The 57671-nt window shown below is 53.3% G+C and carries 52 protein-coding genes (2 of these 52 cut by a window edge); 27 read left to right on the top strand and 25 right to left on the bottom strand.

The window, feature by feature from the left end:
- Positions 1-269, top strand: the 3' portion of a protein-coding gene (gene folD / locus WN53_RS14795; RefSeq protein WP_021805409.1) for a bifunctional methylenetetrahydrofolate dehydrogenase/methenyltetrahydrofolate cyclohydrolase FolD. It extends 598 nt beyond the left edge of the window; only the last 269 of its 867 coding nucleotides appear in the window; its start codon lies off the left edge, out of view; the stop codon is at positions 267-269.
- 11 nt (positions 270-280) lie between these two features.
- Positions 281-493, top strand: coding sequence for a ribosome-associated protein YbcJ (gene ybcJ / locus WN53_RS14790; protein ID WP_021805410.1), 213 nt, complete (start codon positions 281-283; stop codon positions 491-493).
- 270 nt (positions 494-763) lie between these two features.
- Here ybcJ and WN53_RS14785 read toward each other — a convergent pair whose 3' ends face one another.
- Positions 764-1954 carry an MFS transporter gene (locus WN53_RS14785; RefSeq protein ID WP_046808091.1) on the bottom strand — a complete coding sequence of 397 codons (1191 nt, stop codon included), beginning with the start codon at positions 1952-1954 and terminating at the stop codon, positions 764-766.
- A 72-nt stretch (positions 1955-2026) separates the two neighbouring features.
- Here WN53_RS14785 and WN53_RS14780 point away from each other — a divergent pair, with 72 nt between their 5' ends.
- The 3 genes from WN53_RS14780 to WN53_RS14770 are packed head-to-tail and all read left to right on the top strand — an operon-like array spanning position 2027 to position 4833.
- The gene (locus WN53_RS14780; RefSeq protein ID WP_046808090.1) at positions 2027-3034 is read left to right on the top strand and encodes a Gfo/Idh/MocA family protein; all 1008 of its coding nucleotides are present in this window, start codon (positions 2027-2029) and stop codon (positions 3032-3034) included.
- On the top strand, positions 3035-4144 hold the full coding sequence (locus tag WN53_RS14775) for a DegT/DnrJ/EryC1/StrS family aminotransferase (RefSeq protein ID WP_024486085.1): 1110 nt from the start codon (positions 3035-3037) through the stop codon (positions 4142-4144).
- Entirely contained in the window at positions 4144-4833 is a 690-nt protein-coding gene (locus WN53_RS14770) for a hypothetical protein (protein ID WP_024486086.1), read from the top strand. The genes WN53_RS14775 and WN53_RS14770 overlap by 1 nt, the downstream gene beginning before the upstream one ends.
- 87 nt (positions 4834-4920) lie before the next feature.
- Here WN53_RS14770 and cysS read toward each other — a convergent pair whose 3' ends face one another.
- Positions 4921-6306: a cysteine--tRNA ligase gene (cysS, locus tag WN53_RS14765; protein WP_024486087.1), complete on the bottom strand. Its 1386-nt coding sequence runs from the start codon at positions 6304-6306 to the stop codon at positions 4921-4923.
- Positions 6307-6592: 286 nt separating this feature from the next.
- On the opposite strand from cysS, the gene ppiB reads away from it, so the two are divergent.
- The 4 genes from ppiB to purK all read left to right on the top strand — a co-directional run bounded on the left by ppiB (position 6593) and on the right by purK (position 9552).
- Positions 6593-7087: a peptidylprolyl isomerase B gene (gene ppiB / locus WN53_RS14760; RefSeq protein WP_024486088.1), complete on the top strand. Its 495-nt coding sequence runs from the start codon at positions 6593-6595 to the stop codon at positions 7085-7087.
- A gap of 10 nt (positions 7088-7097) precedes the next feature.
- Positions 7098-7820, top strand: coding sequence for a UDP-2,3-diacylglucosamine diphosphatase (locus WN53_RS14755; RefSeq protein WP_024486089.1), 723 nt, complete (start codon positions 7098-7100; stop codon positions 7818-7820).
- Between the two features lie 131 nt (positions 7821-7951).
- On the top strand, positions 7952-8476 hold the full coding sequence (gene purE, locus WN53_RS14750) for a 5-(carboxyamino)imidazole ribonucleotide mutase (protein WP_024486090.1): 525 nt from the start codon (positions 7952-7954) through the stop codon (positions 8474-8476).
- Complete coding sequence (gene purK / locus WN53_RS14745; protein ID WP_024486091.1) at positions 8473-9552, top strand: 5-(carboxyamino)imidazole ribonucleotide synthase; 1080 nt, start codon at positions 8473-8475, stop codon at positions 9550-9552. The genes purE and purK overlap by 4 nt, the downstream gene beginning before the upstream one ends.
- Positions 9553-9777: 225 nt before the next feature.
- On the opposite strand, the gene ybbP is transcribed toward purK, so the two are convergent.
- Both ybbP and ybbA read right to left on the bottom strand, forming a co-directional pair.
- On the bottom strand, positions 9778-12210 hold the full coding sequence (gene ybbP / locus WN53_RS14740; protein WP_024486092.1) for a putative ABC transporter permease subunit YbbP: 2433 nt from the start codon (positions 12208-12210) through the stop codon (positions 9778-9780).
- Positions 12207-12893, bottom strand: a complete 687-nt coding sequence (gene ybbA / locus WN53_RS14735) for a putative ABC transporter ATP-binding protein YbbA (protein ID WP_024486093.1) — start codon at positions 12891-12893, stop codon at positions 12207-12209. Before ybbA ends, ybbP begins: the two co-directional genes overlap by 4 nt.
- On the opposite strand from ybbA, the gene tesA reads away from it, so the two are divergent.
- The 3 genes from tesA (at position 12864) to WN53_RS14720 (ending at position 15244) form a co-directional block, all read left to right on the top strand.
- Positions 12864-13502, top strand: coding sequence for a multifunctional acyl-CoA thioesterase I/protease I/lysophospholipase L1 (tesA, locus tag WN53_RS14730; RefSeq protein ID WP_161629432.1), 639 nt, complete (start codon positions 12864-12866; stop codon positions 13500-13502). The two genes, ybbA and tesA, sit on opposite strands and share 30 nt — an antisense overlap.
- A 25-nt stretch (positions 13503-13527) precedes the next feature.
- Positions 13528-14304 carry an SDR family oxidoreductase gene (locus WN53_RS14725; protein WP_024486095.1) on the top strand — a complete coding sequence of 259 codons (777 nt, stop codon included), beginning with the start codon at positions 13528-13530 and terminating at the stop codon, positions 14302-14304.
- An 85-nt stretch (positions 14305-14389) separates the two neighbouring features.
- A complete protein-coding gene (locus tag WN53_RS14720) occupies positions 14390-15244 on the top strand; it encodes a co-chaperone YbbN (protein ID WP_021805422.1) in 855 nt (284 codons plus the stop codon).
- A gap of 43 nt (positions 15245-15287) precedes the next feature.
- On the opposite strand, the gene WN53_RS14715 is transcribed toward WN53_RS14720, so the two are convergent.
- The 5 genes from WN53_RS14715 to WN53_RS14695 form a co-directional block, all read right to left on the bottom strand.
- Entirely contained in the window at positions 15288-16514 is a 1227-nt protein-coding gene (locus WN53_RS14715) for an MFS transporter (protein ID WP_037413024.1), read from the bottom strand.
- A gap of 43 nt (positions 16515-16557) precedes the next feature.
- The gene (locus tag WN53_RS14710) at positions 16558-17460 is read right to left on the bottom strand and encodes a carbamate kinase (protein ID WP_046808088.1); all 903 of its coding nucleotides are present in this window, start codon (positions 17458-17460) and stop codon (positions 16558-16560) included.
- A 69-nt stretch (positions 17461-17529) separates the two neighbouring features.
- Complete coding sequence (locus WN53_RS14705; RefSeq protein ID WP_024486469.1) at positions 17530-18348, bottom strand: oxamate carbamoyltransferase subunit AllH family protein; 819 nt, start codon at positions 18346-18348, stop codon at positions 17530-17532.
- Positions 18349-18391: 43 nt separating this feature from the next.
- A complete protein-coding gene (locus tag WN53_RS14700; protein ID WP_024486470.1) occupies positions 18392-19657 on the bottom strand; it encodes a YlbE family protein in 1266 nt (421 codons plus the stop codon).
- A 9-nt stretch (positions 19658-19666) separates the two neighbouring features.
- On the bottom strand, positions 19667-21334 hold the full coding sequence (locus WN53_RS14695; RefSeq protein WP_024486471.1) for an acyl-CoA synthetase FdrA: 1668 nt from the start codon (positions 21332-21334) through the stop codon (positions 19667-19669).
- 364 nt (positions 21335-21698) lie between these two features.
- On the opposite strand from WN53_RS14695, the gene allD reads away from it, so the two are divergent.
- The 4 genes from allD to allE all read left to right on the top strand — a co-directional run bounded on the left by allD (position 21699) and on the right by allE (position 26220).
- A complete protein-coding gene (allD, locus tag WN53_RS14690; RefSeq protein WP_024486472.1) occupies positions 21699-22748 on the top strand; it encodes an ureidoglycolate dehydrogenase in 1050 nt (349 codons plus the stop codon).
- Positions 22749-22868: 120 nt separating this feature from the next.
- Positions 22869-24116: an allantoate deiminase gene (gene allC, locus WN53_RS14685; protein WP_024486473.1), complete on the top strand. Its 1248-nt coding sequence runs from the start codon at positions 22869-22871 to the stop codon at positions 24114-24116.
- The gene (locus WN53_RS14680; protein ID WP_024486474.1) at positions 24113-25390 is read left to right on the top strand and encodes an MFS transporter; all 1278 of its coding nucleotides are present in this window, start codon (positions 24113-24115) and stop codon (positions 25388-25390) included. Before allC ends, WN53_RS14680 begins: the two co-directional genes overlap by 4 nt.
- Before the next feature lie 44 nt (positions 25391-25434).
- Positions 25435-26220, top strand: coding sequence for a (S)-ureidoglycine aminohydrolase (allE, locus tag WN53_RS14675; protein ID WP_024486475.1), 786 nt, complete (start codon positions 25435-25437; stop codon positions 26218-26220).
- A 156-nt stretch (positions 26221-26376) separates the two neighbouring features.
- Here allE and WN53_RS14670 read toward each other — a convergent pair whose 3' ends face one another.
- From WN53_RS14670 to WN53_RS14625, 10 genes are all read right to left on the bottom strand, one after another.
- Complete coding sequence (locus tag WN53_RS14670; RefSeq protein WP_046808082.1) at positions 26377-27519, bottom strand: IS481 family transposase; 1143 nt, start codon at positions 27517-27519, stop codon at positions 26377-26379.
- Between the two features lie 673 nt (positions 27520-28192).
- Positions 28193-29539 (bottom strand): MFS transporter, encoded by a 1347-nt coding sequence (locus WN53_RS14665; protein WP_024484435.1) that lies wholly within the window; start codon positions 29537-29539, stop codon positions 28193-28195.
- Between the two features lie 131 nt (positions 29540-29670).
- Positions 29671-30978, bottom strand: a complete 1308-nt coding sequence (locus tag WN53_RS14660; RefSeq protein WP_024484434.1) for a uracil/xanthine transporter — start codon at positions 30976-30978, stop codon at positions 29671-29673.
- Positions 30979-31049: 71 nt separating this feature from the next.
- Complete coding sequence (allB, locus tag WN53_RS14655) at positions 31050-32411, bottom strand: allantoinase AllB (RefSeq protein ID WP_024484433.1); 1362 nt, start codon at positions 32409-32411, stop codon at positions 31050-31052.
- A 74-nt stretch (positions 32412-32485) separates the two neighbouring features.
- Positions 32486-33940: an allantoin transporter gene (locus WN53_RS14650; protein WP_024484432.1), complete on the bottom strand. Its 1455-nt coding sequence runs from the start codon at positions 33938-33940 to the stop codon at positions 32486-32488.
- A 204-nt stretch (positions 33941-34144) separates the two neighbouring features.
- Positions 34145-35026: a 2-hydroxy-3-oxopropionate reductase gene (glxR, locus tag WN53_RS14645; RefSeq protein WP_024484431.1), complete on the bottom strand. Its 882-nt coding sequence runs from the start codon at positions 35024-35026 to the stop codon at positions 34145-34147.
- Positions 35027-35036: 10 nt separating this feature from the next.
- Positions 35037-35816 (bottom strand): hydroxypyruvate isomerase, encoded by a 780-nt coding sequence (hyi, locus tag WN53_RS14640; RefSeq protein ID WP_021180091.1) that lies wholly within the window; start codon positions 35814-35816, stop codon positions 35037-35039.
- Positions 35817-35827: 11 nt separating this feature from the next.
- The gene (gene gcl / locus WN53_RS14635) at positions 35828-37609 is read right to left on the bottom strand and encodes a glyoxylate carboligase (RefSeq protein WP_024484430.1); all 1782 of its coding nucleotides are present in this window, start codon (positions 37607-37609) and stop codon (positions 35828-35830) included.
- A 134-nt stretch (positions 37610-37743) separates the two neighbouring features.
- On the bottom strand, positions 37744-38559 hold the full coding sequence (allR, locus tag WN53_RS14630) for an HTH-type transcriptional repressor AllR (RefSeq protein ID WP_024484429.1): 816 nt from the start codon (positions 38557-38559) through the stop codon (positions 37744-37746).
- A gap of 69 nt (positions 38560-38628) precedes the next feature.
- Positions 38629-39120, bottom strand: coding sequence for an ureidoglycolate lyase (locus tag WN53_RS14625; RefSeq protein WP_024484428.1), 492 nt, complete (start codon positions 39118-39120; stop codon positions 38629-38631).
- Between the two features lie 352 nt (positions 39121-39472).
- On the opposite strand from WN53_RS14625, the gene allS reads away from it, so the two are divergent.
- On the top strand, positions 39473-40396 hold the full coding sequence (gene allS / locus WN53_RS14620; RefSeq protein ID WP_024484427.1) for an HTH-type transcriptional activator AllS: 924 nt from the start codon (positions 39473-39475) through the stop codon (positions 40394-40396).
- 9 nt (positions 40397-40405) lie between these two features.
- On the opposite strand, the gene WN53_RS14615 is transcribed toward allS, so the two are convergent.
- Positions 40406-40747, bottom strand: coding sequence for a helix-turn-helix domain-containing protein (locus tag WN53_RS14615; protein WP_024484426.1), 342 nt, complete (start codon positions 40745-40747; stop codon positions 40406-40408).
- A 350-nt stretch (positions 40748-41097) separates the two neighbouring features.
- Here WN53_RS14615 and WN53_RS14610 point away from each other — a divergent pair, with 350 nt between their 5' ends.
- The 4 genes from WN53_RS14610 to WN53_RS14595 all read left to right on the top strand — a co-directional run bounded on the left by WN53_RS14610 (position 41098) and on the right by WN53_RS14595 (position 43261).
- Positions 41098-41523: a hypothetical protein gene (locus WN53_RS14610; protein ID WP_024484425.1), complete on the top strand. Its 426-nt coding sequence runs from the start codon at positions 41098-41100 to the stop codon at positions 41521-41523.
- A 5-nt stretch (positions 41524-41528) separates the two neighbouring features.
- Positions 41529-41744, top strand: coding sequence for a hypothetical protein (locus WN53_RS14605; RefSeq protein ID WP_046808087.1), 216 nt, complete (start codon positions 41529-41531; stop codon positions 41742-41744).
- Positions 41745-41894: 150 nt separating this feature from the next.
- Positions 41895-42800, top strand: a complete 906-nt coding sequence (locus WN53_RS14600; RefSeq protein WP_024484423.1) for an SPFH domain-containing protein — start codon at positions 41895-41897, stop codon at positions 42798-42800.
- A 2-nt stretch (positions 42801-42802) separates the two neighbouring features.
- Positions 42803-43261 (top strand): NfeD family protein, encoded by a 459-nt coding sequence (locus WN53_RS14595; RefSeq protein WP_024484422.1) that lies wholly within the window; start codon positions 42803-42805, stop codon positions 43259-43261.
- Here the strand turns inward: WN53_RS14595 and cueR are convergent.
- Positions 43258-43659 (bottom strand): Cu(I)-responsive transcriptional regulator, encoded by a 402-nt coding sequence (gene cueR, locus WN53_RS14590; protein WP_024484421.1) that lies wholly within the window; start codon positions 43657-43659, stop codon positions 43258-43260. The genes WN53_RS14595 and cueR overlap by 4 nt on opposite strands.
- 397 nt (positions 43660-44056) lie before the next feature.
- On the opposite strand from cueR, the gene WN53_RS14585 reads away from it, so the two are divergent.
- From WN53_RS14585 to ybaK, 4 genes are all read left to right on the top strand, one after another.
- The gene (locus tag WN53_RS14585) at positions 44057-44620 is read left to right on the top strand and encodes a YagU family protein (RefSeq protein ID WP_024484420.1); all 564 of its coding nucleotides are present in this window, start codon (positions 44057-44059) and stop codon (positions 44618-44620) included.
- Between the two features lie 235 nt (positions 44621-44855).
- Complete coding sequence (copA, locus tag WN53_RS14580) at positions 44856-47567, top strand: copper-exporting P-type ATPase CopA (protein ID WP_024484419.1); 2712 nt, start codon at positions 44856-44858, stop codon at positions 47565-47567.
- A 148-nt stretch (positions 47568-47715) separates the two neighbouring features.
- Positions 47716-48519 carry a TraB/GumN family protein gene (locus WN53_RS14575; RefSeq protein ID WP_024484418.1) on the top strand — a complete coding sequence of 268 codons (804 nt, stop codon included), beginning with the start codon at positions 47716-47718 and terminating at the stop codon, positions 48517-48519.
- A 221-nt stretch (positions 48520-48740) separates the two neighbouring features.
- Positions 48741-49220: a Cys-tRNA(Pro)/Cys-tRNA(Cys) deacylase YbaK gene (gene ybaK, locus WN53_RS14570; RefSeq protein ID WP_021805445.1), complete on the top strand. Its 480-nt coding sequence runs from the start codon at positions 48741-48743 to the stop codon at positions 49218-49220.
- A gap of 42 nt (positions 49221-49262) precedes the next feature.
- Here the strand turns inward: ybaK and ushA are convergent, their stop codons facing one another.
- Positions 49263-50915, bottom strand: coding sequence for a bifunctional UDP-sugar hydrolase/5'-nucleotidase UshA (ushA, locus tag WN53_RS14565; RefSeq protein WP_024484417.1), 1653 nt, complete (start codon positions 50913-50915; stop codon positions 49263-49265).
- 252 nt (positions 50916-51167) lie between these two features.
- Here ushA and WN53_RS14560 point away from each other — a divergent pair, with 252 nt between their 5' ends.
- Positions 51168-52388, top strand: a complete 1221-nt coding sequence (locus tag WN53_RS14560; protein WP_024484416.1) for an MFS transporter — start codon at positions 51168-51170, stop codon at positions 52386-52388.
- A 225-nt stretch (positions 52389-52613) separates the two neighbouring features.
- A complete protein-coding gene (gene ybaL, locus WN53_RS14555) occupies positions 52614-54305 on the top strand; it encodes a YbaL family putative K(+) efflux transporter (protein ID WP_024484415.1) in 1692 nt (563 codons plus the stop codon).
- Positions 54306-54355: 50 nt separating this feature from the next.
- On the opposite strand, the gene WN53_RS14550 is transcribed toward ybaL, so the two are convergent.
- The 3 genes from WN53_RS14550 to WN53_RS14540 all read right to left on the bottom strand — a co-directional run.
- The gene (locus WN53_RS14550; protein ID WP_024484414.1) at positions 54356-55660 is read right to left on the bottom strand and encodes an inosine/guanosine kinase; all 1305 of its coding nucleotides are present in this window, start codon (positions 55658-55660) and stop codon (positions 54356-54358) included.
- A 169-nt stretch (positions 55661-55829) separates the two neighbouring features.
- Positions 55830-56792 carry a ferrochelatase gene (gene hemH / locus WN53_RS14545; RefSeq protein WP_024484413.1) on the bottom strand — a complete coding sequence of 321 codons (963 nt, stop codon included), beginning with the start codon at positions 56790-56792 and terminating at the stop codon, positions 55830-55832.
- 127 nt (positions 56793-56919) lie between these two features.
- Positions 56920-57671, bottom strand: the 3' portion of a protein-coding gene (locus WN53_RS14540) for a glycerate kinase (RefSeq protein ID WP_024484412.1). 397 nt of this gene lie beyond the right edge of the window; the window shows 752 of its 1149 coding nt (coding positions 398-1149); its start codon lies beyond the right edge, outside the window — the gene reads right to left on this strand; it ends in the stop codon at positions 56920-56922.

Genomic DNA, 57671 nt, shown 5'->3' with positions numbered 1-57671 from the left:
TCGAGAATGCCGATCTGCTGATCGTTGCCGTGGGCAAACCTGGGTTTATCCCAGGAGATTGGATCAAACCGGGTGCGATCGTGATCGATGTCGGCATCAACCGCTTGGAAAGTGGTAAAGTAGTCGGCGACGTAGACTTCGAAGCCGCAAGCGAACGTGCGGCCTTCATTACTCCGGTTCCAGGTGGCGTCGGCCCCATGACCGTTGCTACACTGATCCAAAATACCTTGCAAGCCTGCGAGGAATTTCACGACGTTCAACCTAACTAAGTTAAGGCAGTATGGAAATTTTCAATCTGGAAGGTCACCCTCATGTCGAACTGTGCGATCTGCTGAAGTTCCAGGGCTGGTGTGACAGCGGCGGTGCCGCGAAAGAAGTGATCGCCGAAGGGCAGGTCAAAGTAAACGGTCAGGTCGAAACGCGTAAGCGCTGCAAGATCGTTGATGGCCAGAAGGTCAGCTACAAAGGCATGAGCGTCACGGTTAAAGCCTGATTGTTCAACCGCCAGGAAAAAAATGCCGGGTCGGCTAAGCTACCCGGCATTTTTGATCCGCTCAAACCCGCTAATGCTCCAATGCGACGAAGCACACGTGTTGCATAGCACGCAACGAGCCATACAGTTCGTCCAGGGTCGTCCTTTTCCTTACCGTTAGCTTAAAGTTAACTTCAATCTTGTGTTTTTTGACGTCACGTATGGTCATCGCATCAATCAGGTTTCTCTGCTAATTAAGTTGGGCCATCAAGAAAATCGCTTAATAGTAAACTAACCTTTATGTTTTACGGTAAATATTAATATACCAAGTGCAAAAATTGACGTAACCATGGGAATGCTCCAAAAATAAACCCAACCTTCAGTCACATCAACTCCCACCCAATTATTATATGCCATACCACAAACTAAGGAAGCGAATGAGTAACCAATGCCATTAATAAAAAAAATCTTAAAACCTTGCATTTGATGATTATTTTTATCAGATGAGATATTTTTCAACAATATATCAAGTGCTATAAAAAAGAACACCCAAGAAAAACCCTGAATGATAAGAGCAACAACTATCAACACAGTAAAATCATAAACCTCAGCACTAACAATTAATATATTCCTCATGAAGTAGGCAATGGCACCAAAAATTATAATATTTTTTAATTTAAATTTATCAAGAAATAACGACAAGGAAATAATTAAAAAAAGTTCCGAAATTACAGCCAATTGCATTATGCTTGTTGGACTTTTAAAGCCTAGATGTCTAAGATAAATAGGTATATATGCACTATAGGAGACCTGTGAAATCATAAGCAACAAGGCACATATTATTATCACGACCGAGTTTCCTTTTTTAATCGAGTACCATACGCTGCTTAAACCTAAAATAAATCCCTCCTTGACATTTTTTCTTCTCACATTTAATTTTAGATTACCACTTATAGACATGAGTGCCATTAATACTGATAAAAAAGATGCAACCAAATACAGAATATGGTTATCTTCAATTTCATAATATCCGATGACAAATCCAGAGAAGATGAATCCTAGGGTTCCAAATGATCTTATAATAGGAAACAGTTTTTCATTACTTATATTTTGAAATGTTATTGAGTTAACCAAAGATATCGTAGGATAGAATAATATTCCTGTAAGAAAAACAATCCCCATAACAATATTAATATTGCCATAATTAAATGAAATATATAATAATATAAAATTTAGCCCATTCAATAAGTACAGAACTGCTAATATGACTTTCGGCGATGTGATCTTGTCTGAGATATAGCCGACAGCCAAAGGGGATACTATAGTTGCAACTCCTAGTAAAAAGAAAGCTGTTTTAATATTGCTTGCCATGTGATTATTTTCTAATACCAGCCCAAGGGTCATGCTCCATGTTCCCTGGGTAAAAAATTGAAAGAATGTCATGGATGATAGCAGCGTAATATTGCCAATGTTGTATTTCATTTTTGTGATCTTGTTAACATCATTGTAACCACCACATTAGCATTATTGAACTTTGATGACAATGGAGGTGTTATGAATATAGGAATCATTGGCGCTGGGTATTGGGGACGGAACATCATTCGCAATGCTATTAATAATAATGATATTAGTAAAATATTCATTCATGACGTAAATATAAAAATTTCGTCACCTTATGAAAATATTAGTGACAAAATAATTTCAGTTGATTGCTATGAAACCATCCTTCGTGATCAATCTATTGATTCTGTATTCATCATCACCCCAGCACATACCCACTACCGACTTGCTAAGTTGGCTTTAGAAAACAATAAGCATATTTTCGTTGAAAAACCTATCACTCCAAATTCTGAAGAACTGAAGGAATTAATAGATTTAGCAAATAAAAATAGGAAGATAATTTTTTCAAGCCATACATATCTACATACACCCGAAGTTAAAGCCCTGCGTAAAGCGATTAAGGATGAAGTTAATCTAGGCAATCCGATTTTATATCAATCAAACCGTTCAAACTTTGGTAGATTTAGAAAGGATGTAAATGTTCATTGGGACTTGGCCATACATGATCTTTATATTATCAAGTCTTTATTTGGAAAGCGTCCGTTATCTGTTTCGGCCTCAGGCGTTAAAAGTCATTCAGGTTATAATGAAACCTTTTGCCAAATATTGATACGGTATGAGGAGGGATTCAATGCATCTATTGTTGTTAACTGGTTAAGCCCCTGTAAATTTAGGGATACAGTGATTATCGGTTCTAAAGGCTCATTATTCTATGACGACTGCCTATCCGAAAACAAAATCACCATTTATAAAAATGAAATACCAGAAAAGTTAGAAACCATTGATTACAACAGACCTTTATTAAAAGAAAAGATTTATCTAAAAAAAACAGAAGCCATACAGAATCAAATAAATAGCTTTATGAAACTAATAAAGAAAAGAGATTGTAAAAATGATAACGCAATGTTCGCACTGGACATCTTAATTCTATTAGAAAGCATTGATCGGTCTATAGAAAATAATGGTGATTTTGTTCCTGTCAGTACAGTGGAGGTATTATAGATGAAGGTTAAATATTTAGATCTGGTTTCTCAATATAACTCTATAGAAACAGAGATTAACACTGCCATATTGAATGTAGTTAAAAGTGGTCATTATTGTCTTGGTGAACAGGTTTTTCAATTTGAGAGGAATTTTGCCAATTTTTGTAATGTATCCTATGCCGTAGCCTGTAATTCTGGAACAAGCGCGTTACATATGGCTCTTCTCGCAGCTGGTATCCAAGAAGGAGATGAAGTGATCACTACAGCTGCCACATTTGTTGCCACCGTAGCAGCAATCAGGTTATCAAGGGCAGTGCCTGTATTGGTTGATATTTCTGATAAAACGTTGAATATAGATTATGAAAAAATAGAATGCCTGATCACCGATAAAACGAAAGCCATTATCGTTGTTCATCTACACGGTAACCCATGTGAAATAGATAAAATCAGAAATATAAGCCGTAAACATGGACTAGTTCTTATCGAGGATGCTGCTCAAGCACATGATAGCGAATATAAAGGGCATAGGATAGGATCTATAGGAGACATGGCATGCTTTAGCTTTTACCCTGGGAAAAACTTAGGTGCCTACGGAGAGGCGGGAGCTGTAGTTACAAACAATGAAGTGTATGCAGAAAAACTTAAACTAATCCGTGACTGGGGAAGCACTCGAAAATACGAACATAACATTGAAGGTTATAACTATAGAATGGATGCAATACAAGGTGCCATCCTCGATATAAAATTAAAACACTTACCATTATGGACTAGCGCTAGAATAAACAAAGCAAATCTATATAAAAAATACTTATCTAGACTCCCTGTAATCACTAGCACCGTGTTACCTGAGGCAAAGCATGTCTACCATGTCTTTGCAATTAGAACAGAAAAAAGAAATGCATTAAAAGAGTTTTTAACCCTAAACGGAATAGAAACTGGAATCCATTATCCTATCCCTGTACACAATCAACCAGCCTTCGAATTAATATGTAAAAAAAGTAATTGTTTGAAAATATCCGAGATCGCTGCTGAGCAGCTACTTTCATTACCAATATACCCCGAATTATCAAATGAAAGCATTCTTTATACTTGCCAAGTCATTCAAAAATTTTTTGAGGAGGATCGATAATGAGGTATGCTTTTATTAAAAATGCCACATTTAAAAAACTTGAAAAAGGTTCTATATGGCTTAAGCAAATAAATGATGATAACATCATTGATATTAGTTTAAATGTTGGTCAACTTGGCATTCCTTTTTATAAAGATGCCGACAAGGAATTCTTTGATTTCATCAACAGCATTGATGATTACTGTCATGCTTTGGCTGCGCTATTTCCGTTCATATCTATTGAACCACAAGAAAGGTTGCACTCTACTCTTCTCACTATTTTTAACGATACGAGGCCAATATTTGACAGCAAGAAAAGTGAGTTGGTTTTATTTTGTCGAAAAATAGTAAATATTTACAATAAGATAGGAGCACTAAAGATTAAGTTTAAAGATGTGTTGCTAACCTCTAACGGTACGTTGATATTAATTGGAGAATCATCAACACTAATGACTTTTAGAAAGGAGGTATACGATACCATCGCTATCCCACAAGAACTGCATAAAAATATTATACATATCACATTAGGCCGATTACTTGTTGATACTACTAATGATAATATGCTTGACTTATATGATTACTTATTGATGAATGGGCAATTAGATCTTCCGGAACTACTGGTTTCAAAACCAAAATTCGTTGTCTGCAATGACTCATTAGCAACTAAGCATGAAACTCCTTTAACAACTCATTTTAATAAACTGTGGTGAATGTCATCTTAATTATTATGCTTTAAAGCTAAAAAAGCCGGGCCGCTCAAGCGGCCCAGCTCTACTCATGCTCATCAAGAGCCTAGCTTACTTACGGCGCCAGCTAGTCCCCTGCGGGCCATCTTCCAGCACGATATTCATCTCGTTCAACCGATCGCGAGCGGCATCTGCCAGCGCCCAATCTTTGGCGGCACGTGCGTCGTTACGTTGTTTGATCAACGCTTCAATCTCTGCCACTTCCGAGTCGTCCGCTTGCGCACCACCTTGCAGGAACTGTTCTGGCTCCTGTTGCAGCAGGCCCAGTACCTTGGCCAGTTTACGCAGCTCTGCCGCCAACCCATTCGCCGCCGCCATGTCTTCGCTCTTCAGACGATTGACTTCACGCGCCAAGTCGAACAACGCGGAATAGGCTTCTGGGGTGTTAAAGTCGTCGTCCATGGCTTCACGGAAGCGAGCTTCAAACACTTCACCACCAGCGGGTTGAGCATTGGCATCGGTGCCACGCAGCGCAGTGTACAAACGTTCCAGCGAGGCACGCGCCTGCTTGAGGTTGTCTTCGCTGTAGTTCAGTTGGCTGCGGTAGTGGCCAGACATCAGGAAGTAACGCACGGTTTCGGCGTCGTAGTAGCCCAGCACGTCGCGGATAGTAAAGAAGTTGTTCAATGACTTGGACATCTTCTCTCTGTCGATCATCACCATCCCGGAGTGCATCCAGTAATTGACGTACGGGCCATCATGCGCGCAGCTGGATTGGGCAATCTCGTTCTCGTGGTGCGGGAACATCAGATCGGAGCCACCGCCGTGAATGTCAAAATGGGCGCCAAGCTGTTTGCAGTTCATGGCCGAGCATTCGATATGCCAGCCTGGACGGCCTGGGCCCCAAGGCGATTCCCAGCTTGGTTCGCCCGGCTTGGACATCTTCCACAGCACGAAGTCCATCGGGTTGCGTTTCACGTCGTCGATTTCTACGCGCGCACCGGCTTGCAGTTGTTCCAGATCCTGGCGTGACAGCAGGCCGTATTGCGGATCGCTATCGATGGAGAACATCACGTCACCGTTGCTGGCCACATAGGCATGATCACGCGCCAACAGGCGTTGGGTGATCTCGATGATTTCTTCGATATGGTGGGTAGCTCGCGGCTCCTGATCCGGGCGTTCGATCAGCAGCGAATCAAAATCGGCGTGCATCTCTGCCAGCATACGCGTGGTCAGTTGATCGCAGGTTTCGCCGTTTTCTGCCGCGCGGCGGATGATTTTATCGTCCACGTCGGTCACGTTACGCACGTAGTTCAGCGAATAACCGAGGTAACGCAGGTAGCGCGCTACCACGTCGAAAGCAACAAAGGTACGCCCGTGGCCGATATGACACAGGTCATAAATGGTTACCCCGCACACGTACATACCGACTTTACCGGCATGAATGGGCTTAAATTCCTCTTTTTGACGACTCAGGGTATTAAATATCTTTAGCATCAGGGCTGTCCGTGGTGTGCGTGATAACAAACATATCCGCATATTGAAACCCGAAGGCTGCTCTATTGCAAGGTCAAGCCCAAGGATTGCTGAATTGATCGGCAGAAAATTGCGTGAGATCGGAATTAACCTGATCCAGACTAAGATTACAACACGTGTATTTCTGCCGCGGAACTGCCACCCTAGCCACTGCTGACTGATTAATTGAGATATGTTATAAAGTCGGTCTGATTGCTCACACGCCTTCCTATGTGACAGCTCATTTCATCTTGCTAGGACTAAAACTATGGTTACTTTCCACACCAATCACGGCGATATCGTTATCAAGACCTTTGCTGACAAGGCACCGGTTACCGTTGAAAACTTCCTGAACTACTGCCGTGAAGGCTTCTACAACAACACCATCTTCCACCGTGTTATCAACGGCTTTATGGTTCAGGGCGGTGGTTTTGAACCTGGTATGCATCAGAAAGACACCAAAGCAACCATCAAGAACGAAGCTAACAACGGCCTGAAAAACACCCGTGGCACCCTGGCAATGGCTCGTACCAACGATCCACACTCTGCCACCGCCCAGTTCTTCATCAACGTGGTTGATAACGACTTCCTGAACTTCCGCGCTGAAAACTCCCAGGGTTGGGGTTACTGCGTATTTGCCGAAGTAGCAGAAGGCATGGACGTGGTCGAGAAGATCAAAGCGGTAAAAACTGGCCGCAGCGGCATGCACCAGGATGTACCGGTTGAAGATGTAGTGATCACCAGCGTTACCGTCAGCGAGTAATCGCGGCTGCATGAGCACGCTGTTCATCGCAGACCTGCATCTATGCGCACAGGAACCGGCAATTACTGCCGGTTTTCTGCGTTTTTTGCAGCGTGAAGCCGTTCACGCCGATGCGTTATATATCCTGGGCGATCTGTTTGAAGCCTGGATTGGTGATGACGACCCCGAGCCGTTGCATCACGAAATTGCCGCCGCATTAAAGGCGTTGCACCAGGCCGGAGTGCCCTGCTACTTCATCCACGGCAACCGCGATTTCCTGTTGGGTAAGCGCTTTGCCAAGCAGAGCGGTATGATCCTGCTACCTGAAGAGCAGGTCGTCGAGCTGTATGGCCGTAAGATCCTGATCCTGCACGGTGATACCCTGTGTACCGACGATCAGGCCTATCAGGAATTCCGCAAGAAAGTTCATAACACCTGGATCCAACGTGCTTTTCTGGCGCTCCCCCTGCGCTGGCGGTTGAAGATCGCCGCTAAAATGCGTGCGCGCAGCCAACAAAGCAACCAATACAAATCCACCGCGATTATGGACGTCAACCCGCAGGCCGTTGAGCAGGCCATGTTGCGTCACAACGTCCACTGGATGATCCACGGCCACACCCATCGCCCGGCAATCCATCCGCTGGCATTACCAAACGGTGAAGCCCATCGCGCGGTGTTAGGAGCCTGGCATACACAAGGCTCAATGATTAAAGTCACGGCAGATGCCGTCGAACTGATCGAGTTCCCCTTCTAGGTCGTTTTCCTGCTTTTGATGGCAAAAACCGTCGACGCAACCGTTTTCCTCGCCCTGTACCCATGATATGCTCTACGCCCTCATACGGCCTGCCAGCCGACGTTTGTCCACATCACAGGAGCCATGCACTCATGGGAGCCACCGCTACTTCAGCCGCCAACGCTGGGGTTAAAATCGCAATCGTAATGGGTTCAAAAAGTGACTGGGCCACTATGCAGTCCGCGGCCGAAGTTCTGACCACGCTGGATGTCCCGTTCCATGTCGAAGTTGTCTCCGCCCACCGTACGCCGGATAAACTGTTCAGCTTTGCCGAACATGCCAAGGCCATGGGTTTTGACGTGATCATCGCCGGTGCCGGGGGTGCTGCGCATCTGCCAGGCATGTTGGCGGCTAAAACGCTGGTTCCGGTGCTGGGTGTGCCGGTACAAAGCGCTGCATTGAGCGGTGTCGATAGTCTGTATTCCATCGTGCAGATGCCACGCGGCATTCCAGTTGGTACTCTCGCCATCGGTAAAGCCGGGGCGGCCAACGCCGGGTTGCTGGCAGCACAAATTCTGGCGTTGCACGATGCCGGGCTGGCACAGCGATTGGCGCAATGGCGTCAGGCCCAGACCGACGAGGTGCTTAACCACCCGGACCCACGGGAGGACGCATGAAGCCAGTTTGCGTACTGGGTAACGGCCAGTTAGGACGTATGCTGCGTCAGGCCGGTGAGCCGTTGGGGATTGCGGTTTATCCTGTCGGTCTGGATGCCGAGCCGGAAGCGGTTCCCTATCAAAATGCGGTGATCACCGCAGAGATCGAACGCTGGCCAGAAACTGCCCTGACCCGTGAGTTGGCAACTCACAATAACTTCGTCAACCGCGATATCTTCCCGCGTTTGGCCGATCGCCTGACACAGAAACAACTGCTCGATCAGCTTCATCTTGCTACCGCCCCTTGGCAATTGCTGGCAAACGCTAGCGAATGGCCGCAGGTGTTTGCCACCTTGGGTGAGTTGGCAATCGTTAAACGCCGCGTGGGTGGTTATGACGGCCGTGGGCAGTGGCGTTTGCGCCCTGGTCAAGAAGCGGAGTTACCGGCGGATAACTATGGCGAATGTATCGTCGAGCAGGGGATTAATTTCTCTGGCGAAGTGTCGTTGGTGGGTGCCCGTGGTCACGATGGCCAGTCGGTATTCTATCCGTTGACCCACAACCTGCACGAAGAAGGCATTCTGCGTACCAGCGTGGCCCTGCCACAGCCCAACCCGGCGTTGCAACAGCAGGCCGAGCAGATGTTGGCTGCGATCCTCGATGAGTTGAACTACGTGGGCGTGATGGCGATGGAGTGCTTTATCGTCGGCGACAGCCTATTGATCAACGAGCTGGCTCCGCGTGTCCACAACAGTGGCCACTGGACGCAGAACGGCGCTTCCATCAGCCAGTTTGAGCTGCATTTGCGGGCTATCCTGGGGCTGCCGTTGCCTAAGCCGGTGGTGAATACGCCTTCGGTGATGGTCAACCTGATTGGCACGGCAGTTAATCAGCAATGGCTGGCCCTGCCGCTGGTGCATTTGCACTGGTATGAGAAAGAGGTGCGTGAGGGACGTAAGGTGGGTCACCTGAATCTCAACGATCCTGATGCAGCCTCTTTGCAACAGGCGTTGCAGGCGTTAGCGCCGCTGCTACCTGCCGAGTACCAAAGTGGTTTGGCCTGGGCTCAGCAAAAGCTGGGTGATCTTGTAGGGTGATAGGCCTTTAATCTCGGAGTATACCCCTCACCCTAACCCTCTCCCACAGGGAGAGGGGACCGATCGAGTTAGGCCGAAAGGATAGTTATTCTTCATCAGCACTGGCTGATTGACCCTGCTCATCCTGGTTAAAGTGACGATCGAGTTGCTTGATCAGCTCTTTACTTCCAAAAGTGCAGGGGCTATCAGCTCCCTCTCCCTGTGGGAGAGGGTTGGGGTGAGGGGTCAACCTTCGTAGCTGCGGAACAACGCCCGGCCGCGCAGCAGGCGTACACCAAGCCAGCCGCCACACAGCGAGAGCAGCAAGGCACTCAGCAGCGGTAACGCCCACCACAGCACTGGCGTAGGTGCCCACGGGAAGTCGAACACCTTGGTTTGCAACAGCCACAGCGCCGCTTCCGCCCCCACCGCCGCCGCGATCCCGGCCACCAGCCCAAGCAACGCAAACTCGCACCACAGCGTACCGCGCAGCAGGCGTTTGCCAGCGCCTAGCGTGCGGTAGACCACCAGTTCCTGCCTACGCTGCCGCATCCCTACCTGTACCTGTGCCAACAACAGCAGACCGCCGCAGATCACCACCAGCACCACCATCACCTCCAGCGCCCTGCTCACCTGCTGCAACACGCCGCCGACCTGCTTGAGGATCGAACCGATATCCAGCAGGCTCAGGGTTGGGAACTGGCGGTTGAGCTGCGTCAGCACCTTGCCGTCGCCGTCATAGCGGAAGCTGGTCAGCCAGGTTTGTGGCTGGCCGTCCAATGCTCCCGGCGGGAAGATAAAGTAGAAGTTCGGCTTGAGGCTTTCCCAATCTACCTGCCGCAGGCTGGTAACTTTGGCGCTAAACGATTGAGTATCGCCGCTGAACGTCAAAGTATCGCCCAGTTGGATCTTGAGCCTGCCGGCGATCCCTTCATCCATCGAGACCTCGCCGGTTTTCGGTGGCCAGGTGCCTGCCGTCAGTGGGTTATGATCCGGCAGATCGCTTTGCCAGGTCAGATTCAGTTCACGGTTCACCGCCTCGCCACCGGGATCGTCTTCATGCACCCGCTCCGTTGCCACCTGCTGGTTAATTTCAGACAGGCGCACACGTACGATGGGATAGAAGGTTTCCTCATGCAGTTGATGCTGTTGCAAGAAGGCTTTCACCTGGGGAACCTGTGCCGTGGTCATATTCAGCAGGAAATAGTTCGGGCTGTCCGGCGGTAACTGCTGTTGCCAACGATCGAGCAGATCGCCACGCAATACCAGCAGCAGAGCCAGCAACATAAACGACAGTGAGAACGCGGCTAACTGGCTGATCGTCACCCAAGGCTGATGCAACAGGCGATTCACCGCCAACCGCAGCGCCAGATTTTTCAGCGTGATGCGCCGCAGCAGTAACAGGCTGCCCCAGCCTATTCCCCCCAGCAGCAAGGCCAGCACCACCATACCGGCCAGAATGGCCCACAGTAGCGTACTTGCCCCCATTAATACCGTCAGCAGCCCGACCACAATCACCGCAGTGGCTGGCAGGAAGTAACGCAGCGGCCAGACGTTGGCTACCACATCCCGGCGCAGTACGCGCAGCGGCTGAGTCGCCAGCAATTGCCGATACGGACGCAGCCCGACCAGCAGCGAAATCATGACCAGAGCCCCCATCGCCCAGAGCCACGGCCAGCCCCCAGCTGCGGGGAGTTCCCCCGGCAACACTGGTGCCAGCAAGCGGATCAGCACCGCTTCAAACCCAAGACCAATCACGCTGCCGCAGGTTCCCGCCAGCAGTAACACCGCCAGCCACTGGCCAATAATCAGCTTGCTGAGGGCCTTTCTGCCAGCGCCCAGGGTTTTCAGCACCGCAATCAGGTCATAGCGGCTGCGGCAATAGTGGCTCATCGCCACCGCCACAGCGGCGATCGACAGCAGCAAGGTAAGCAGCGCCGAAAGCAGCAGGAACTGTTGGGAACGCTGTAGCGATTTGCCTAGCGCGCTGCCGGACTCCTCCAACCCATACCAGCGCTGATCGGGTTTGAGCTGCGGTTTGAGGCGTTCTTCATAGCGTTGAATATCGGTTGGCGCACCGGCAAACATATAACGGTAGGTCAGGCGGCTGCCCGGCTGTACCGCTCCGGTTTTACCCACATCCGCCAGGTTGATGATAATGCCAGGCGCAGTCTGGAACGGATTGAAGCCAGAATCCGGCTCCTGCACGATTTCACCGGCGATGCGTAACGTGGTATCCCCCACCTCCAGATTGTCGCCGACCTTGATATCCAATAATGCCAACAGGCGCGGAGCCACCAACACGCTGCCCGGCACAGGTTTGAGATTGGCTGGCAGGGTTTCCAACTGCCCATACAGCGGATAGGCCGCATCGGTAGCCTTGACGTTGGCCAGTAGCGGACGATCCCCCGCGTAGGTCATGGTGGTAAAAGAGAGCTGGCGGCTGACTTTCAGCCCCTGTTGCTGGGCATCTAGCAGCCAGCCTTCCGGCACCGGGCGCGCGGTACGCAATACCCGATCCCCGGCGATAAAGTCGCGGCTTTGCTGGCTCAAGCCTTTGTCCATGCGATCGCTGATGCTGCCCAGTGCCAACACGCAGGCGACCGATAACGTCAGCGCCAGCCAGACGATCAGCAGCGAAGGCGAACGCCATTCACGCCAGAACCAACGCCAAATCATGCTTCCTCCCACAGCTTGCCTTCACGCAAGCGCAGCCGCCGCTGACAGCGAGCCGCCAGGGTCTCGTCATGGGTGACCAGTATCAGTGTGGTGGCGAAATCGCGGTTGAGGGAGAACAGCAGATCGGCTATGCGCTCACCGGTCTGGCGATCCAGGTTGCCGGTGGGTTCATCGGCGAACAGCACCCGTGGGCGGCCACTGAACGCCCGTGCCAGCGCCACACGCTGTTGCTCCCCACCGGAAAGTTGCGCTGGCAGGTGGCTAAGACGCTTGCCTAACCCCAACTGTTCCAGCAGTTGCACCGCTTGGTCCCGGCTTTGACGATCGCTTTCACCACGCAGCAGCGCGGGGAGTTGTACGTTTTCCAACGCGTTCAAGGTGGGGACCAGCATGAAAGACTGGAATACAAAGCCGACGTTTTTAGCCCGCAGCGCAGCGCGCCCTTCTTCATCCAGCGCCGTCAGCGATTCCCCCAGCAGGCTAACTTCTCCTTCGCTGCCGTCGTCCAGCCCGGCAAGGATGCCCAACAAGGTCGATTTGCCTGAACCGGACTCGCCGATCAGCGCAATTGTCTGTGCGGGTTTGACAACCAGCTCGACTCCGGTAAGGATGGTAAGCTGATGCTCACCCTGACCAACGTGTTTACTAAGATGATGAACTTCAAGAACGTTTTCCGCTGGCATCTTCCCTTCCTTTTGCTGTTGGGATTATTCAGTTTACGTGCTGTCGCTGCCGATACCTTATTGATTTTGGGCGACAGTTTAAGTGCTGGCTATCGGTTGCCGGTAGCGCAGGCCTGGGCAACTCGCCTGGCCGATGAGTGGCAGAAACAACCTGGCCACCCGACCGTGGTCAATGCCAGTATCAGCGGTGACACCGCCGCTCAGGGGCTGGCACGCTTGCCCGAGCTGTTGAAACAACATCAACCCCGCTGGGTGCTGATCGAGCTGGGTGCCAACGATGGTCTGCGCGGCTTCCCGGCTGCGGATATCGAGCGCGATCTCAACCAGATTATCACGCTGGTTTTGCAGGCGGGGGCCAAACCGCTGCTGATGCAAATTCATATTCCGCCAAACTATGGCCGCCGCTACACCGAGGCTTTCGGTGCGCTGTATCCTGCGTTGGCCAAGCAGTTCGACATTCCGCTGCTGCCGTTTTATATGGAACAGGTGGTGATCAAACCGGAATGGATGCAGGATGACGGTTTGCACCCCAATCAGGATGCCCAGCCGTTTATCGCCACCTGGATGGCGCAACAGTTGGAACCACTAGTTAAACATGAGTCTAACTGAATAGGGTTAGCTACTAGGTAAAGTTATGCAAAAAGCGGTATTGATAACCGGCTGTTCCAGCGGGATAGGATTGATTGCAGCGCAAGATCTGCGTAACCGTGGCTATCGCGTGCTGGCCGCCTGCCGTAAGCCGGAAGACGTGGAAAATATGCGCCAGCTCGGGCTGGAAGGCATCGAACTGGATCTGGACGATAGCGCCAGCGTAGAACGCGCCGCCGCACAGGTGATCGAGCTGACCAACGGGCGGCTGTACGGTCTGTTCAACAATGCCGGTTTCGGCGTTTACGGCCCGCTCAGCTCGATTTCACGCCAACAGCTGGAACGGCAATTCTCCGCCAACCTGTTTGGCACCCACCAGCTCACCCAGTTGCTGCTGCCAGCCATGCTGCCGCACGGTGAAGGGCGCATTATTCAGACCAGTTCGGTGATGGGGTTAATCTCCAGCGCCGGGCGTGGGGCCTATGCCGCCAGCAAATTTGCGCTGGAAGCCTGGTCGGACGCGTTGCGCATGGAGTTGCACGGCAGCGGCATTCAGGTCAGCCTGATCGAGCCAGGCCCGCTGACGACCCATTTCACCCAGAACGTCAATCAGGCGCAAAGCGATAAACCGGTGCACAACCCGAGCATCGCCAAGCGGTTGACGCTGCCTGCCGAAGCGGTGTTACCGAAGCTACGCCATGCGCTGGAAAGCCCCAAAGCCAAGCTGCGCTATCCGGTCACCCTGCTGGCGCATACCATGAGCATCCTGCGCCGCCTGCTGCCGGGCCGTGCGCTGGACTGGCTATTGCGCAGTAATGGTTAAGCAAACGGGGGTTAAGGGTTGAAGCTCGCCGCTTTGCCCCCATTTAGAATAGATTGGCTCCGCAAGATCAGATTAGAGAGAAACCATGCTAGCTCAAGCCGTTGTTGATATTAACGAAACTAACCTGCACCAAACGCTGGAACAGTCCATGTCCCAGCCGGTGCTGTTCTACTTCTGGTCAGATCGCAGCCAGCACTGTCTGCAGCTCACCCCGATACTGGATAAACTGGCGGCGGAATACGCGGGTCAGTTCGTTCTGGCGAAGGTGGATTGCGATGCCGAGCAGGCGATCGCCGCCCAGTTTGGCCTGCGTTCCCTGCCAACCGTCTATCTGTTCAAGGATGGTCAACCGGTTGATGGTTTCCAAGGGCCGCAGCCGGAAGAGATGATCCGCGAATTCCTGCAGCGTTTCCTGCCAAAAGCCGAAGACCTCAAGCTGGCAGAAGCCACCGAACTGTTACAGGAAGACCGTGCTGCAGAAGCTCTGCCTTTGTTGAAAGACGCCTGGAGTCTCAGCAATCAGCGCAGCGATATCGGCCTGACGTTGGCGGAAACCCAGATCGCCCTGAACAAGACGGATGATGCCGAAGCGGTGCTGGCGACCATCCCATTGCAGGATCGCGATACCCGTTACCTCGGCCTTGTCGCGCAGATTGAGCTGATGAAGCAGGCCGCCGATACGCCGGAAATTCAGCAGTTGCAGCAGCAGGTTCAGCAACAGCCGGAAAACGTCGAACTTGCCGTGCAGTTAGCCTTGCAACTGCATCAGGTTGGCCGTAACGAAGAGGCGCTGGAATTGCTGATGGGTCATCTGAAAAAGGATTTGGCGGCGGCTAACGGTAGCGCCCGCAAGACCTTGATGGATATCCTGGCCGCACTGGGGACTGGCGATGCGCTGGCCGCCAAATATCGCCGCCAGCTGTATTCACTGCTGTATTAATCGAACGTGGGCGCAGCCGCACGGTTGCGCCCTGCATCCAACATCAAGCCTCCTGCGCCGGTTTCCCCTCTTTGACGAACAACATAGCGATAAAGCCCACCACCGTGATCATCGCGGCAAAATAGAAGCCCGCATTCAGCGTCCCCGTGCTGTCGGCAATAAAGCCGGTCACGTAAGGCGCAAAGATCGACGCCGCCATACCAAAGAAGTTATACAGCCCGAAAGCGGTACTGAGCGCGGCTCGCGGTGCGTTGTCTGCCACCAGTGCGATCAGTACCGGGTTGAGGCTGATTTTGCCGATAAACCCATACAGCACCAATACGCCAATCAACGCCGCTTCGCTGGTGGAATAGACGATGCCGAAGATCGCCAGCAGTGAGAAAGGCAGCATAAACAGCACCACCGGTTTTCTACGGCCCAGCTTGTCGGAGATATAGCTGCAAATCAGCGTCCCGAGCACCGAGATCCACGGTACGATGGAGGCGATGCTAGCAGCGTGCACAATATCCATACCGCGTTCTTTTTGCAGGTAATACGGCAGCCAGGTAATGATCACGAAGAAGCCGTAGATCGAGCAAAAGATGGTGATGTAGGCCATCAGCAGGTTACGGTTTTTAAACAGATCCAGGAAACTGAATTCGCTCTTTGCTGCCGCCGTTACTGGAGTGTCGCTGGCACTTTGCGGCGCTTTTTCCCGAATGAAAAACAGCATCAGCAGCGCCACAATAAACACCGGAACCGCCATCGCCAGGAACGGCATCTTCCACGAAGTATGAAAGTGTTCGATCATAAAGCTGGAAAGGTAATACCCCAGCGCGATACCGAACGACATCCCACTACCGATCACCGCACTGCCCAAGGTGATCCATTTCTTGGGGATGGCCTCGGAAGAAAGCGCATACTGCGGGCCATAATAGACGCCTTGCGAAGCTCCGGTCAGCATCCACAGTACGATGAAAATCAGAAAGTTGGATGAGATGCTGACGGCAGCGATAAACAGCGCAAACAGCATAAAGCCGCTAACCAGAATGCGTTTTCTGCCCAGACGGTCGCCCAATAGTCCGGCAGGCACCTGTAAAATGGTGTAGGTCAGAAAGAACAGGCTGCTGATTAAGCCCAGATGGCTTTTTGACAGCCCGAACTCGGTTTGGATCTGCGGCATGATGGGGCTAAGTACCGAACGCCCGGCATAGATAACGACCCAGCCGAGAAAGAAAATCACGACGGTTTTAATCCAATAGGGCATTCGCTCTGTTTTTATAGTTTGCATATTCATTTTCCCTTGGTTAATGGGCCGCTCGGCCCATCCAGTATTACGGCGTAATTAATGTCCCCGCAGTGCCTGCCAGTACCGACTCGATATCCTGCAAGGCACCGATATGTGCCACCTTGCCGCTACGCTGCACAAAGCGGCTGACCGCCATGATTTTTGGCCCCATCGAGCCATCGGCTACCGCCATCGGGGCCAGCTCTTGGGTGGTGGCCGAACGAATGGCTTTTTGCTGCGGGGTGCCCCAGTGCTGATACACCGCATCCGCATCGGTAAGGATCACCAGGTGATCGGCATCCAGGGCTTCGGCCAGTAACGCAGAGGCCAGATCCTTGTCGATCACCGCTTCGCTGCCGACCATCCCCTGTGCGCTGGCCACCATCGGAACGCCGCCACCGCCGTTGCAAATCACGATGTGGTTTTTCGCCAGCAGCAGATTGATCGCTTCAATATCGATAATCTTTTTCGGTTCAGGGGAAGGCACCACCCGGCGCAGGTATTTCCCATCCAGCTTCATGCTCCAGCCATACTTATTTTCCAGCTCGGCTTGCTGCTGTGGCTCATAAACCGGCCCGATAAATTTACTGGGTTCCCGATACGCCGGATCTTCGCTGTCCACCAAGACGCGAGTCAGCAATGTGGACACCGGCTGAGCCGGATGGAACGCCCCTAGCTGCTGCGCCAGCATATAGCCGATCATGCCCTGGCTTTCTGCCACCAGAATGTCGAGCGGATAAGGGGGAACATCGCGATAGGACAGGTTTTGTAACGCCAACAGCCCCACCTGTGGGCCGTTACCGTGCACGATGGCGATGCGGTATTTCTTGGCCAGCTTGCCAATGGCATCGGCAATTAACGCAATGCTCTGGTACTGATTCTCTGCAGATAACACCGCGCCACGCTTTAACAGGGCGTTGCCCCCCAAGGCAATTACTAAAGTTTCCATTCAGATACCCATTTTCAAGTAATAGCAGCCCATACCGAACGGCATTCGGCATGGTTTTCCGCTGATAAATTAATAAAGACGATTGATTGCCATCGCGCCCAACCAGACGCCCAATAGCGTGTCCGCACCGGAAAAATGGCCAGTTGCCAACATGTCGTTGATGGCCGCGGGTAATTCTTGAGGCCTGAGTAAGGCGCGTGCCAGAAGTTGTACCGGGGTGGAGAAGATCCCCTGCTCGGCAAACTGCAAATAGTGGACGCTGACCAAGGTGGTCAACTGGTTTAAAGGTTGGCTGGCGGCAAAAAAGGACGGCAACCTTACGACATCCACGCGGCTATCAAGATGAGCCGCCAACAACATGCCCAGCACCGTGTCATCATTGCTTGGCGTCAAGCCAGGGCCTTTGCCAAGCACGGCGCTCCAGTCTACTTTCTGCCCCAACAACCAGGCGGTAAAGTGCTGCTGTAGCTCGCGAATTTCCAGGCAATGCGGCTGGTCAACCAGGCTATCCAGGCGGCCAAACAGGCCGGTCTGGGCGTCAACATCGGCCAGCGCGGCAGCCAATGGCGGCAACGCAATTTCTCCACTCACCTTCAGGCAGAGATCCAAACACCTCCCCTGGCGGTAGATGGCAATGTCCTCGAGCTCAATCCCCGCCGGTGAAAGCTGGCAATGCTGGGCCGCAGGCAGGCTGTCAAAGATTTCATCGAAGTCGTCGTCGCCAATTTCCCAGCCCATCGGGCTAAGCCCACGTCCTTCACGGTGCAGCGTCAGTAACCGATCGTTGGGCGAGAGAAAGTTGATGGCATTGTTGAAACGCCCCACACAGCGTAACGGACCGTAATCTTGCGTGGCATAGCGGCTGATGGCTAACGCGGTGATGTCCATAACTTGCTCCCTAGCCCGGAGTTACCTCCGGGCGAACCGGTTGTTACGCGCTGATGCCCAGCTTTTCTGCCAGCGCTTCGATGGCTTTTTCAAAGCAGCCTAATGGAGCACGCACGGTACCGGCACCAATCTGCCCAACCCCGGCTTCACGGTGGGCAATCCCGGTGTTGATCAACGGCGTAATACCGGTTTCCACCACCCGACGGGCATCCAGCCCCAAGCAGGCGCCTTGGAAGTCCCAGGTTGGGATTTGCAGCATCATGTTGCGTTCCAGGTAAATCTCGGCCATCTCTTCGGAGATATCGGTCGCGGCACTCATGCCACCGGCAGCACCGACAAAGCGGGTCACGCCTGGTGCAGCGACCATGGCCGCGCCGCCAATGCCGAAGGTCTCGGTAATGGCGCTATCGCCAATATCCGGGTTGGCGTCGGCCTGGCTATAGCCGGAGAAGAACAGGCCTTCCGGCGTATTGACCGGCGCGGTAAACCATTGGTCGCCCATGCCGCTGATCTTGATGCCAAAGTTTTTGCCGTTACGGGTCATCACCGTCACGATGGTGCCTTGTTTAATCTCGGCCCCGGCATCCATGGCCGCCTTGCAATAGGCCATCGCCAGGTTGAGGAAGAACTGATCGGTGATGCTGAGGAATTGCATGACCTTGGCCAGCTCAACGTTGTCCCGCTCAAGCAGGCTGATTTTCGGGGCTAACAGACGCATCAGCAGCGCCGACGCCGCGATATTACGCTGGTGGAACTCGTCCCCCATGGTGATGGCCTGAGCCATGACGGCGGTAAGATCGATCCCTTCATCAAAGGTGGCCAGTACCTCTTTCAGTACCGGTGCCAATGAGTCACGCATCCAGCACAGGCGAGCCTGCACGTCTGGCCCATAGGCACCAAAGCGCATCACCTTACCGATCCCTTCGTTCAGGTTGCAGTAGGCATGGTTGCCATGAACGGTGTTTTTCACCACCACCAGCGGCATATGGGCCGAGGTGATGCCCCCCATCGGGCCAACGGCACTGACGTTATGGCAAGGGATGAATTCAATCTCACCCTTTTCCAGCAGCGCCAACGCCTGCTGCTCGCTTTCGGCCCACTGCTCAAACAGGCAGGCCCCAATGCAGGCACCGCGAACCGGGCCACTCATTTCCGCCCAGGTGACCGGCGGGCCGGCATGCAGCAATTTTCTCCCCTGTGCCAACTGCGGGATCAGGTTTTTAGCTAAATCAACATCCTGCCAATGTGGGCGGGCTTCACGGATCCTGGCGATAACGGCAGCGTTTGCTTGTTCAATAGTTGCGTACATATCAATCCCTTACTTTAAATTTTTCAGTATGTTAGCCAATCGTTGATTACCACCGGCCACCGGGGCCCATTGGTAATGCACCACTGAAATTTCGTTGGTTTGCAGATCGTCGGCAAAGCTACGCAAGCCTGCATTGATCACGGAAACACCGGCCAGCATGGCGGGTGCGGGTTCGTTAGTACCCAGCGCAGGAGGGGCGATTAACTGGCAGGCCAGCGCTACCGCTTCAGGCAGCGAATTCATCACGGCAATGCCCGCCTCGTTGAGCGTGGCAATCTGTTTCGAACGCTGCTGGGGATCTTGTTCGGTGCCTGTCACCGTGGCGATAACTGCCAGCGGATGTGCCGCACCACGCTTTTCGCGTACGCGTTTGACTTCGGTAGCCAAGGAATCTGCGGGATCTTCCTGGGCGCCATAGCCAATCACCACATCCAGCAGCAACACGCCAATCTGCGGCTGCTGAGCAAGGCGAGCGATTTCCTGATTACGGGTAGACGGGTCGATCATTGGGTGCGGTTTACCCTGGGTGTAGAAATCGTCCCCCATATCAATAATGCGGTGCCCGTCGGCATTGAGCATTGAGCCATGCTGATGCTTGCTGTCGGCCTCCACGCCCAGCCGATCGGCCAGCAACATGGCGCATTCCGCTGCCAGCGTGCCACCGGCGTACAGACCGGAGATTTTGCCACCGCATACCGCAGGTTGCTGTGCGGCCATTTGCTGCACGTTTGCCAACATCGCTGCCAGGCGTGCAGCCTCATCCAATGTAGTGGCGAAGGTGATGTTATCTTCCTGCTTCAGTGCGTTCCTGGCGCCAAGGAACAACGCGACAACCGGTTTGCCAAGGGTCTTCATCTCATCGATAACCCGTTGACGTACCGCTTCGGCCGGAGGCTTGGAGACAAACGCCAACACCTGGCTTTGCGGATCGGCCGCCAACATACGCAGTGCGGTGATAGCGCTGATACCACCGATTTCGGCGGTTAAATCACGCCCGCCCAAGCCAATGGCATGAGAGACACCCTGCCCGGCCAGGGTAATTTGTGAGGTCAGCTCCTGGATACCCGTTCCCGAGGCGCCAATGATGCCGATCATGCCTTTGGGGGCGACGTTGGCAAAGGCCAGCGGTGCCCCGGCAATATTGGCCGTGCCGCAGTCTGGCCCCATCACAATCAGGCCCTTGTCGCGCGCCTTGGTTTTTAGCGCCACTTCCTGCTCAACGCTGACGTTGTCGGAAAACATCATCACGTTGCAGCCATCGTCCAGCGCCTGATCGGCCAGTTGCGCGGCATATTCCCCTGCAATGGAAATCAGCACCATATTGGCATCCGGCAGCTTCTGTCGCGCCATGCGCCAACTGCGTGCCTTGAGCAGGCGTTTTCCGCCCTGCTGCCCCTGAGCAATGGCTTTCAACGCCAGGTCTAACGCTTCACCGATCTGTGCAGTGATGCTGTCATCGGCAGACTCCGCCTTGATGGCCACGCAAATATCATTGGGGGTCGCTTCACTGAATTGCGGATGCCAGAAACCGGTCGCTTCAAGTAAGGATTTATTGGCCGGTGTCCCCATCATGACCGATATTTCTTCGACGTTGGGTGATTCGCTAAGCTTGCGGGAAATTAGCATCAGGCTGACGGAATCCTGAAAGCTCCCTTTTTTTATAAAAGCATGGATCATAGTGATATCCTTAAAACAGCATGTGAACTTCGCAATGGGCGTTCTCAGATATTTTTAGCAACCTATTTATTTCAGACCCCATATTCTTATTGGCCAAGCTACAAATAAAACCCGTTGACGAAGGTGAGTCTCATCACACTTTGCCCATTGTTAGAAAAAATCATCAAGTCCGGTGGGAATTAATTAAATTCAATCATCAGAAACACGGCGCTTTGTTAAAAATAATCTAACAATGGTAATGCCATTCAATGAAAATTTAAGCCAATAAAACAATAGCCGTCTGGATCACATTATTCCCTTGCTATGTTTATACAGTAGGAGACAGAGATAGTTTAAATAAACCGTAGTAACGAAAGGACTGTCTATGAAAGTCTCTAAGCAGCAACTGCACCAACTGATTCAAAATAAAATTCATTCTGCAGGCCTAAGCCAGGAACACGCCGGGATTGTCGCGGACGTTTTGGTCCATGCGGATGCGCGCGGGATCCATTCCCACGGCGCGGTGAGGGTGGAATATTATTCTGAACGCATCAGCAAAGGCGGCACCAATAACGACCCGCATTTCACCTTTGAAAAAACCGGCCCTTGCAGCGCAGTTTTTGATGGCGACAACGGTGCCGGGCACGTCGCAGCCAAGCTGGGTATGGACCACGCCATCGAAATGGCGAAAGAGAACGGCGTAGCGGTGGTAGGCGTTCGCCGCATCGGCCACAGTGGCGCGCTGTCTTACTTTGTGCAACAGGCCGCCCATGCGGGCATGATTGGCATATCAGTGTGTCAGTCGGATCCGATGGTCGTCCCATATGGCGGTGCAGAGGTCTATTACGGCACCAACCCTATCGCTTTCTCGGCACCGGCCGAAGGCGACGACATCATGACCTTCGATATGGCCACTACGGTTCAAGCCTGGGGCAAGGTGCTGGATGCTCGCTCACGCAACGTGCCAATCCCGGATACCTGGGCGGTAGACAGCGAAGGCAATAACACCACCGATCCTTTCGCCGTCAGCGGTCTGTTGCCTATCGCCGGGCCAAAAGGTTACGGCCTGATGATGATGGTCGATATTCTATCCGGCGTGTTGCTTGGCCTGCCGTTCGGCAAACACGTCAGCTCGATGTATCACGATTTAAGCGCAGGCCGGGAATTGGGCCAACTGCATATCGTGCTCAACCCAAGCTATTTCACCAACGAAGTGACCTTCCGCAAACATATCAGCCAGGTAATGAGAGAACTGAACGAAATCAAACCGGCGCCTGGCGTGAAACAAGTGCTCTACCCTGGCCAGGGTAGCCATATGCGTGAAATAGAAAATGAAAAGAATGGCATCGATATTGTTGACGACATTTATCAATACCTGATTTCTGATGATATTTACCAACGTTCCTACGACCATAAAGATCCGTTCGCCAGTTAATCGTCAGATCAATTAAATCAGGCGGAGAAAAGCTATTTTCACCGCCATTTCCCTTATCAACCCTCCCGACAAAGCTGAGTTGGCGCATGTCTCAGGGACGTTACAAACAGGCAGATAAATATGAAGAATTTCCAACAAGAAATTAGTGAAACTTCTGGCTGGTTATCCAAGATCGGGGCAGCTCCCAGCGGCGGCATGACGCGTTTGCTGTATACCTCTGAGTGGGTGGAAGCCCAACAGGCGCTGAAGCAGGCTTTTGAAACCGCCGGTCTGGCGACCTCTTTTGATGCCGTCGGCAATTTATCCGGCCGCCTGCAGGGCAGCAAATATCCCGATCATGTGATCCTTTCTGGCTCGCACATCGATACGGTCGTCAACGGCGGCAACCTTGATGGTCAATTTGGCATCGAAGCCGCCTATCTGGCGATCAAACATCTCAAAGAGACCTACGGCGCGCCATTGCGCACGCTGGAAGTCATCTCTCTGGCCGAGGAGGAAGGCAGCCGTTTCCCTTACGTTTTCTGGGGCAGTAAAAACATTATCGGCTCCGCTCGCCCGGAAGAAGTCAAAAGCATCTGTGATGCCAAAGGCGTGAATTTCGTTGACGCCATGCATAGCGCAGGCTTTGACTTCCGCCCGCAAGACCAACCGCTGCGCAAAGATATCGCCGCCTTCGTTGAACTGCATATCGAGCAGGGCAAAGTGTTGGAGACCGAAGGAAAAACCATTGGCATAGTCACCAGCATCGTCGGCCAGCGCCGCTACGATATCAAACTCAAGGGCGAGGCCAACCACGCGGGCACCACGCCAATGGGTTACCGCAAAGATACCGTTTATGCCTTCAGCCGGATCTGCTGCGAATCCATCGCCAAGGCCAAAGCGGAAGGCGACCCGCTGGTGCTGACCTTTGGCAAGGTCGAGCCCAAGCCTAACACCGTCAACGTCGTGCCTGGTTTCACTCATTTCACCCTGGATTGCCGCCACACCGACAAAGCAACGCTGCTGCGTTTTACCCAAGAGATCGAAGCCGATATTCAGCGTATCTGTGCCGAAATGAGCATTGAGGTCGAGATCGACCTGTGGATGGATGAAACGCCGATCCCAATGGACAAACAGCTGCTGGCCTGCGTCAGCCACCTGTGTGAAAGCCATAAGATGAACTACCGCATGATCCACAGCGGTGCTGGCCATGACTCACAGATTTTTGCCCCGCACGTGCCGACGGTGATGATGTTTGTGCCAAGCATTGCCGGTATCAGCCATAACCCGGCGGAGAAAACCGAACTGTCCGACCTGGCCGAAGGGGTGAAAATTCTGGCGCATACCTTATACCAACTGGCCTATACCGAGCAGGGAGCCCGCCTATGAGCAACAGCAAAGCCTCTTCCAACACCGGGTTTGACCCGCTGTACTGGAAAAAAATCGTGGTGGTCCTGTGTCTGGGCTGGGCGGTGATCTGGATTTACCGCACGGTGCTGACACCGATCTTCCCTGAGATCCAGGCAACCATCGGCTCGCATTCCAACGCCGAGATGGGCCTGATCGCCAGCTTCTACTTCTTTGCCTATACCGGGATGCAAATCCCCGCCGGGATCCTGGTGGATAAGTTCGGCAAGAAGGTGGTGCTGATCCCAGGCTTTTGCCTGTTTATCATCGCCACCTTGCTGATCGGTAACGCCACCAGCCTGACCATGATCTACGCCGGTAGCCTGCTGGCCGGGATGGGCTGTGGCTCTTACTACGGCTCGGCATACTCGCTGTCATCAGAAAACATTCCGCTGGAACGCCGTGGTTTGGCCACCGCCATTATCAACAGCGGCTCCGCACTGGGGATGGCCATTGGCCTGATCGCCTCCAGCCTGCTGGTGAAAAGCATGGGGATGGACTGGCAAATCATGCTGTTTATCATCACCGGCCTGCTGGTGGTAATGACGGTGGTGTTCTTCCTGGTGATCAAGGGGGGCTCCTACACCGCCTCTCTGGCCGCCAGCCCGGCAGCCTCTGCGGCCACGCCAGTGGAAGAGACCGAGGAAGCCAGTGGGTTGTTCAGCCTGCGGATGATTTCCGCCTACGTGATGTATTTCGCCACCTGCTATGGCTACTACATGATCGTGACCTGGCTGCCTTCCTTCCTGCAACAGGAACGTGGGTTCGAAGGAGTGGCCATCGGCTTCTCTGCCGCGCTGGTGGCCTTTGCCTCCGTGCCAGGGGCGCTGTTCTTCAGCCGCATGTCTGACCGTTTCCGCGCCAAGAAAGTGCAGTTGATCATCTTCTTGCAAATCTGTGCCGCCGTGACGCTGGTCTGCACCGTGATCTCACCGGACTCCACCACCCTGCTGGTCAGCCTGATCCTTTACGGCCTGCTCGGTAAGCTGGCGGTGGATCCGATCATGATCTCCTTCGTGGCAGATAACGCTCCGAAGAAAGGCTACGGCACCAGCTTTGGCGTGTTTAACTTTTTCGGCATGTCCTCTTCAGTGATTGCTCCCTTCCTCACCGGGGTGATCTCCGACAGCACCGGCTCCAAGGTGATGGGGTTCTATATCTCCGCCGCCATCCTGCTGATCGGCACCGTGATCTTCTTTACCGTCAACGTATTGATGAAGCAGAAAAACAATCGCCAAACGGCGGCACAGGCATAATTTTTGTTGTAGGGCTACGGCCCTGACTAATCAGGAGAATTACCGTGGGTTATATCAATAATCAGATTGGCTATCCAAAAGATATCTTGGCTTCGCGCTCCATTATCAAACGCGACAACTATGCCGTGATCCCACCGGATGGCCTGGTGCGTAACATCATTCCTGGCTTTGAGAATTGCGACGTCACCATTCTTGCCACCCCGAAACTGGGCGCCACTTTTGTCGATTATCTGGTGACGCTGCATGATGGCGGCCGTAACCAGCAAGGCTTTGGCGGTGAAAATATAGAAACCTTGGTCTACGTTATCGAAGGTAACATCACCGCGTCAGCCGACAGCACCGATTATCCACTCACCACTGGTGGCTATCTGTATTGCCCTGCCGGCGTGATGCTGCGCCTGGAGAACACCAACGGCGGCAAGCCAAGCCAGCTGTTCCTCTACAAGCGTGTCTACAACCGCATCAAGGGCTATGAAGCCCACGTGGTGAGCAACAACGTCAACAAGCTGGAAAGAATTCACTATGAAGGCATGAGCGATGTGATCCTGCAAGATCTGCTACCGAAGGATCTAGGGTTCGATATGAACATTCATATCCTCTCCTTCAAGCCAGGTGCCAGCCATGGCTATATCGAAACCCACGTGCAGGAACATGGGGCGTATATTCTCAGCGGTGCTGGGGTATATAACCTGGATAACGAGTGGATCCCGGTCAAGAAAGGGGATTACATCTTTATGGCCGCCTACGTTCCACAAGCCGGTTATGCGGTGGGCCAGGAAGAGTTCAGCTATATCTACTCGAAAGACTGCAACCGCGACGTCGACTTCTAAACCCGCTTCAAGGCCACGCTCCATGTAGTGTGGCCTATTTGATTGAAGCAGAGTCTTATTGTTCATTCAGTAATCAATCTTCCCCTCACCCCAACCCTCTCCCTGTACAGACCGGGGACATGGTAGACAGGTGTTCAAGGACATGGTGAACACTTTTTAACATCCTTTACCCATGATGATCGACCTATTTCTCAGGTCGATCGTCCCCACTTTCGTGCTGTACCACCATACCTCGTAGTAGCCCTCTCTCTCACTTTCCTTCAGTCCGACATATTCACCGATAAAGGCCTTGCCCACTTTCAGGCCCATCCCTTTCAGACTCAGTTTTCCACTGACATCCACTTTCCTGACCAGGACCCCCTCGTCATACTCGGCTGCCGCTGGATTACCATTGTACTGTCGCGATGAAGGCTGATAACGGGACGCCGGTACCGCCATTGACAGGGCTTCATGTGGGCGTTCCAGGTTGTAGGTTTCTAGCCAGGCGTCGAACACCTCCTGCAACTGCGCGGCATGGGTAAACCACCGCCCCTGCAGGAGCTCTGCCTTCAGGCTGCGGTGGAAGCGCTCCAGCTTACCCTGAGTCTGAGGATGATAAGGCCGCGAGTGACCCACCCGGATACCCTGACGCATCAGCCACAGTTCCAGTGCGGTCCAACTGCCCGTCGTGTCGCCCCAGGGCGCACCGTTATCCATGGTCATTCTCTCCGGCAAGCCATAACGTTCGAACACCGCTACCAACTGAGACTGCACGGTGACGCGTCGTTCGTCTGGGCAGTGCGCCAGACAGAGCGAGAAGCGTGAATGGTCATCCAGCAGGGTCAGCGGATGGCAACGCCCTTCGGCGAAGGGGAAGTGGCCTTTAAAGTCCATCTGCCAGAGCTGGTTCGGTGCATCATGTTCAAAGCGTCCAACAGTGGGCGCTGGTGATGGGCCACCCGGTAGCAGGTCATGGCGGCGCATCAGGTTATGCACGGTGCTGGCGGCAGGTAACGTATGCCCCTGCATCTCAAGCCACCGCTTGAGCTTGCGCGCCCCCCACATCGGATGGGCCAGATGCGCAGCGCGGAGGTGTTGGACAACGATATCGGGTGTTCTGGAAGGGGAATGGTGTGGCACTCGAGAACGTTCGTTCAGACCGGCCCGCCCATCAGACTGCCAGCGATGTAACCACTTGTATGCGGTAGCAGGCGCTATGCCGAACTGACGGCATAGCGCACGGATATTAGCGCCTTCTTGCGAGGCGAAAAGCACAAACTCGGTACGTAATGACATGGCAGATCTCTCATTCCACGGCATAAGCAGCTCCACTCAGAAGTACTCATACCTATGTTGTAAGTGTCTACCATGTCCCCGAACAAGTGTTCATGATGTCCCCGGTCTGTACACTCCCACAGGGAGAGGGAGCTATTAGCCCTCACTCTTTTGTGGGTAAATAATTCATCTTAGCAAACTCGATCGCCCCTTCAATCAAGCTGAATATGCCGGTGCTCATGAAGAATCACGATACTTTCAGCCCAACTCTATCGGTCCCCTCTTCCTGTGGGAGAGGGAGCTATTAGCCCTCGCTCTTTTGTGGGTAAATAATTCATCTTAGCAAATTCGACCGCCTCCTCATTCGAAGTGAATTACTACAACTTCATACATACTCGATCGGTCCCCTCTCCCTGTGGGTAAATAATTCATCTCAGCAAATTCGACCGCCTCCTCATTCGAAGTGAATTACTACAACTTCATACATACTCGATCGGTCCCCTCTCCCTGTGGGAGAGGGTTAGGGTGAGGGGTCAATACCGGATCACCTGTTACTCATCCCACTATTAATATCGCCACCATAAACATTACCCTCTTCACCATTAGACAATAAAAAAACCATACCCATCTGCCAATGAAATAGATCACTACATAGGCAGAGAGAGCATGGTTTTTTATCAATCGGAGTTACTGTCAGTAACCGATATTCTATTGGATGTTATTTATTAACCAATTTCGCCGGAACGCTATAGGTCAGAATAGCCCCCAGTATCATCATGCTGGATAGCACACACATCGCGACCAGATTACTCTCTGTGGTATTTTTAAAGTAACCAATAATATAGGGGGAGATAAAGCCACCTATATTGGCAATCGAGTTAATTAGCGCTATCCCAGCGGCAGCGCAGGTACCGGTAAAGATAGCATTTGGTAAACTCCAGAACAGGGGCGAAGGGACCAGGCTGGAGGCGACGGCAATACATAATGCCACCATCACGATGACTTTATTGTCTGGGAACAGGCCGATAAAGATCAGCGAAACCGCAGCAATACAGAAAGGAACAATAATATGCCAACGCCTTTCTCGATGTTTGTCAGAGCTGCGTGCAGCCATTAGCATAGCGACAACGGCCAGCATATACGGCAGCATGGTCAGCAAACCAATATCCAACACCGAGCTTACCCCCGTATCGCGGATCATGGTCGGCACCCAGAAGGCCAATCCCCCTTGCCCCATCACCGTGCAGAAACAGATCAACCACATTTTAGTGAAAGCAGAAGACTTCAGCATGGTCTTCATTGTCCACTCCTGCGCAGTACCATCAGCACCCACTTTTTTCGATGTTCCCTGCGCCATATCTTGGGTGATCATCTCTTTTTCTTGTGGACTGAGCCATTTAGCACTCTGATAGGTATTATCCAGGAAGAAGAAAATGACGACCGCAATCAGTAATGCACGCGGGCCACTGATAAAGAATAACCATTGCCAGCCGGACAGCTCAAACATGCCATTCATGTTTTCAATAATCCAACCGCAAAGTGGCCCACCAATGATGTTACTTACCGGTATCCCGCAAACAAACAACGCCGTCATCTTTGCCCGCTGGCTTGAAGGGAACCACAGTGTCAGATAGAGGATCACCCCCGGATAAAAGCCGGCTTCGGCTAACCCCAGCAGGAATCGTGCCAGATAAAACTGCGTGGGATTGGTAATGAAAATACTCAGCATTGAAATCGTGCCCCATACCAACATCAACAGGGCAATGACCTTCCGCGCACCATACTTACTCAGTAAGATATTACTTGGCACACCGGCGATAATATAACCAATAAAAAATACGCCGGCACCAAGGCCATACACCGCCTCCGCCATCGACACATTACCTTGCAGAATATCCGGCATCATTTGGAACTTTGAAAATGATATCCCTACGCGGTCAAGATAACCGACGATATAGCTCATCAGTAATATCGGCATAATTCGCCAGGCTATTTTACGGTAGAGTTTAGCCTTGTCGGGACTGGCCAGAATAGCTTGATCAATCTCAGCATTATTGGTCGCCATATCGGATCTCCTTGGTTGGCATCCTGCTATTTCAGATTTTATTTCAGTGTAATTGGATTGACTCGCCCTGATTATCAAAGTCAGAGCGGTGGGAATTTAAACAATATTGATTAATTGCTGTATTATAAAGGCTAGCGTGGTTTCACCTTATCCCACGGAATACTATTCTCAACCAACACCGCCAGCAGCACGCCAATCAACAGACCATTGCTGAATAGCGGCCTGATAGTGATCGGTACCCCCTGCCAGAAGGAGGAAGGCATACTCATCAGGAATACGCCCAAAAACAGCGGTAGCGCCAGCCGATAAATGTTGCGGCTATTCAGTTCGATCTTGTTGATAAACAGCACCGAGGAGAACAGCAGAGGCAGATAAGAGGCCAGCATAACGGCACTGCTGACCGTGAGCGGAATACTGCAGAAAAATTGCGCTAGCGGCGTCAACATCCCCACCAGCAGGAAGACCACGCTGCCAATAATAAACGAGCGCTGACTGCTGTCTTGCGTCTGGGTCAGCAGGCCAATGGAAGAGACAAAAGGCGAGAAAGGCACCACGCCCAGCGGAGCAGCCAGGCAAGTCAGCCCGCCTGAAACCATAAAGCTACGCCGGAACAGGCTTCTGCCCGCCGGGCCGTCAGCATAAAAAATATCGGTGCCGCGGATGGCAGCAAAGTTATTCGACACGTTGACCAAACCGGTCAGGACGGCGCTGATCACAATCCCCCCATGTAATTCCTGCGGCCACCCGAGTGGGAACAGCACCCAATCGCTGCCCGTGATCGGCGCACCAGAGGGTGCAAACCACCAGCTGTAAACGCCCCAGCCAACCAAGGTGCCGATTAACAGCGCATATTTGCCGAACGCCCGCGGTAAAAAGGCAATAATGGCGATAATCAGCAGCAACACCGTCAATGCCCAGTAAAAGGCCGGGTAGTTAATGGTCACGACGCCGGTATAAACGCCAAAAGGTAACCCCAGCATCCCTTTCATAAAGATGGTGATTAACTGCGCCCCCAGCAAAAACATAAACGTGGCCATCACCGCAGGACGGAACAGGCGCGCCAGGTGAAACCCCAACCCGCTAACCCCAATCAGGATGGTCAAAATGCCAGAGATCAGGATCCCCACCGCAAGGCTGCCACCAATTTCTGGCAGCGGCGTGCCGTTGGCTGCTTCCGCCAGGGTCAGGGTTAAGATGGTCACCCACCACAGGCCCGTTGGCCCTTCCATAATGGCTCGCCGATGGCCCAAAAACACCTGCGCCAGGCAGGCCAGCGCCGTGGAGATAAAGGTATATTGGGTAATACAAAAGGTCACACCAGGGGAGAGGTTAAATGCCGATTGCAGGGTCGGCGGGATCACCACCGTATTGCAGAAAATGAAAAAGAACCACTGCAAACCCGATAACCAACTGCTACGACTGGCACTTAACCCGTTCATGGGTGCTTCCTTCATATCCAATATCTCATCATCCATGCGCCCGCACGGTGGCGGGCGCTGATTAACTTACGTTATTGCTGATGTTTAAGCACAAACTTACCTATCGGACGAACGCCAAAACCCGCCTTGAGATCGTAAATCACTTCGCCACGCAGGATGGTTTTGGCCACCCGTGCGTTGATTTTCCGCCCCACATAAGGGCTGACCTTATGGCGATACTCGAGATCGCCGGTTGCCAGTACGTAGCTGCTGTTGGGCTGAATGAACACCAGGTCGGCATCTTTCCCCACAGCAATGCGCCCCTTGTGCTTCAAACCAAAAATATCGGCGGCGTTGGTCGCCATCAATTTGGCAAACACCGGCAGTGACATGCCCCTTTTCTGCACCGCTTCATCGAACATGATATCGACGCAGTTTTGTATCCCAGCGATCCCGCCCCAAGCCTGCATGATATTGCCCGCTTTCATATCCGGTGGACATGGCGAGTGGTCGGACACCAGGCAGTCGATCTCACCGTTAAACAGCTTATCCCACAGCCCTTTTTGGTTTTGCGCATCGCGGATCGGCGGTGAACACTTGGCCAGGGTGCCAATTTCCTCAAACTGGTCGGTATCCAGCACGAAGTAGTGCGGACAGGACTCACAGGTGACCTGTTGCCCTTCCAGACGAGCGCGAGTCACTTCCGCCACCCCTTCCGGGCTACTGACGTGGCATATGTGCAAGCGGCAACCCGCGACCTTGGCCAGATACAGCACCCGGCGGATCGCTTCAACCTCGGTAAATACCGGGCGAGAGGCGACATAATCGTGCGCCGTTACGCGCCCTTCCGCCTTGGCCTCCTCCCCTAACGCATCGCAAATCAGGGCGTTTTCCGCATGTACCGCCACCAACTGATCCAGCTTGGCCAAGGTCTGCAAGCCTTTGAAGTATTCGAAGTCGTTCACGTCGCGGAAGTCATTGCTGACGCTGCGATCGCCACAGGTCGCGACGAAGCATTTATAGGCCACCACGCCAATCTCATCGAGCTCATGCAGCCGATCCAGGTTGTAGGAAACCAGGCCACCAAACTGGGCCGCATCGATGGTGAGCTTGCCTTCTGCCGCTGAGAACTTCATTTCTATCGAGGCTCTGTCCACCGTGGCTGGCAGCTGGTTCAGCGGCATTTCGACCATGGTGGTGATACCGCCCTTGGCCGCAGCACGCGTACCGGTTTCATACCCTTCCCAATGGGTACGGCCCGGTTCTGACATATGCGCATGGGCATCGATCATGCCCGGTGCCACCACCATTCCGCTGGCATCAATCTCCGTTTTAGCGCCGGTAAGACCATTGCCGATGGCGGCAATCTTGCCCTCTTTAACCGCAATATCGGTAATGATGGCATCATGTTCTAAAACAACCTTACCGTTCTTGATAATTAAATCGTATGACATGGTCATGCTCCTTCGTGAAATTAAAGTATCATATTATTACGCTTAGGGTTATTTACTTCTTTATCATATTCACTTCAGGTATATTCTTGCCGATTAACTACTGTTCTACTTTTGATTAGCGCATATAAACAGAATGCGCTGATAACGCCAACAAACCAGGAAACCCGCGATAACGGTTCGAGTATCTCAATGAACTTACCGCCCAACGACAGCAACACGGCAAACAGCGTTACAACAAATGCTACGCTGTTAAAGCCGTTATCGTAGTATTTATAATTACCGGGTTCGATATATAAAGTATCAAGGTCGATATCACTGCGCATCACTATGAAATAATGCGCCATCATCACGCCAATCACCGGCCCTAAAATTCCTCCGATCACATCCAGGAACAGGTAGATGCTTTCCTGATTTTCCATCAGTTTCCACGGGCAGATAATCAGGCTGATGATGCTGGCAATCACTACGCCATTTTTATAGGTGAGTTTTTTCGGTGCTATGGCAGCAATCTGGTAGCCCGCAGGGATGATGTTACCGGTCGCATTGGTGGAGATGGTAGTCATCAGGATCACCAGCACCGCAAACACCGAGGCGAAAATACTGTCCCATTTCTGCACGATATCCAGCACGTTCCAGGTATCAACCCCGTAATGAATACTGGCCCCGGCCAGGATACAGACGCTGGCAACGGCAAACAGCAGATAGCCAACCACCAATCCCAGCGTTTGCCCCCAGGCCTGCTGGCGGAAGCTGCTGGCATTCTGGGTAAAGTCCGAGGCGCTGACCGCCGGAGCGGCCCATACCGCCACCACCGCATTGATCACCACCAGGAACATAAAGCCGCCATTGTTAGTCGTTATAGCATTGGCGGGTACATAGGCAATGATGTTGTCCAGGCCCGCGATAGAGATAGCCCAAATGGCCATGCCGCCAAACACCACGTAGATGCAAGGGTTGAGGATCGCAGTAAACTTGTTGAGGATGCTGCCGCCTCCCAGGCCGATGGCCACGTTCACCGCCCAGAAGATCAGAAAGGCAATCAGCCCAGGCAGGCCGATCCCCAACAGGTTGAAATCCCCGCCCAAGGTCAGAAACTGTGGCCACAGTTTGCCAATCAGGATCAGGAAGGCCAGCGAGCCTGCGTAACACTGCAAGCCAAACCACATGATGGCGGCCACGCAGCCTCTAAGGATCCCTGGAAACAACGCGCCGCGCACGCCATAGGAGGCACGTAAGATCATGGCAAAAGGAATACCGTATTTCGAACCGGCAGCGCCGTTCATCACCATCACAAAGGCAATAATAAAGGCGCTGAGGATAATGGCGGCCATAATGCTTAAGGTGGAAAGCCCCAGAATAAAGAAGCCCCCGACGGCGACATAGTTGGGAACGTTATGTACCGATCCCATCCACAAGGTAAAATAGTTAATTCCCTTCCAGGTTTTCTTATCTGCTTCTTTGGGTAATAGATCCTCATGATAGCCGCGCCGTTGGTAAATCTCTCTCTGTTTATTGCTAATAGATTCCATGACAGGTCCTTCTTATATTATATAAGAAAATAGCGTAGAGTGTTTTTGCTTATTATCATTACAACAAACTGATGTGCTAATCTTTCTATTAGTCAAATACCAATACGGCCAAGATAGACAGGAATATAACCATTAAACAACTATACGATAACCAGAATTCAAGTTGCAGGCAGAAAGCACCTGCAACTTGTTAAGCCTTACTCTTTAGCCAGCCACTTTATGGTTAGCCATAATTTCCAACGCCTGTACCAACGCGGAATGGTCGAGATCTTTGGCCCCATTGGCGGCACAGAGGTTGAACAGCTCTTGGCAAGTGGCGGTATTAGGTAAACTGAGCGCCAACGACTTCGCCCCCTGCAGCGCCAGATTAAGATCCTTTTGATGCAGGGAGATACGGAAGCCCGGCTCAAACGTCCGTTTGATCATCCGCTCGCCGTGCACTTCCAGAATGCGCGATGAGGCAAAACCACCCATCAGCGCTTCACGGACCCGTGCCGGATCGGCCCCCGCTTTGGAAGCAAATATCAGCGCTTCGGAAACCGCTTCAATCGTCAGGGCCACAATAATCTGGTTGGCAACCTTGCAGGTCTGACCGTCGCCATTGCCGCCGACCAGCGTAATGTTTTTCCCCATCAGGGCCAGCAACGGTTTTACCCGCCCAAAGACGCCTTCGTCACCGCCGACCATAATGGTCAAGCTGCCCTGCTTGGCCCCCACTTCACCACCAGATACCGGCGCATCCAGATAATCGGCACCCAGTTGGTTGATGCGCTTGGCAAACTCCTTGGTCTCCAGAGGCGAGATAGAACTCATATCCACCAGGATCTTGTTTTTGAGCGGTGCTTCGGCACAGCCATTGGCGGCAAACAGCACCTCTTCCACCTGAGGCGTATCAGGCACCATGATAAAAATAACGTCAGCCTGCTCGGCCACCTGCTTGGGAGTAGCACAGGCGATGGCCCCTTTTTCCACCAGCTCCGGCGGAACCTTATTCAAGGTGTTGGCATACAACTGATAGCCGCCTGCGATCAGCTTTTCAGCCATTGGCGTGCCCATGATCCCTAAACCAATAAAGCCTACTTTCATGATATGTCCCTCAATGTTGATATTGCTTAATCCATGACAGGCCGGCAGCCGTCGTTGTCGCAGGTTTGTATTCACAGCCGATCCAACCGCGATAGCCCATCTTGTCCAGCGCGCGGAACAGATAGTCGTAATTGATTTCCCCGGTGCCTGGTTCATGGCGCCCCGGATTATCGGCAACCTGGATATGCGCGATTTTCTGCAACAGCGTTTCCATGGTTTGGGCCAGTTCGCCCTCCATGCGCTGCATGTGATAGATATCGTATTGAATAAACAGGTTAGGGCTCGCGACCCAATCCATCAGCTCCAACGCCTGACGAGTGGTTTGCAGATAGAAGGCGGGCATATCGTATTTATTGATCGGTTCAACCAACAGACGGATATTGGCCTTGGCCAACTCCCTTGCTGCATAGCTCAGGTTAGCGACCACGATCTCATCGGTCTTATGCTGTGCGACGGATTTATCCGGGTTACCGATCAGGCAGTTGATCTGCGCACAGCCCAGCGCACGGGCATATTCCACCGCCAGACCTACGCCATCACGAAACTCAGACTCGCGCCCAGGCAAGCAAGCGATGCCACGCTCACCCGCGGCCCAATCCCCGGCAGGCAGGTTTTGTAATACCTGCGTGAGTTGATTCTCTTCCAGAGCGCCCCTCAAGGCCTGCACGGAATAATCGTAGGGAAACATATATTCAATCGCGGTGAATCCCTGCTCTTTGGCACAGCGAAACCGCTGCATAAAATCGACTTCATTAAACAACATCGATAAGTTGGCTGAAAACTTCGGCATGAGCCTGCTCCTTACTGATAGTTGAAGTAGCTGACCGAGGTCGGCGCATCTTCTGGCGACTCGGCAACGGGTTCGAATTCAGTGACGTTATCCAGCTCAGTCCCCATCGAGATATTGGTGACCCGCTCGAGGATAATCTCCACCACCACCGGAACCTGATGCAGACGCATCAACTCTTGCGCCTGTTGGAAGGCCGGAGCGATATCCTCAGGCTTGACTACACGGATCGCTTTACATCCCAGCCCTTCGACCACCTTGACGTGATCGACACCGTATTCGCCCCCTTCCGGGTTGTTGATGTTTTCATAGGACAGTTGGACGCAGTAATCCATATCGAAACCGCGCTGCGACTGGCGGATCAGCCCCAGGTAGGCGTTGTTGACCACCACGTGGATATACGGCAGCTTGAACTGCGCGCCAACGGCCAACTCTTCGATCATGAACTGGAAGTCGTAGTCACCCGACAGCGCGATCACTTTGCGCTGCGGATCGGCGGCACACACACCCAAAGCAGAAGGAAGAGTCCAACCTAATGGGCCCGCCTGCCCGGCATTAATCCAATGGCGTGGTTTGAACACGTGCAGCATCTGTGCCGCTGCAATCTGCGAAAGCCCGATGGTGGTGACGTAGCAGGCATCACGCCCGAACGCTCGGTTCATCTCTTCGTAAACGCGCTGAGGTTTGATTGGCACGTTATCGAAATGCGTTTTACGCAGCAGAGTTTGTTTGCGCTGGAGGCAGGTTTCCACCCACTGTGAGCGATCTGGCAGCGTCCCTTGATCCGCACGTTCACGAGCTCTTGCCACTAACATTTGCAGGGCGATTTTGGCATCGGAAACAATGCCCAGATCCGGGCAGATCACGCGGCCAAGCTGGGTTGGTTCGATATCGATGTGGATCACCTTACGCCCGGCGGTGTATTTATCTACCGAACCGGTATGGCGGTTAGCCCAACGGTTACCGATGCCAAACACCAGATCCGAATCCAGCAGGTTGGCGTTACCGTAACGGTGTGAGGTTTGTAACCCCGCCATCCCTGCCATCAACGGGTGATCGTCCGGGATACAGCCCCAGCCCATCAGCGTTGGGATCACCGGTACGTTGCAAGTCTCTGCCAGCTCTTGCAGCAGGTCGGCCGCGTCCGCGTTGAAGATCCCGCCACCGGCGATGAACAACGGTTTGCTTGCGGCACACAGCATGTCCAGGGCTTTGTCGATCTGCGCTTCAGTGGCCGCCGGTTTGTAAGCCCCCAGCGAGGAATAGGTGTCCGGATCAAACTCAATCTCGGCCATCTGCACGTCATAAGGCAAATCGATCAGCACCGGGCCAGGGCGGCCAGAGCGCATCAAGTGGAATGCCTGCTGCAACACGCGGGGCACCAGCGCCGGTTCCATGACCGTCACCGCCATTTTGGTGACCGGCTTGGCGATCGATTCAATATCTACCGCCTGAAAATCTTCCTTATGCAAACGCGCCCGAGGAGCCTGGCCGGTGATGCACAAAATGGGAATGGAATCGGCAGAGGCGGAGTAAAGCGCGGTGATCATGTCCGTTCCCGCAGGCCCCGAAGTCCCGAGGCACACCCCGATATTGCCGGGTTTGGCCCTGGTGTAACCTTCCGCCATGTGGGAAGCGCCTTCAACATGACGCGCCAGATAGTGTTTGATGCCGCCGTGTTGACGCATCGCGTTATAGAAAGGGTTGATCGCCGCGCCAGGCACGCCGAATGCGGTATTCACGCCTTCCTTTGCCAACACGTACATTGCCGCATCTACTGCTCGCATAATAGCCATCTAAACGTTCTCCTAAATTTTGGAAAAATTTTCCAAACTTAAAATGAGTTCAAAAAAACCCGTTTAGGTGATAAACGGGGAGGTAACCTCATCCTGCAGCCACGATCGCAACCACAGGCTTTACTTTAAACGTACTATTTCTTGCTGCGCGACTCACCTAGCGCGGTACTGATGTCGTTGGCGACGTCACGCACCAACTCCCCCAGTTCCTTGAAACGATCGCTGCTAACGCGCGAACTAGGCCCTGAAATAGAGATGGCCGCAATGACGTTGTTGCTACGGTCAAAAATCGCCGAAGCCAGGCAATTCAGGCCAAGAGCGTGCTCCTCAGCATCAACGGTATAGCCCTGCGTCTGCGATTGCGCTAAATCCTTACGTAATAAATTTACGCTGGTCAGGGTTTTCGGGGTAAACGAGTGCAGCCCCGAACGTACGAACAAATCCAGCATCTCCTCTTCCGCCAGCGGATACAGCAGCGCTTTCCCAGCCCCGGAGGCGTGCAGCGGTAAGCGGCTGCCAAGTGGCGCGCACATCCGCACCATGGCCTGGCACTCACATTGACGGATCAGCACGGCGTCAAAGTTATTCCTGATGGCCAGATTGGCGGTTTCGCCTGATAGCAACATCAGCCGCCGCATATAAGGGCCCGCCACCGAGACTACGTCCCTGTCATTCATATAGGCCGCACCGACGGTAAACGACTGGATGCCGATATGCCACCAGCCAAGCTGCGGATCCTGAAAAACGAATTCCGATTTTTCTAATACTTTCAATAACCTGAAAGTCGTTGATAGCGGTAACTCCAACTTCTCGGATAGCACGGAAACGGACGAGCTTCCTCCGGCATTGGCCAGAAACTGCAGGATCTCCAACCCACGATCCAACGCCTGCGCGCCTTTCGTCGCCCCTGCTTCTGTCGTTGGTCTTCCCTTTCTGCGTACTTCGTTCATTCAGGCTTTCCTTTATTTAGCTCAAGGTTTCCCCGCTATCATAAACAGCCTATGCGCTTGGGGACAGCGCTATCCAAGCACAACCCGGTAAGTCTCCGGCAATGTTTTGACGATACAGTTGTCGGCACCGCCACGATCGACCGTGAAAAAGTCGGTGATCGCGCCATAAGCAAACAAGGGGTGGTGCCAAACATTGCGGTGGTAGTTCACCCCTTGCTTACCGTTGGTGATAAAGGCGCGCAAAGTATGTAACGGAATTTCGTCCCCTTCCCCGGGTTCAGCAACAATCACCACGAAGCGTTCCCCCTTCATCGGCATAAAAGCCTGCGAGGACAACGGATGTTTCTCCAACACGGAGAACTCCAACGGCAGATCGCAAGGCTCAGATCGGTTGATGCTGACCAGCACCCGATGATCATCAGCCACTTCTACATTGGCAAGGTCATGATATCGTTCTGTTTTACCACCATTAATATGGAAAAAGGGCGCCCCCTCGATCTGCAATACATTCCCATAGGGTGCAAAGGCTTCAGGCGTTAACTCAACGGCAATCAGGTCCATCAGTTTCTCCAGGATCGTTTCAAAAAGGAACATTACCGAATGGGTTCACTCTAGACAGGTCGCCTGAAATTTAAAAGTTAATATTGGAAAAATTTTCCACAACAAGATCCACTGCACATTTTTTGTGCCGAGCTGAAAATATTTAATTAATAATCAAGGCATTAAAAAACACACCACCGCGATACAGTTCGTTAACAGAGTTGTCACTTTCAGCGGTGTGCAGTAGAGGAAGGGCAATAAAGCGTGAGCGAGATCACGGGAAGCGGCTTTATGACTAACCCAAGGCAACTAAGGTAAGTAAATTCTTTTGCAACACTAGGAACACGATGGCCGCACCGGTTAAGGAAGCGCTATGCTGGATCACGAAACAATTCGATCGTTTATCAAAGTCGCGGAATGCCAGAGCTTTTCCCGCGCCGCCGAATTACTGCACAAGACCACTGCCACCATCAGTTACCGCATCAAAACGTTGGAAGAAAGCATCGGCACCCAGCTGTTTATCCGCACCACCCGCAGCGTAAACCTGACCCCCGCTGGTGAATACCTGCTGGAACGTTGCCGCCAATGGCACAACTGGCTCGACTCCATGCCCGATGAGCTACGCCAGATCAACGACGGCGTGGAGCATCAGGTCAATATCGTGATCAACAATCTGCTGTACAACCCGCTAAGCGTCGCCCGGCTGTTAGCCTACCTGCAACAGCGTTATCCCTTCACGCAGTTTCATATCTCGCGTCAGGTGTATATGGGAGTATGGGATTCGTTGTTGCACGGGGATTTTCAGCTGGCCATTGGCACCACCGGCTCTGAATCACTGGCTAATGACGTCAGCGTCTTGAAATTAGGGGGGATCAGTTGGGCTTTTGTGGTTACACCAGATCATCCGCTCGCGGCCTGCCAGGACACGGCACTGCATGAAGATCGGCTGCGCAGCTACCCGGCGATCAACGTGGAAGATACTTCGCGCAACCTGACCAAACGCGTTGCCTGGCTGCTGCCAGGCCAAAAAGAGATCAAGGTGCCAGACCTGCGCAGTAAACTCGAATGCCACCTGCAGGGGCTGGGCGTAGGGTTCTTGCCGAAAAATCTGTGCCAGCCCTATCTGGATAGCGGCCAGTTGATCACCCGTGAAGTGGTCAATCAGCGGCAACCGTCACCGCTCTCCCTGGCCTGGCGTAACGACTGTGGTAAAGCCGTGGAAGAAATTGTCACGCTGTTCCAACGGCGCGATGAACGCATCGCCGGCTTTCTGCAAAGTATTGATTTACCGGTTTAACACGCGATTTTATCGCTTCTGGGCCGCCACCTGGGCCCGGAGTTTCTTAATCGGCGGTGACGGTTCCCGCTTCAGCACGTGCAGGAACTCATACGCCTTGTCATTGGTCGCGTACTCTGCCGGTACGCCAAAGTCCTGGATCATCATCCAGCGCTGGAACAGCTCCGGATTGGACTCTTTGATAAACCACAGCATTTTGACCGCGGTCGTGGCGATGGCCGGAATTGCGGTTACCGTGCCATTCACCCATTTATTCAGGGTGCTGCGCTGCACCCCCAAGAGTATGCACAGTGCAGGCTGCTCAATGCCTAATCGTTCCAGATAGCTTTTAAACTCTGCTTGATTATCCACCCTGCGATTTCCTCTTGCTCTCTACAGACATGCCGCAGTTTAGCACATTAATTCCGTCCCCCACAGCTACGCAAATTCCGACACAAGGTTAATTTAACTCAAATTAAGGAGCTATTAGCTACATGTAAATGTTTCTTGAGATCTGTTCTCAGTAGCTGACAAAAATTGACATTAGTCAACGGAATGGTTAAAACGTGATGCTTGTCTAAGAATATTCTGTAGCATCAGTTCGGTAAATCAACAAACCAGGCTAAACATCGCTTTATTTAGTAGCTAATAGCTTCTAATAAAACGCATAAATAAACACAGGAACACTCCGGTGCCATCCTGACTAACTCGAAGAACTAAAAATGATGATTAGGACACTGTCTACCGTGGTAATTGCCATCTTGCTGGCTGGCTGCACTTCTACGGCGTCGCGCATGGCTGAATGTGAAGCACAGGGCGTTTCCAAAGATACCTGCTATCTGGCCGAACAAAACCGCCAGACCGCCATTTACGCTGCGGCAGAGAAGCAGGCGTTGGAAAATGCGGCAAAACAGTACGCGCAATCGGCAAAGAGCAAGACACTGCAGGCACGCATTGCCGGGATAGACATCAAGATCTCGCCAGATATCAAGCAGGGCTACATTGAGCAAACGGCAGCCGCGTTGACCGAAGAAAACCAGTATGCGCAGGTTTATCAGAAAGGTGTTTACACCGCCATCTGGTACCGACAGAAACACAAGATTGTGTTGCTGCGTGATGGCCAAATCGTCGGCAGCGCCAAAGGATAGCCCTCTTGAAAAAATCCCAAACCGACAGATTCAAACATTTGCCCGAGATGCAGCAATTCGTTTGTCTTAAAGCGCTTCAGCACATCGAGCAGACCGCGCTGCAGTCCGGCGTGATCGGCATGGCAGTCAGCGTGTTGCTGACCGACGGACAAACGGTGACGCTGAGCAAATTCGACGCGGATCCTGAAGAAGTCTCCATTATCACTTCATGGCAGCGTTAAGACGGCCCCAGATAAACCTGATAAAAATGGCGTATTCGCCGTGAGATCCTCAGGTTTTCTGCAAAAAGTAGTCTTATCCTGGTGATGTATTAGGCATTCCCCCTGTCGCTGGCGTAATATCTAGCAATATGTCTGACAGGAGGTTGTGCCATGTTTACCATTATTCCGATCGTGATCGTTGTCGCGCTGATTATCGTCTTCTCGAGCATCAAAATTGTCCCGCAGGGCTTCCAATGGACGGTAGAGCGCTTCGGCCGTTATACCAAAACGCTGATGCCGGGTTTAAACCTGGTAGTGCCTTTTATGGATCGTATTGGCCGCAAGATCAATATGATGGAACAGGTGCTGGATATCCCTTCTCAGGAGATTATCTCGCGCGATAACGCTAACGTGGCAATCGATGCCGTCTGCTTTATCCAGGTAGTCGATCCGGCTCGCGCCGCCTATGAGGTCAGTAACCTCGAGCAGGCGATCGTTAACCTGACCATGACCAACTTCCGTACCGTGCTCGGTTCCATGGAGCTCGACGAAATGCTGTCACAGCGCGATAGCATCAACACCCGCCTGCTGCATATCGTCGATGAAGCCACCAACCCTTGGGGCGTCAAAATTACCCGTATCGAAATCCGTGACGTTCGTCCACCAGCCGAACTGATTGTGGCGATGAACGCCCAGATGAAGGCCGAACGAACCAAACGTGCCGACATCCTGGAAGCAGAGGGGGTGCGTCAAGCCGCGATCCTGCGCGCTGAAGGGGATAAGCAATCACAGATCCTGAAAGCCGAAGGCGAGCGCCAGTCGGCGTTCTTGCAGGCAGAAGCGCGTGAACGTGCCGCCGAAGCAGAAGCACGGGCAACCCAACTGGTATCTGACGCCATCGCCACCGGTAATATCCAGGCGATTAACTACTTCGTAGCCCAGAAATACACCGACGCATTGCAGAAGATTGGCTCGGCCAATAACAGCAAAGTGATCATGATGCCACTGGATGCCAGCAGCCTGCTGGGCTCTATCGGCGGTATTACCGAATTGCTGAAAGACAGCAAAGGTAAGTAATTATGCTGGAACAGATCGCAGCAAACCCACAATGGTTCTGGATCTCGCTAGGCGGGCTGCTGTTGGCCGCGGAAATGCTCGGTGCCAGCGGCTATCTGCTGTGGAGCGGCGTTTCTGCGGTGATTGTCGGGGTGATTATCTGGCTGCTGCCGGAGTTGAGTTGGGAGTGGCAGGGTTCCCTGTTTGCCGTGATGACCATTGCCGTGGCCTACCTGTGGTGGTACTGGCTGCGCAAGCGGCCAGCGGCAACCAGCGGTTCCCCGGTGCTCAACCAGCGTAACCGTCAACTGATCGGCACCCGCGCCACGCTGACCGAGGCGATGCATAACGGCCATGGCCGTATCAATATCGCCGACAGCAGTTGGCGCGCGCAAGCCAACGAGGATCTGCCGATCGGCACCGAAGTTGAAGTGGTGGCGGTCGAAGGCACTACCTTGGTGATCCGCGCCATTACGCGCTAGCCTTTGTGGCAGCAGCCTGCCAGATTATTAATGATCGGGCAGTCTGCTCCTTCATCGCCAGGGCATTGATCCGCCAGCGCCAGCAGGCGTTGGCGCATTTCCCCCAGTTCGCTGATGTGCTTTTCGATATCGGCAACTTTCTGCAGCGTGCGGGCTTTGACATCGGCACTGTGCCGCGCCGGATCGTTGAACAACGCGACCAGTTCACGGCATTCGTCAAGATTGAAGCCCACCTGACGAGCCTGACGCAATAACGTCAGTTCTTCAATATGCCTGGCGCTGTAGCTGCGGTAGCCGTTGTCCGTACGGATCGGGGTGGTCACCAATCCTTTCTCTTCATAAAAACGGATGGCTTTGCTGGTCAAACCGGTTTTTTTGGCAACGTCGCTGATATTCACTTTATCCCCCTTGACCTTACCTTTGCTGGAAGGTCCATGTACCCCACTGCCCCCAAGTGACAGTAGTAACTCAATAAATTATAACCTCATTACTCCCCAATTACCCCCTTTTGACCTTCTGTCTGTGGACGCATAGGGACATGCTAGTAAGAGGATTTAAACTTACCGCATCCGCCCGGCTCCTCGTGTTTTGATAATATCGTCAACCTCCTGGGAAATAGGGTTGCGGCAACGAGGGGCGAAGACACTGGGCAACAGCTCACCAAATTCAGCCCGTATATCGCCTGACGGGGCTGTACCTGAAAAATTGTCATATCTCGATGCTTTCAGTAATACGCAGCAACACGCTCGTAACATATAATTAGGGTTCATTTTTCCTTTTCACGGACGTGGAGTTATGAACATTTGTAGTAAAGTTAATTTACGTATTTTTTTGTGGGCAACTTTCATCGGTGGTGCGATCAGCTCGCTGGTAAAGTCAGGCTCTGAGGCCAATATGCCGCCGCGCATCGTCGGTGAGGCATCGCCGCCCGCCCTTAACATTGATGCCTGGCTTGGCTGGCTGGGAATTAACTCCCATTCTATGGATTATGTTTATCAGAGCGTAACGATCCCCGGAGCAGTGATGCTTTATCACTGGATGTTCAGCTTCATCTTTGCGGGCCTTTACGTTCTGGTTTCGGCTTATACGCCCAAAATCAGGCTCTGGTATGGTGCGGCTTACGGTATTGTGATCACGCTGGTCATGCACGGTTTCCTTATCCCGGCGCTAGGATTCAGGCATCCGGCCTATCTCTCAGGTGAAACTGGCTGGCTCTGGAACCTGAATGGGTATGAATTCTGGAGTGAAATGATCGGTCACATTTGCTGGTCAATCTCCATTGAAGTGAGCCTTATCGCTGTGCTGGCGCTGTTTGCCCGACCAATCACGGGGATGTGGTCAGCGGACAACATGAAGTAAAATATGTCTAAAACGCTTAAACCAGCCTTCGGGCTGGTTTTTTTATAGCCAAAGAAAACCCCGCAAAATTCGGGCCTTATGTCGAAGCGTGGCTGCGTTGTGGACCGCGTTAATAAAAATCCTTTTCTATCAATGTAATATTCTATTGACCTTACCCTTGCTGGAAGGTTTAAGATCATTCTCAATAAAAAGAACCTAGGCGGTCAACCGCCATTATTTTGCGAGGAAAACCATCATGTCACAAACTACCGTGCTGGCGTTGCAGGGACTCTCCTGCATGAACTGCGCGCAAAAGGTGAAAAAAGCCTTGGAAAGTCGCGCAGATGTCGAGCAGGCCAACGTCAACGTTCACTACGCTAAAATCACCGGTGCAGCCCCGGCTGCCGAGCTGATTGACAGCGTCGTTGCCGCTGGCTACCAGGCAGAAATCGCCCATCAGGCAGACACCGAGTTACAACTTTCCGGCCTCTCCTGCATGCATTGCGTGGGCAGCACCCGTAAAGCACTGGAAGCTGTGCCGGGCGTGATCGCCGCCGACGTTACCCTCGAGGGAGCCAAAGTCTATGGCGATGCCACACCAGAGCAGCTCATTGCTGCGGTCGAAGATGCGGGCTATCACGCCAACCAGGCGGGAGCCAATAGCCACCCAAAAACTGAGCCGCTGACTGAATCTGCCCCAACCTTGCCGGAACCCCAGGCAGCGGCCCCCTCTTCACTTCCGGCAAGCGAGACTGACGATAGCGTCCAGCTGTTGCTCAACGGCATGACCTGCGCCAGCTGTGTCAATAAAGTCCAGACGGCGTTACAGAACGTCCCGGGCGTTGAGTTGGCGCGGGTAAACCTGGCGGAGCGCAGCGCACTGATCACCGGTAAGGCCACACCACAGGCGTTGGTCGCTGCGGTAGAAAAAGCTGGCTATGGCGCCGAGATGATCCAGGACGAAACCAAGCGCCGTGAACGCCAACAGCAAACCGCACAGGCTAATATGAAACGCTTTCGCTGGCAGGCCGCATTAGGCTTGGCAGTGGGCGTGCCGTTGATGGCCTGGGGCGTGTTTGGCGGCAGTATGTCGCTGACGCCAGAAACCCAGCGACCGTGGCTGATGGTTGGCATCATTACCCTGGCGGTAATGGTGTTTGCCGGTGGCCACTTCTACCGCAATGCCTGGCGATCGTTGATGAACGGCAGCGCCACCATGGATACGCTGGTCGCCTTGGGGACCGGTGCCGCCTGGCTGTACTCCATCAGCGTCAACCTGTGGCCAGACTTCTTCCCGATGGAGGCACGGCATCTGTATTACGAAGCCAGTGCGATGATCATCGGCCTGATCAACCTTGGTCATGCCATGGAGCAGCGCGCGCGGCAGCGTTCTTCCCAGGCGCTGGAACGGCTACTGGATCTCACTCCGCCAACCGCCAGGCTAGTCACAGAACTGGGTGAACAAAGTATCCCGCTGGCAGACGTGCAATTGGGCATGACGTTGCGCCTGACGACTGGCGATCGCATCCCGGTTGACGGTGAAATCGTGCAGGGCGAAGTGTGGATCGATGAAGCCATGCTGACCGGCGAAGCGTTGCCGCAGCAAAAAGGCGTCGGCGATACGGTGCATGCCGGTACGGTGGTAGACGACGGCAGCGTGCTGTTTCGCGCGGCCGCCATTGGCACCCAAACCACGCTGGCACGTATTATCAAGCTGGTGCGCCAGGCGCAAAGCAGCAAACCGGAAATCGGTAAGCTGGCAGACCGCATCTCGGCGGTATTTGTGCCCACCGTGGTCGCCATCGCCCTGTTCAGCGCCGCCATCTGGTATTTCTTTGGCCCACAACCGCAGTTGGTCTACACCCTGGTGATCGCCACCACGGTGCTAATCATCGCCTGCCCTTGCGCTTTGGGGCTGGCCACGCCGATGTCAATTATCTCTGGCGTTGGCCGGGCCGCGGAGTTTGGCGTGCTGGTGCGTGACGCCGATGCTCTGCAGCAGGCCAGCAATCTCGATACGCTGGTGTTCGATAAAACTGGTACGCTGACGGAAGGCCAGCCGCGCGTGGTGGAAATCATCACCTTTAACCAGGTGGATGAACAGCAGGCCTTACGTTGGGCCGCCGCGCTGGAACAAGGGGCTAACCACCCGCTGGCACGTGCCATCGTCGAACAGGCTAAAGGGCAGACACTGCCTACGGTAGAGCAATTCCGGACGTTGCGCGGCTCAGGAGTCAGCGGTGAGGTCGAGGGCGTACAGCTGTTGCTGGGTAATGCCAAGCTGTTGCAAGAGAATCAGATCGCGACTGATGAGCTCACACATCAGATACAGCAACAGGCTGAACGCGGTATCACGCCGGTACTGTTGGCCGCCAACGGCAAACCTGCCGCTCTGATCGCCATCCGCGATCCGTTACGCAGTGACAGCGTGAGCGCACTACAGCGCCTGCATCAGCAAGGTTATCAACTGGTGATGTTAACGGGCGATAACCCGGTGACCGCTAACGCGATTGCCAAAGAGGCCGGTATCGACCGCGTGATTGCTGGCGTGTTACCCGACGGTAAGGCCGAAGCGATCAAGCAGTTGCAGGCTCAGGGCCACCGGGTAGCGATGGTCGGTGACGGCATCAATGACGCCCCTGCTCTGGCTCAGGCCGATGTCGGGATCGCCATGGGCGGCGGCAGTGATATCGCCATCGAAACTGCGGCGATCACCCTGATGCGTCACAGCCTGAACGGCGTGGCGGACGCGCTGGCCTTGTCGAAGGCGACGCTGCGTAATATGAAGCAGAACCTGCTCGGGGCATTTATCTACAACGCACTTGGCATTCCGATTGCCGCCGGTGTGCTGTACCCGCTGACGGGCACCCTGCTCAGCCCAGTGGTCGCTGGCGCGGCAATGGCTCTCTCCTCCATTACCGTGGTCAGCAACGCCAACCGATTACTGCGTTTTAAACCCAAGCAGTAACCCTCAACCGGGGCGCAACCCATCGCGCTCCGGCCTTTTGAGATAATTCCCCTGCCCTCGGGCTTTATTGTCAGCCACTTAGCGTTTAGCATGGGGAAAAACCAGCGGCCATCCTGCACGCTGGTGGAAAGGATCAGGAGCCAGCTGTATGGGTCAACTGTTACGCCGCATTGCTACCTTTCTCGGTATTATTTCCCCGCAGAGCTACACCTACCCGGCCCTGGACATCAGGCTAACGGGAAATCGCCAACTGCATTTGGTCGGCAGCATTCATATGGGCACCGTCGATATGTCGCCCCTGCCTGCCCGGTTGGCCGCACGCCTGCGCCAGGCCGATGCGCTGATCGTTGAGGCCGATATCACCGGCTCCTCTTCGCCATTTGGCCACGCCGAGCCCCAACTCGAACTTGAACAGCGTCTTGGCGATGAAGAATTCCAACGGTTGCAGGTGCTATGCCAGGAGTTGGGGGCGGATGTAGAGAGCTTCTCTGCCCTTCCTGGCTGGCAAGTAGCGCTGATGATGCAAGCACGGCAGGCACAGCGACTGGGTTTACGCGCCGAATACGGGATTGATTACCAACTATTGCAAGCCGCTAAAGTACAGCAGATGCCAGTGATCGAACTGGAAGGGGCCGAGGAACAGCTGAGCATGCTGGAACAACTGCCAGAAGGCGGTATGGCCCTGCTGCACGATACGTTAGAGCACTGGCACACCAACGCCCGTTTGCTGCAAACCATGGTGAGCTGGTGGCTGGACGCCAAGCCGAACACCACGTTGGAAACGCTGCCCTCCACCTTCAGTGCCGAGCTGTACGACGTCTTGATGCACCGCCGCAATCGCCACTGGCAGCAAAAGCTGGAAGCGTTACCGCCGGGAAACTATGTGGTGGCGGTCGGTGCTTTGCATCTGTATGGCGAAGACAATTTACCGGCCATGCTGCAGGCACGATAAAAAAGTGGCCAATATCGCTATTGGCCAGTCAAAGAGGAATTTTTCATATTTTAGTTATACGCATTGTAACCGTGTTAACGATTACAATAGACAGGGTAGCAACCTGACGAACCTATTGGCAACTGCCTTTCATCCTCATGGGCACAGGTTGCTCATTCGGTTCCATTTTTATCGTTTCGTTGCCACCGATGACAACTTCCCTCAGTTTTGGAAAAGAAATTATGACACCCGCAGTGGTTCTGCTTGAAAAACAAAAAGTGGCCTTCACCCTCCACGCGTATCACCACGATAGCGAAGAAACCAACTTTGGCGACGAGGTGGTAAAAAAGCTGGGGCTGAACGCCGAACAGGTCTACAAAACGCTGTTAGTGGCCCTCAATGGTGATGCAAAGAATCTGGCCGTCGCGGTAACACCGGTCGCGACCCAGTTGGATTTGAAGAAGGTGGCGAAAGCGCTAGGGGCCAAGAAAGCCGAAATGGCCGATCCGACAGTCGCTCAACGTGTGACGGGTTATCTGGTTGGTGGGATCAGCCCACTCGGGCAAAAGAAACGCTTGCCCACGGTGATCGATAGCCCAGCGCAACAGTTTGCCACCATTTTCGTTTCCGGCGGCAAACGCGGGTTGGATATTGAATTGGCAGCCAGCGACCTCTGTCGTCTGCTGTCCGGCACCTTCGCCGAAATCGCCAAACGGGACTGAAACAGTAGGCCGTTACCTTCCTCAGCAACGGCCTATGTCACCTTACTTGTAAACGATCTCGCCTTTAGGTTCGTACGCCGAAGCATCCAGCGGTGAGTGCTTTTCGATATACTGCTTGAGCACTTCCGCATCGATAAAGCCGGTATTGACGTAGCTTGGCAGGGTATCAATCTTCGGATAACCGTCGCCGCCCAAGGCGTTGAAGTTCAGCGTCGCCATACGATAGGTCTTGTCTGCCTGCAAAGGTTCGCCCTTGATCTTGACGTCGCTAACGCCTTTGCCGTCTGCCACCAGGCTGACGTTGGCGAATTGCGCATAGGCCCCAGAATCCACCTTCATATTGGCCACAGCTGCCAGATACGGCTCAACCTCGCTGCCTTTCATATCGACATACACCAGCGTGTTGCCAAACGGCTGCACCTTGAGCACGTTTTTATAGGTGATATCACCGGCCTCGATCGAGTCACGCACGCCACCACCGCTCATCACGGCGAAGTCTGCGTTGGCGCGCTCCATCTGCGCGGCTAGCAGCACGCGCGAAAGGTTGGTCTGCACGAAGCGGACTTTACTGCGATCCCCTTCCAGTTTGCCGTTGACGCTGCCCACCTTCACTTCCAACTGGGCCTTGCCCTTGTCCTGGAACGGCGTCAGCAGCTTCATCATCGACAGATCTTCCTGGATCTGCTGGGTGTAATACACCCGCTCGCTGGTGCCGTCGGCTTTCTCTACCTTTTTCTTCAGGTTGATCGGGATCAGTTGGTAATGCATCAGTTTCAGTTCGCCGTTGCGGAACTGGAAGTCGGCACGACCGACGTATTTACCCCATTCATGAGCCTGGACGATCCAGGTACCGTTTTGGCGATCTGGCGCGCAAGGCGTGCCCGGTATGTAATCCACCTGTTTGTGGTTTTCACTCGCCATACAGACCGGATCTTGCGAATGCCCACCGACAATCATATCCAGGTAGCCCGCAGGCAGGCTACGTGCCATCTCTACGTCCCCCGGCGCGTTGGAGCCATGGTTACCATCGTCGTAGTGCCCCATGTGGGTGGCAGCGATAATCACGTCCGGCTTTTCATCTTTGCGCAGCTGATCCACCACCTGCTTGGCTTCTTGCGCCGGAACACGGAATTCGATATCGGTAAAGTATTCCGGGTTCCCGATTTTTGCAGTGTCATCGGTGGTCAGGCCGATCACCGCAATCTTCACCCCTTGCTTTTCAAACAGGGCATAAGGCTTGAACAAGCGTTGCTGGGTGCTTTTTTGATAAATGTTGGCGGACAGTAGCGGGAAAGAAGCCCACTTTTCCTGCTGGCGCAACACGCTGAGCGGGTTGTCAAATTCGTGGTTGCCGATCGCCATCGCGTCGTAGCCGATCAGCGTCATGCCACGGAAATCGGGTTCTGCATCCTGCAAATCCGACTCTGGTACGCCGGTATTAATGTCCCCACCGGACAGCAGCAGCACGCTGCCACCTTTCGCCGCCACTTCCTGACGGATGCTGTCCACCAGCGTCTTTTGTGCCCCCAGGCCGTACTCACCATGATCGTTCTGCCAGAAATGGCCGTGGTGATCGTTGGTATGCAGGATGGTGATATCGTAGGTTTTGTCCTTTTCCCAGGCACTGACCGTTCCTGAAAACAACGTCAGGGAAACAGCCAACGCACATGCGGTGGTGTGAAGCGAAAAGCGCATGGCAGATCTCCATTGTTAATAATGGGTATTTTTGATGAGGACGAAATTGTAACGCGAATCGACTGCAACAAATTTCAAATTTTTGGGACATACGTCAAATTATGTCAGAAAGGCACGGCCGGTCAGAATTTTATCGGCGATCTGGATAGCACATAATGATCGAGAGAGAATCAGCTACCCCGTTGTAGGACGAAAGATGAACGTTATAAGATGTCGGCTCTTCCCTCTCTCACTTACCAGGCTAATAATAATATGACTGACCGTAGTGAAACGGACATTCCACCGGTAACCAGCAGCGCGGCCAAAGGCACTGCGTTCTCTATTCTCGGTGCTATCAGCGTTTCTCACCTGCTCAACGATATGATGCAATCGCTGATCGTGGCGATTTACCCGATTTTGCAAGCCGATTTTAGCCTCAGCTTTGTGCAGATCGGGATGATCACCCTGACCTATCAGCTCACCGCATCGCTGCTACAACCGCTGATTGGTTATTACACCGATAAGCACCCGCAGCCTTATTCGCTACCCATCGGCATGGGATTCACCCTGTCGGGATTGCTGCTGCTTTCGGTGGCCAACACTTTCCCTCTGGTGCTGCTGGCGGCCGCTTTGGTGGGCACCGGTTCCTCTGTATTCCATCCTGAGTCATCCCGCGTTGCGCGTATGGCATCCGGTGGACGGCACGGTTTGGCCCAGTCGCTGTTCCAGGTGGGCGGCAACTTCGGCAGTTCCCTCGGCCCGCTGTTGGCCGCGCTGATTATCGCCCCCTACGGCAAGGGCAATATCGCCTGGTTCTCACTGGCTGCGCTGCTGGCCATTGTGGTCTTGTTGCAGGTCAGTAAATGGTATCAGCAGCAACATCGGGCAGCCCAAGGCAAGCCAAAAGCCGCTTCCTTGGTCAAAACGCTGCCAAAACGTACCGTTGTGTTCTCCTTAGGCATCCTGCTAGTGCTGATATTCTCCAAATACTTCTACTTGGCGAGCATTAGCAGCTATTACACCTTTTATCTCATACATAAGTTTGGCGTTTCGGTGCAGAATGCCCAATTCCATCTGTTTGCCTTCCTGTTTGCCGTAGCGGCAGGAACCATCATTGGCGGGCCTTTGGGTGATAAATTCGGGCGTAAATATGTCATTTGGGGCTCCATCCTGGGTGCTGCCCCCTTTACCCTGGCTTTACCCCATGCTTCTCTCTACTGGACCGGGATTTTGACGGTGATCATTGGGGTTATTCTGGCCTCGGCTTTCTCGGCCATTCTGGTGTATGCGCAAGAGCTGATCCCCGGCAAAGTGGGGATGGTTTCCGGGCTATTCTTCGGTTTTGCTTTCGGTATGGGCGGGTTAGGCGCGGCAGTTCTTGGTTATGTCGCCGATTTGACCAGCATCGAGTTGGTTTATCAAATCTGTGCATTCCTGCCGCTTATCGGCATTATCACCGCATTGCTACCAAATATGGAGCATAACCAGCAATAACCCTGATAGAACCCCGGTTTAGCGCAGAAGTTAAACCGGGTTATCCACTCCAAAACCCCATTTAATCCGGTCCATTACGCCATAATTCCCCTTACTTCTAGAAAAATAGACGAATAGTCTGCTTTTTTACACAAAAGACTAAATTAGCTAAGCAATGAAAGCACAAATGCAATAAACTAAATGTATCCTTTCGTAACATCCGTGAGCACAACCAGAGGAGTATGGATGCATAATTCAACACCCTTGATCACCACTATTGTTGGAGGGTTAGTACTCGCCTTCCTCTTCGGAATGCTGGCAAACCGCCTGCGCATCTCCCCGTTGGTAGGGTACCTGGCCGCAGGCGTACTAGCCGGCCCGTTTACCCCCGGTTTCGTCGCTGATACCTCGTTAGCGCCGGAACTCGCGGAGATTGGGGTGATCCTGCTGATGTTCGGTGTTGGTCTCCATTTCTCGCTTAAAGATCTCCTCGCTGTAAAAAATATCGCTATCCCAGGGGCCATTGCCCAAATCGCCGTCGCGACGGTGTTGGGGATGGGGTTGTCCAAACTGATGGGCTGGGATTTGGTTTCCGGCCTGGTGTTCGGCCTGTGTCTGTCCACCGCCAGTACCGTGGTACTGCTGCGCGCCCTGGAAGAACGGCAACTGATCGACAGCCAACGCGGGCAGATCGCCATCGGCTGGCTTATTGTCGAAGATTTGGCCATGGTGTTGGCCCTGGTGCTGCTGCCGGCGTTTGCCAATATGCTCAACAGCGATACCGCCAGCACCACACAGCTGCTCACCGAGTTGGCCATCACCATTGGCAAGGTTATCGCCTTTATCGCGCTGATGATTATCGTTGGCCGCCGAGTGGTGCCTTGGATCCTGGCAAAAACCGCCAGTACCGGCTCGCGCGAGCTGTTTACGCTGGCGGTGTTGGCACTGGCGCTGGGTATTGCCTACGGCGCTGTCGGCCTGTTTGACGTCTCATTTGCCCTGGGTGCCTTCTTTGCCGGTATGGTGCTGAACGAATCGGAACTGAGCCACCGCGCAGCGCACGATACGCTGCCGCTGCGTGACGCCTTTGCGGTGCTGTTCTTTGTCTCGGTCGGTATGCTGTTCGATCCGATGATCCTGATCAACCAACCGCTGGCGGTGTTGGCAACGCTGGCGATTATCCTGTTTGGTAAATCGGTGGCGGCCTTCGCGCTAGTCAAAATGTTCGGTCACTCCAAGCGTACCGCGCTGACCATTTCCGCCAGCCTGGCACAGATTGGTGAGTTCGCCTTTATCCTGGCCGGATTGGGGGTCACGCTAGGCATGATGGATCAGCATGGCCGTAATCTGGTGCTGGCCGGGGCGATCCTGTCAATCATGCTCAACCCGCTGCTGTTTACCTTGCTGGAGCGCTATCTGGCCAAGACGGAAACCATCGAGGATCAGATCCTGGAAGAAGCGGTGGAGGAAGAGAAGCAGATCCCGGTCGATATCTGCAATCATGCCGTCGTCGTGGGTTATGGCCGGGTTGGTAGCCTGTTAGGGGCCAAGCTGACCGAAGAAGGCGTCTCGATGGTGGTGATAGAAAACTCTCGCCCACGGGTTGAAGCCCTGCGTGCTCAAGGGATCAAAGCGGTGTTAGGCAACGCGGCAAATCCGGAGATCATGGAACTGGCAAGGCTCGACTGCGCACGCTGGTTGCTGCTGACCATTCCCAACGGTTATGAAGCCGGTGAGATCGTGGCCTCGGCCCGCACCAAGCGCCCTACTCTGGAGATTATCGCCCGCGCTCATTACGACGACGAGGTTTCGTATATTTCCGACCGGGGTGCCGATCAGGTGGTGATGGGTGAACGCGAGATCGCCAACAGCATGTTGAATATCCTCAAGCTGGATTCGCTGTCGGACGAAGAGAAGCTGGCCGCCTGCCCAATCTGACGCCATTAAGCCGGTAAGAGCGCTAAAACAGCGCTCTTACCGGTTGTTGGTTACCGTTCCCAGTAAGACTCTTCCAAACTGTCTTCCCGCTCCGGCAGCCCACGGGTCAAACGTGGCGAGTGCTGGTTAAGTACCTGATAGCTAACGCGGTTGGCATATTTGCATACCTGCGCCAAAGACGAATAGGTCAGGTAGCTACGCACATGCTTGCTGGAGTTTGGCACGTTGTTGCGGTGATAGCCGTTAGCTGCGATATCATGCAGCAGAGCAGACAGCGCACCGTCGCCCGCACCATTGGTATTCATGATCTTTTCCGGGCCGCCCATATACGGGGCGATATGCGAATAGACCTTAAGCGCGTTTTCACAGCTTTCACGACGCATCGCACGGCTGAATTCGAAGCGGTTAAACTCGGCGATATGGCCCGGTAACAGCGGATGCTGGGTCTCACGCTTGTTGGCCTCTTCGGTGTAACCCGCCATATACAGACCGTTTGGCCCAGCGGTACACAGCACCAAATCTACCCAGTCCAATGCCATCTCTGAGGCCATTAGCGGATCGCTCAACCCAGTGAGTTCCAACGCCTCATCTTCATTCATCGCCAGAATGGAAACATGTTCCCTGAGAAAATCACGCCACCACACCGGGTTATCCGCAATAACGTACTTGGTGCCCAGCGTCAGCACTACCGGTACATCATGCTTTTTGGCAAACGCGATCGCCTGCATGGTGGCTTCCGGCATGGGCTCACCGGGTTTGCAACGCACCAGATAGGAGGTCAGTACCAACGCGGCAGCCCCTGCGATCACCTCTTCAGGAATGCTTTCCGGGCGTAGCTGGTTCATCTGCCCTGGGCTGATGGCAAAGGTGCGTTCGCCGCTCTCGCTAATCAGCGTAAAACAGCGGCCAATGGCCCCATCCACCGCTTGCAGGTAGTTAAGATCGGTACGGCTGGAGGTGTTGCACAGATAGCGATAGGCATAGCTGCCAATTTTAACGTTGCTGCACATCACGCCGAGCAGCACGGAACGATCGTCCGCCAGTACCGAGTAATTGTGCAAGGTGTTACCGATGGTGCCACCGGCAAATTGATGAGTGATCAGGTTATTGTCGCTCAGTTCCTGATACAGCGCCTCGGCAACGTCGTCCTCAATGACCAGCGAATGGCCCAGGCTAAGGCCGTAGCGTTCGACAAACGCGTCATCCACTTTAGCTTCGATATCCACCAGCGTCTGATCGATACCGACGACATAAGAGGTACTGACTTCATTTTCAGGCTGTGTCTGCTGCAATAGCGGATCGCGTGCGTTAACCGGAAAATAATGTTTGGATTTACGTTTACCAGGAAATTTCATGTGATTGGCGGTGAGTTGCGGTGAACAGGCAGGAATGTTAGCACATTCCTGCCTGAGGCTGATGACAAAGTAGCAATGTTACCGAATTTGTAGAGGCACCCGAACTAACGCATTGATATCTGAACGGGCGCAGCATGCAGCGCCCCTACAGTAGGGATCTGAGCCTGATTTACAGCCGTTGCCCCACCAGCTGTTGCATCATATCGATATGGGCGGCGTCATCATTAAGTGCCGGGATGTATTCAAACTTCTCGCCCCCCGCCTCCAGGAAGATTTCGCGGTTCTGCTCTTTGATCTCCTCCAGCGTTTCCAGGCAATCCGCAGAAAAGCCGGGGCAGATCAGTTGGATATGCTTCACGCCTTGCGCTGGCAGACTCTTCAGGGTTTCGTCGGTGTACGGCGTCAGCCAAGGCTCCCGACCGAAGCGCGATTGATAGGTCATCATCACCCGATCTGGGGCCAGCGGTATGGCCGCCGCCAGCGCGCGGTAGGTATCTTCGCAGCGTTGCGGGTAATCGTCACCCAAAGTGGCGTAGCGTTTGGGAATCCCGTGGAACGACATCACCAGGCGGTCGGGCTTACCGTGTTCGGCAAATGCCCGCTCAACGCTTTGCTGCAAGGCCAGGATATACGCTGGGTGCTCGGCATAGTCACGGATAAAGCCGATCGATGGCAGGCGGCGATAGCCTTTCAGCACCCGTGCAACACCATCCCAGACTGCGGCGCTGGTCGAACACGAGTATTGCGGATACAGCGGCAACACCACCAGATTGGTCACGCCCTGCGCCAATAGGCTGTCGATCGCCTGTGCCAGGCTGGGTGAACCGTAGCTCATGCCCAGCTCCACCGGGGTATTCGGCATACGCGCTGCCAGCTCCCGCTGTTGGCGGCGGCTATAGACCAGCAACGGCGAACCTTCGTCCATCCAGACGGATTGATAAAGTTTTGCCACACGCGGTGAACGGATCGGCAGAATGATGCCATTAAGAATTGGCCACCAGATCAGCGGCGCAGTGTCGACCACCCGGTTGTCACTGAGAAATTCTTTCAGATAGCGTTTTACCGCCTGCGGGGTAGGTGCCTCTGGCGTACCCAGATTCACCAGCAATACCCCGTGTTTCTCTTGCTTCATTCCGATCCCCTTGTCCTTCCCGGCAAATACCCTGTTATTTCTCAGCGTATTAATAGCCACTCATGCGGCCTATTGTAACGGAAAAGCGCCGGACCGGAACCTATATCAGTAACAGGTAAAACGGGGGTTATTTTTGCGCCAACTGCCAGACGGCAGCCACGTTGCGCGCCGTGACTTCCAGGTTATGGGCCGCGTCCGCCAGCGCCTCTGGCAGCGTCACGATGCGGTCGATCACCGAGAAAGCGGCATCGATGCCGTGTTGATGCACTACCTGATAGTCTTTTGACAGGCTACCGGCAATGGCAATCACCGGTAATTGGTGGCGCTTGGCTACCCGCGCAACGCCGATCGGGGTTTTGCCGTGGATCGACTGGCTGTCGAGCCGCCCTTCGCCAGTGATCACCAGGTCAGCATTACGTACCGCGTCTTCCAGATGCAGCGTTTCGATTACGATTTCGATGCCTGGCCGCAGCTCAGCTGCCAGAAAACCGATCAATGCCGCTCCCATGCCCCCGGCAGCACCCGAGCCTGGCACCTGCAATACCTTGCGCCCGGTGCTCTGCTCCAGGAGCGTGCCGTAATGATGCAGCGCCTTGTCCAGTTGCTGCACCTTCTCCGGCGTGGCCCCTTTTTGTGGGCCGAAGATTGCTGAAGCCCCGTGATCGCCACACAGCGGATTATCCACGTCGCAGGCTACCGTGATCTTCACCTGCTGCAAGCGGGGATCCAGTTGGCTGAGATCGATATGCGCCAGTTGCGCCAACGCCGCGCCACCGGGCCGTAATTCTTGATTGTGGTGGTCGAGGAGCTTAGCGCCCAGCGCCTGCATCATGCCCGCCCCGCCATCATTGGTTGCGCTGCCGCCGATCCCCAAGATGA

This window comes from Serratia fonticola, from assembly GCF_001006005.1.
Taxonomy (GTDB): Bacteria; Pseudomonadota; Gammaproteobacteria; order Enterobacterales; family Enterobacteriaceae; genus Chania; species Chania fonticola.
Note: the sequence above shows the minus strand (reverse complement) of the source record. Positions and strands in the feature narration are given on the sequence as shown.

Bases quoted from the DNA above. Each gene is read 5' to 3' on its own strand.
- ybcJ (WP_021805410.1), top strand. From the start codon at position 281: ATGGAAATTTTCAATCTGGAAGGTCACCCTCATGTCGAACTGTGCGAT.
- WN53_RS14785 (WP_046808091.1), bottom strand. From the start codon at position 1,954: ATGAAATACAACATTGGCAATATTACGCTGCTATCATCCATGACATTC.
- WN53_RS14780 (WP_046808090.1), top strand. From the start codon at position 2,027: ATGAATATAGGAATCATTGGCGCTGGGTATTGGGGACGGAACATCATT.
- WN53_RS14775 (WP_024486085.1), top strand. From the start codon at position 3,035: ATGAAGGTTAAATATTTAGATCTGGTTTCTCAATATAACTCTATAGAA.
- WN53_RS14770 (WP_024486086.1), top strand. From the start codon at position 4,144: ATGAGGTATGCTTTTATTAAAAATGCCACATTTAAAAAACTTGAAAAA.
- cysS (WP_024486087.1), bottom strand. From the start codon at position 6,306: ATGCTAAAGATATTTAATACCCTGAGTCGTCAAAAAGAGGAATTTAAG.
- ppiB (WP_024486088.1), top strand. From the start codon at position 6,593: ATGGTTACTTTCCACACCAATCACGGCGATATCGTTATCAAGACCTTT.
- WN53_RS14755 (WP_024486089.1), top strand. From the start codon at position 7,098: ATGAGCACGCTGTTCATCGCAGACCTGCATCTATGCGCACAGGAACCG.
- purE (WP_024486090.1), top strand. From the start codon at position 7,952: ATGGGAGCCACCGCTACTTCAGCCGCCAACGCTGGGGTTAAAATCGCA.
- purK (WP_024486091.1), top strand. From the start codon at position 8,473: ATGAAGCCAGTTTGCGTACTGGGTAACGGCCAGTTAGGACGTATGCTG.
- ybbP (WP_024486092.1), bottom strand. From the start codon at position 12,210: ATGATTTGGCGTTGGTTCTGGCGTGAATGGCGTTCGCCTTCGCTGCTG.
- tesA (WP_161629432.1), top strand. From the start codon at position 12,864: ATGAACTTCAAGAACGTTTTCCGCTGGCATCTTCCCTTCCTTTTGCTG.
- ybbA (WP_024486093.1), bottom strand. From the start codon at position 12,893: ATGCCAGCGGAAAACGTTCTTGAAGTTCATCATCTTAGTAAACACGTT.
- WN53_RS14725 (WP_024486095.1), top strand. From the start codon at position 13,528: ATGCAAAAAGCGGTATTGATAACCGGCTGTTCCAGCGGGATAGGATTG.
- WN53_RS14720 (WP_021805422.1), top strand. From the start codon at position 14,390: ATGCTAGCTCAAGCCGTTGTTGATATTAACGAAACTAACCTGCACCAA.
- WN53_RS14715 (WP_037413024.1), bottom strand. From the start codon at position 16,514: ATGCAAACTATAAAAACAGAGCGAATGCCCTATTGGATTAAAACCGTC.
- WN53_RS14710 (WP_046808088.1), bottom strand. From the start codon at position 17,460: ATGGAAACTTTAGTAATTGCCTTGGGGGGCAACGCCCTGTTAAAGCGT.
- WN53_RS14705 (WP_024486469.1), bottom strand. From the start codon at position 18,348: ATGGACATCACCGCGTTAGCCATCAGCCGCTATGCCACGCAAGATTAC.
- WN53_RS14700 (WP_024486470.1), bottom strand. From the start codon at position 19,657: ATGTACGCAACTATTGAACAAGCAAACGCTGCCGTTATCGCCAGGATC.
- WN53_RS14695 (WP_024486471.1), bottom strand. From the start codon at position 21,334: ATGATCCATGCTTTTATAAAAAAAGGGAGCTTTCAGGATTCCGTCAGC.
- allD (WP_024486472.1), top strand. From the start codon at position 21,699: ATGAAAGTCTCTAAGCAGCAACTGCACCAACTGATTCAAAATAAAATT.
- allC (WP_024486473.1), top strand. From the start codon at position 22,869: ATGAAGAATTTCCAACAAGAAATTAGTGAAACTTCTGGCTGGTTATCC.
- WN53_RS14680 (WP_024486474.1), top strand. From the start codon at position 24,113: ATGAGCAACAGCAAAGCCTCTTCCAACACCGGGTTTGACCCGCTGTAC.
- WN53_RS14670 (WP_046808082.1), bottom strand. From the start codon at position 27,519: ATGCCGTGGAATGAGAGATCTGCCATGTCATTACGTACCGAGTTTGTG.
- WN53_RS14665 (WP_024484435.1), bottom strand. From the start codon at position 29,539: ATGGCGACCAATAATGCTGAGATTGATCAAGCTATTCTGGCCAGTCCC.
- WN53_RS14660 (WP_024484434.1), bottom strand. From the start codon at position 30,978: ATGAACGGGTTAAGTGCCAGTCGTAGCAGTTGGTTATCGGGTTTGCAG.
- allB (WP_024484433.1), bottom strand. From the start codon at position 32,411: ATGTCATACGATTTAATTATCAAGAACGGTAAGGTTGTTTTAGAACAT.
- WN53_RS14650 (WP_024484432.1), bottom strand. From the start codon at position 33,940: ATGGAATCTATTAGCAATAAACAGAGAGAGATTTACCAACGGCGCGGC.
- glxR (WP_024484431.1), bottom strand. From the start codon at position 35,026: ATGAAAGTAGGCTTTATTGGTTTAGGGATCATGGGCACGCCAATGGCT.
- hyi (WP_021180091.1), bottom strand. From the start codon at position 35,816: ATGCCGAAGTTTTCAGCCAACTTATCGATGTTGTTTAATGAAGTCGAT.
- gcl (WP_024484430.1), bottom strand. From the start codon at position 37,609: ATGGCTATTATGCGAGCAGTAGATGCGGCAATGTACGTGTTGGCAAAG.
- allR (WP_024484429.1), bottom strand. From the start codon at position 38,559: ATGAACGAAGTACGCAGAAAGGGAAGACCAACGACAGAAGCAGGGGCG.
- WN53_RS14625 (WP_024484428.1), bottom strand. From the start codon at position 39,120: ATGGACCTGATTGCCGTTGAGTTAACGCCTGAAGCCTTTGCACCCTAT.
- allS (WP_024484427.1), top strand. From the start codon at position 39,473: ATGCTGGATCACGAAACAATTCGATCGTTTATCAAAGTCGCGGAATGC.
- WN53_RS14610 (WP_024484425.1), top strand. From the start codon at position 41,098: ATGATGATTAGGACACTGTCTACCGTGGTAATTGCCATCTTGCTGGCT.
- WN53_RS14600 (WP_024484423.1), top strand. From the start codon at position 41,895: ATGTTTACCATTATTCCGATCGTGATCGTTGTCGCGCTGATTATCGTC.
- WN53_RS14595 (WP_024484422.1), top strand. From the start codon at position 42,803: ATGCTGGAACAGATCGCAGCAAACCCACAATGGTTCTGGATCTCGCTA.
- WN53_RS14585 (WP_024484420.1), top strand. From the start codon at position 44,057: ATGAACATTTGTAGTAAAGTTAATTTACGTATTTTTTTGTGGGCAACT.
- copA (WP_024484419.1), top strand. From the start codon at position 44,856: ATGTCACAAACTACCGTGCTGGCGTTGCAGGGACTCTCCTGCATGAAC.
- WN53_RS14575 (WP_024484418.1), top strand. From the start codon at position 47,716: ATGGGTCAACTGTTACGCCGCATTGCTACCTTTCTCGGTATTATTTCC.
- ybaK (WP_021805445.1), top strand. From the start codon at position 48,741: ATGACACCCGCAGTGGTTCTGCTTGAAAAACAAAAAGTGGCCTTCACC.
- ushA (WP_024484417.1), bottom strand. From the start codon at position 50,915: ATGCGCTTTTCGCTTCACACCACCGCATGTGCGTTGGCTGTTTCCCTG.
- WN53_RS14560 (WP_024484416.1), top strand. From the start codon at position 51,168: ATGACTGACCGTAGTGAAACGGACATTCCACCGGTAACCAGCAGCGCG.
- ybaL (WP_024484415.1), top strand. From the start codon at position 52,614: ATGCATAATTCAACACCCTTGATCACCACTATTGTTGGAGGGTTAGTA.
- WN53_RS14550 (WP_024484414.1), bottom strand. From the start codon at position 55,660: ATGAAATTTCCTGGTAAACGTAAATCCAAACATTATTTTCCGGTTAAC.
- hemH (WP_024484413.1), bottom strand. From the start codon at position 56,792: ATGAAGCAAGAGAAACACGGGGTATTGCTGGTGAATCTGGGTACGCCA.